Origin of the sequence: Sphingobacterium sp. LZ11T8 (assembly GCF_024261425.1) — a bacterium.
Taxonomy (GTDB): Bacteria; Bacteroidota; Bacteroidia; order Sphingobacteriales; family Sphingobacteriaceae; genus Sphingobacterium.
This window is the reverse complement of the sequence record NZ_JANBZY010000002.1, coordinates 1-57,671: the sequence shown is the minus strand read 5'-3', so window position 1 is coordinate 57,671 and position 57,671 is coordinate 1. Positions and strand designations below refer to the sequence as shown.

Genomic DNA, 57,671 nt, shown 5'->3' with positions numbered 1-57,671 from the left:
CTGACCAAAGTTCTATCGCTTTTGCCCAATAAACCAAAAGTGGAATTGGTCACTACGGATGGGTTCCTTTATCCCAACAAGGAGCTGATCAAACGTAATATCCTGAACAGAAAGGGTTTCCCTGAAAGCTATGATACCAAGAAACTCCTACAGTTTCTTGCAGACATAAAATCCGGCAAATCGCAGGTTACCGTGCCATTATACTCGCACTTGGAATATGATGTTCTAAACAATGAAAAACTGGTGATTTCACAACCGGATGTATTGATCGTGGAAGGTATCAATGTATTACAGGTCAATTCAAGAAAGAACGGCGTCTTCGTTTCTGACTTCTTTGATTATTCCATCTACGTGGATGCGGATGAGAAAAATATCGTAAAATGGTATATCGACCGTTTTGAATCCCTAAGAGCAACTGCTTTCCAAAATACGGCTTCATATTTCCATAAGTATGCAAACCTGACTGAAGAGGAAAGCTTTGATATGGCCAATACCATTTGGAACGAGATCAACAAGCCTAACCTACATGAAAATATCCTTCCAACCCGTTATAGAGCTGATCTAATCTTAAAGAAAGGTTCTGAACACTTTATTAAGCGCGTGAAGGTTAGGAAGATTTAAGGATATTTCTTTCGAACTTGATTATCTCCTTCAAGATCTCATTCTCGATATTTCTATGCATTCTATTGCTGTTGGTTACAGCGTAAAGGTCCAGTTTATAACGAACGAAGTCCTTACCTAATTCTAAAACTTTTACCTGAAATTCATCTTCCTTGATTTCCAGATTTGGATGGGTAGTCAGGCTTAGCCTTAAATGCTCCTCTAATTCCTCAATATGTAAGGATACTTCCAGAGGAAGTTCGAATTTAACGGTAAAAAGACTGGATTGATGTGCAGACAGGTTCATGAAAGTAGCCGTAAATACCAGATTGTTCGGCACCATTACAATATCGTCCTCTTCATCCTGTAATACCAGATTGGCAAAGGTAATGTCAATAATCCTCCCCTTATGCTCTCCCACCTTGATTCTATCTCCAACGGATAACTGCTCAGAGAACATAACGATTAATCCGGATATCATGTTGGTAATATAATCCTTAAAGATAACCGCAATGGCCATGGCTACGATGGTAATGCTGGTAATAAAGTCTTTGGGATTAATGCCAAATGCAGTCATGATTGCTATCACAAAAAATACCGTATTCAATACTGCTGTAAGCCTATTGATACCGAGCACAAAGTTACCGCGTTCTCTTTTTTGAGAATCCCGTGCATTGTAGAGCATGATCACCAGAAAGCGGAACATGGAAAGGACAATACTTGGGATCAAGAAAGAATACAGACCTCTTAGGAATTGGGCCAATAGTTTCCTTTTCTCGATATCGTATTCAAAATTGATGTGTAAAGCAATAATGATGATGACGAGAATGACCTTCCCTATAAATACCCAAGGAATTTTTGGTTTGTTTTCTGTGGCAGCTGCATTCATGGTCTTGAAGATATTATTTTTTTATATAGTACACAAAACAAGTACGAACAACAATTTGTTATATGGCTTATTATCAATCACTAAATAGTTTTAGGTGTTGTTTATCTTTCCTTAATGATTAAATAACATTTTATAATTCTTAAAAAACAAGTAACTTAGCTACCGCTTTAATGACACCAAACAGGTAATTATGGAAACAACATTTGATTTTGAAAAGCCGATTGCTGATCTACAAACGCAAATCGAAAAGGTTAAACAAGTAGAAGAAAAAACCAAAGTCGATATGGGCGCAACAGTTCGCGAATTGGAAGAAAAACTCGAGCAAACAAAAGTTGAGGTGTATAGCAATATGACTGGCTGGCAGAAAGTTCAGATGTCCAGACATCCTGATAGACCACAAACATTCGATTATATTGACTTGATCTGTGATGACTTTATTGAGTTGCACGGAGATAGGAACGTACGTGATGATAAAGCTATTGTTGGCGGTTTTGCTACCATTGGCGGTCAATCAGTAATGGTTATCGGTCACCAAAAAGGAAAGAATACCAAGGAGCGTCAGTTCCGTAATTTCGGAATGGCTAACCCTGAAGGATATAGAAAAGCGCTGCGTTTGATGAAGATGGCAGAGAAATTCAACAAACCTGTAGTCACATTAATCGATACGATGGGGGCTTATCCTGGATTAGAGGCTGAAGAGCGTGGACAAGGTGAAGCAATTGCAAGAAACCTACTTGAAATGTCCGTTCTTAAAGTGCCTATCATCTGTATCGTAATTGGCGAAGGTGCTTCTGGTGGAGCTTTAGGTATTGGAATTGGAGATAAAGTATACATGTTGCAAAACACATGGTATTCTGTAATCTCTCCAGAGTCTTGTTCTTCCATCCTATGGAGAAGCTGGGACCAGAAAGAAAGAGCAGCAGAGGCCTTAAAACTAACCGCAGAAGATATGCTTGGTAATGGATTGATCGATGGTATCATTGAAGAGCCTATCGGTGGTGCACACCAAGACCCTGAAGCGACTGCTTTGAACGTAAAGAATAAAATCCTTTCAGACCTAGCCGTTCTAGGCGCTAAGGATAGCGATACACTGGTTGCTGAACGAATCGACAAATTCAGCAAAATGGGAGTTGTAAACGAATAAAGAAAAAGCCTTGAGTGATCAAGGCTTTTTTATTGCAGTTTCTTCTGGAAAGGGATAGGATCCTCTAAAATAAATTGAGCCTTCACTTCTTCAGTTCCCCGCAAGAGAACCAATCGGATCTCCTCTCCTTCCTTATGCATTAATTTTCCAATTATCTGCTTCAATTTCATACTTTGGGCACTGCTGCCATTGACTTTGAGCAATTCATCATCCACTTTCACACCTGCCAAATCCGCAGGTGAGCCTTCTCTGACACTTGCTATTTTGTAGATAGGTCGTAAAATAAATTCGTATTTAAATTCTTCATAATTATAAACATTGATACCAGAGTTCGGATTTTCTGAATCTCTTTTTCCAATGTTCGTGGTCAGTCTTCTCTTTGTCCATTCCAGTCCGTCATGCTTGATCTCCATCCCAGACATATTTATTTCGAATTTCTTTCCGAAATTCCGGTTCTTTTTTAGATAGATCTCGTTCTTGGGATAATTAAACAACACCTGAAAATGTTTCAATACCTGATTGCCAATCGACCCAACACGGTTCACAGCAAGTTTCGCAGCATGCACGGCATTGGAATCCGGATAAGATACAATTGGTTCCTTGATGTAAAAGCCCGACCAATCAAAACCTTCTATCCTATTGCGTCGACCAAAGATCAAACCATTGAAACCTCGACCAATAAAATCATAAATACTTGGTTCATGAACTACAAAAGAATCCAGCAAAAATGGAAAAACCAACATACCATCAGAATTGCCCATGTCCACAAGCATCTTTGCATCTTTAACCTTTTGTGTCCCTAAATCAACATCGATATGTACATAGGGTCTGCTCCTCTCCAATTGAATTGGCAGCTTGGTAAATTTATTGGTCAACTTTTCAGGGTAATCATAAGCATCATAAATACTGATCCTTTTCTTCAGATAATCTACTTTTATTAGGTAATCTTCAAAGAAGTGGCTCCCCAAGATTCCATTAATTGGGACACCGATATGGCTGGACAGATCTAGATCTTCACCATCAACAACATATATATTATGCAGACTGTCGATCAAGGTATTACCGACCAATAACTCATTTCCAATTGCCATAATTCCTTCCACCCCATCTTCTATCCCTATGCCCGAAAACTTAACCTTAGAAACATTCTCCAAAGGAACCGAATCTTGGGGAGTGGCAAAAAGGATTGTTTCTTTGACCCCAGTATCCAATAAAAATGCCAGTTCAACCCCATTTAGCTTGACAGGGATAATGACCAGGTTTCCACTGAGATCAAATTTGAAAGAATTCTTTTTGGGGTGAATCAACGAAAAATTTCTTTGCGCATAACTATGCAAGAACATCAAGTTCAGCAATAATAGAATTATGATTTTCATACACAAAGGTTTATATATGCTAATTTACCTAATTTTTAGATTCAAATAACTTAACATACGCTTAATATTAAACATTTGATAAATTATTAAGTTTCAATAATTCCTATTAAAAAACTGTACAGAATGCTTCTCGATCGTTATAAAAACAAAAAGGAATAATCAAATTGATTATTCCTTTTTAAATGATCTTGTATTTTATATTAGACTGCGCTGAGCACACCTCTAAAGTAACCTACCGACTCTGCAATTCCAGCCAACGGATCTTTCATGTCCTTTTCAAATTCAATACTGCAGCAACCACTGTACTTGTTTTTCAACAAGGCTTTTACAAAGGCAGGGATATTGATCACTCCACGTCCTAGTTCACATGTCGAGCCCTTTGCATCAGCTGCTGTCACATTCTTCAGGTGGATATCAAATATCCGATCCTTGTATTTGACATAATCTTTGATGGCATCTTGTCCATCTCTGGTATCATGCCCCATATCAAAACACATTCCTAGATTTTTATCCAAATCTTTGATATGGTTCCATATAACCGTAGCATTCGGATAGATCTTATCTTCCGGGCCATGGTTATGGATTCCAAACTTGATATTATTTTCTTTGGCTTTCTTGGCCACATACGGAAGATCTTTGATTTCTGGAATACCGATCATCAAATTCACACCTACCCGCTTGCAATAATCAAATGCTTTGTCAATCTCAGCTTCGGTCTTCATATAGATTGGGCCGACAGCATAACCCGTCACATTTGATTCAGCCAATTTCTTGTGAAATGCAGCAATCTGCTCTGCGGTACTATTCAGGGGCAAATGAAAATCTTTGATGCAAAGATACCTTACATCCATCCTTTTCATCATCGCCAGGGACTGTTCCAAATTAAAATTCACAAAGCTATAGCCTGCTATTCCTAATTTCAGACTATTTTGGTCTGCCAAACCTGAATCTTTAGTTTCAGCCTGACTAGTTAACCAACTTGGACTTGTCAATACCGCTGCAGCTCCCAATGCACTGCGTTGCAAAAAATTTCTTCTACTGTTATTGCTCATGGATATAGGTTTATGTTGTTTTTCTATTAAAAATAATGATTAATACGCAGAATGGCAATATCAAGCGATGGAATCCAACAGCTTTAATACAAAAAAGCCCTTGTCTTTAAAGACAAGGGCTTTTGTAAATATTTAGAAATTCTACAAAGAACTTAGTGCAGAATTCAATGTTTCAGAAGGACGCATTGCTTTTGAAGCTAATTCATCATTTGGATAATAATATCCACCGATTTCTTGAGCTTTTCCTTGCGCTGCAATCAATTCCTCATTGATCTTAGCCTCTTGTTCCGTTAAAGCCTTAGCTAAACCAGCGAATTTAGATGCCAATTCAGCATCTTTGGTTTGCTTAGCCAAAGCTTCTGCCCAGTAAGTAGCTAAATAGAAGTGAGAACCACGGTTATCGATTTGTCCAACTTTACGAGCTGGAGACTTATCATTTGCCAAGAATTTCGCATTTGCCTCATCAAGGGCATCTGCCAATACTTGAGCTTTCTCATTATTCTGAGTTTGTGCTAAATGTTCCAATGAAGCTTGTAATGCCAAGAATTCACCCAATGAATCCCAACGTAAATAACCCTCTTCCAAGAATTGTTCAACGTGTTTAGGAGCAGAACCACCGGCGCCAGTTTCAAATAGACCACCACCATTCATTAATGGAACGATTGATAGCATTTTAGCTGAAGTACCAAGTTCTAGGATTGGGAATAAGTCAGTAAGGTAGTCACGTAATACGTTTCCAGTTACCGAAATAGTATCCTCGCCTTTACGGATTCTCTCAATGGAGAATTTAGTAGCTTCAATTGGAGATAAAATACGGATATCTAATCCTTTAGTATCATGATCAGCCAAGTAAGTTTTTACTTTCTTGATGATTTCTCTATCGTGAGCACGGTTTTCATCTAACCAGAATACTGCTGGAGTATCTGACAGACGAGCGCGATTTACCGCTAATTTAACCCAATCTTGGATTGGAGCGTCTTTAGTCTGACACATACGGAAGATATCACCTTCTTCAACCTGTTGTTCCATCAATGTCTTGCCATTGTTGTCTACAACTTTGATCACCCCATTTGAAGGAGCTTGGAAAGTTTTATCATGAGAACCATATTCTTCAGCCTTTTGAGCCATAAGACCAACGTTAGGAACTGAACCCATAGTTTTAGGGTCGTATGCACCATTTACTTTACAGTCTTCAATAACGGCTTCATAAATTCCTGCATAAGATCTATCAGGAATGATCGCTAAAGTATCGCGTTCTGCACCTTCTTTATCCCACATCTTTCCACCGATACGGATCATTGCTGGCATTGAAGCATCAACGATCACATCAGAAGGAACATGTAGGTTAGTAATTCCTTTATCCGAATTAACCATCGCTAGGTCTGGTCCATTCGCAATTGCAGCATCGATTGCAGCTTTTACCTCAGCTTCTTGAGGGGTACCAGCAATTTTAGCATACACTTCGCCTAAACCATTGTTCTTATTGATGCCTAATTCTTTAAAAAGAGAACCGTATTTTTCAAAAACATCTTTAAAATAAACTTCAACGATAGCACCAAAGATAATAGGGTCAGAAACCTTCATCATGGTCGCTTTTAAGTGAGCTGACAATAAAACTCCAGCTTCCTTAGCATCTTGTATCGCTTGAGCAACAAATTCTTTCAATTTAGCAACATGCATAACTGAAGAATCAATTACTTCTCCCGCTTTCAATTTAGCAAGGCCTTTTAATTCTTTAGCATCACCATTAGCAGCCACAAATTCTATTTTAAATTGACTGTCAGCATCCAATGTCAATGATTGCTCAGAACTGTAGAAATCGCCATCTTGCATAGAAGTTACCTTCGTTTTGCTATCAGAAGCCCATGCACCCATTCTGTGCGGGTTAGCTTTAGCGTAGTTCTTAACAGCTTTCGGCGCACGACGGTCAGAGTTTCCTTCACGTAAAACAGGGTTTACTGCAGAACCTAAAACTTTAGCGTAAGCAGCTTTGATCTTCTCTTCTTCCTCGTTTGCTGGTGCATCTGGATAATTTGGAATCTTATATCCAGCTTTTTGCAATTCAGCAATCGCTGCTTTTAACTGAGGAATAGAAGCAGAAATATTAGGAAGTTTAATGATGTTTGCATCAGGAGTAGTAGCCAATTGTCCTAACTCTGCCAAGGCATCTGTAGTTTTTTGGTCTTCCGATAAATATTCGTTTAAATTAGCTAGGATACGTCCTGCCAATGAAATATCTCTTAATTCGACTTCAATATCAGCAGTTTTTGCGAATGCTTGAACGATAGGTAGAAATGAATACGTTGCCAATAAAGGCGCTTCATCTGTTTTTGTGTAAATGATCTTAGATGACATAATTTTCTATTGAAATGATATTATTTTGCAATTATTAGTGAAATTCAAAGAGTTGATAAGCCTCTTTTTTAAAATTCGCCTAAAGATAATAAAATGAATTTTAAATAGCCATAAAAGCCAAAATAATGATGGATTCTGAAAAATCTTTGTCTTGAATCAATAGAATGAAAGGGAATTCAAGAATGATTTAAGCTTTTTCACCTAATTCATCCCATATCTCTTTAGGATTATAGATATCGATAAGACCATCCTTATCCTCAAAGGCAGCATCCATTATGGCCCTAGCCAGAATCATCGTACTGATTGGTTTATATAGCTTAAACAAACCCAACTTATTCAAGAACTTAAGGGTGCTGACCGCATACTGCTCTCCCTTTCTTTTGCTATTAGGACGATCTATAGGACCAGGTCTGACGATGATTATTTTGGGGAAGTTCAAGGCCTTGATCCCCTCTTCCAACAATCCTTTCATTTTGGTATAAAAGAACCTGGAATTCTTATTAGCCTGGGCTGAGGAAAGTAGCACAAAGGTATGGAACCTATTGAGCTTGCACAAGGCAGCAAACTTCAACTGGTAATCATAATCCACCACCCATTGTCCCTCTTTACTGCCGGCATCCTTTAATGTGGTGCCCATAGTAGAGAAAGCAACATCACCAATGATAAAGTGACTGAAATCCTCTAAACGATCAAAATCAACAATTACTTCATGTAATTTAGGATCAGGTGTAAAAAAAGGCCTTCTTACCAATACATTAACCGAATCCACTTTTGGATTTGCCAACAATTGCAGGACCAATTCCCTACCTGTAGCGCCTGTAGCGCCTATGACAACTGCTTTCATAATTGTTGATTTTGAGTTTTTAACTATTAAAACAGGACATCGCGGATATTTACGTCACGATCGAATTGCGCCTTTGCAAAAGGGCATAAAGGCATAATTTTCAATTTGCTATCCCGCGCATGCTCAACGGCCTTGTTCAATAAAACAGAACCAATCCCTTTTCCTTTTTCTTCTGGATCTACCTCGGTATGGTCGATAATGATCTTACCAGGTCCAGCTTTGGAATAGGTCATTTCACCTATTGTTTTACCATCTTCAATGGCTAAAAATGATCCCTTATTTCCATTTTCTTCGTGTTTCACTAACATATTATCTTTATTTAAGTTTTAATTCTTCAATAATTCCATTCTCTATATCGGCTTTCATTTTGACCACTTCATCAGCCAAATCATTTGGCACAGTCATCGACAGCACATACTGTTTGATCAACCATTTCCCATCTTTGAGTACCAAAACGCCCGAACCTCTACAGATCTTCATTTGTGTATTTAACAATTCATCTATCCATGCGGTTTTACCATCTTCCGAAAATTCTATATTTCTTTCCAGACTGCTGAAGTTCCAAGCTTTGCCCTTATCGAAGTGTGGCTTGGCATAATCCATGAATTCCTGCTTGTCCCAACGTTCTGTAGCATCCGAACCGATAAAGATGGAATTAGCATCCATTAGGTCAAAATACTCCTTAAAAATCAGCCTTTCCAGCAGCGGCATGCCACTGATCTAGGACTTTCGCTACATCTTCTTGTGATTGTGCAAGGGAAACCTGAATAAACATCAAGAATACTGCTACTAAACTGTAGATTTTCATATAAATTGGTTTTTAATAAAGATACCTTTTTGAAAGCTAAGACACAAGACCAGTCAGAAAGACCATTTTAGCCTGACAATAGATCGAAGGAAATTTATGGATTTGATCGAGAAATAAAATTAGGCTTTCCTGAAGTGCTTCATATTTTTGGTGACATTTACAATGTTCCAATCAATATGCTTGGAGTAAGGCTCAGAGCGGATAGGGCAATTTTCCACTGTGCAATAATGGCAACATTCTGGCATGCATGGGTCAGCATGTATAAAGAATTCCGTCTTGGAGGCCAGATTATCGTTCAATAGCGAATCAAAATCGGAGATACTGTCATGGACCTGGTTAAGGTCATAATAGTTAGGTAAAGTTAAATGACAGTCTATGTGCAGTTCCTGTCCATATCGTTGTATGCGGAGATTGTGGACATCTATCCATTCTGATTTCCTGTTCTTGTTCAGGATTTCGACAACTTCCTCCACTACTTCTGCATCCGATTCATCCATTAGACCAGAAATCGACTTTCTCAAAAGTTTATAGCCATTATATAAAATGAACGTACCGAGGACAAAAGAAAGGGCTAGGTCAATCCAGGCCAAGCCGGTAAGTTTCATTAATAGGAGTCCTGCAATCAAGCCTATTGAACTGTATGCATCCACCTGTAAATGCTTTCCATCAGCTTCAATGGTCAGTGAACGTAGAGCTTTCCCCCTTTTCATCAGATAGAATCCAACCCCATAGTTAATCAGGGAAGTCGCTAATATCAAGTACATACCCTCTTCTACATTACTTATAGGTTGAGGTGAGAAAACGGCATAGATGGATTTAATGAGGATAATGCTACCAGCGATGAATATCATTCCCCCTTCAACAAACACAGAGAAGAATTCTACTTTTCCGTGCCCATAGGGATGGTTTTCGTCTTTAGGTTGGGCAGCAAGGTAAATACTGTAATAGGCAAAGCCAGAAGCGACAATATTGACAATACTTTCAGCGGCATCAGAAAAAATGGCGTTAGACTCGGTGATAAAATAGGCCACAAACTTGATAAGCATCAATACGATACCGGTAACCAAGGATAACAAAACCAATCTCATTTGCCTATTCATAACACTAAATTTGAACCGCAAAAATAATTAATTAAGAAACAATAAATGTTACTTTTTTGTTAATATACCCTCATCTTTCTGATTTCCCAAGCGTTGCGCTATAATGGTCATTACAAAAATCTGAAAGGCATGATAAATCATCAATGGTAATATGTACAGCCCTAATTTAGGGTTATTGGCAAACAAAAATTTAGAGAATACACTACCATGTGTAAGCGATTTCTTTGACCCACAGAACAATGCAGAAATCCTATCCTCGCGATTGAACTTCAACACATAACGTACGAACAATAAAATAATCAGATAAACCGTAAAGAACAGGGCAATAACAGCGACAAATAAACTAGCTAAATAATCTGTACCTATGGTATTGAAAATATCATTCATAAAAGATTCCGAGAAACTGCTATATACGATCAGCAGAACGACTCCTTTATCAAAATTGGATAAAGCTTTCCCATACTTATGGGCCCATTTCCCCCAATATGGTTGTATTAGTAAGCCCAGTATTACAGGAAGGAGAACTTCAAATAAAAGACCTATATATAATTCCCCGAAGACATTGACTTCACCAACTTCCAAAAAGAAGTGCATCAGTAATGGAGTAATGGCAACACCGATCAACCCAGAAATGGAAGCATTAAATATGGCAGCAGGAACATTTCCTTTTGCAATGGAAACCATCACTACCGAAGAGGTTACGGTAGAAGGTAATGCGGCCAAGAAATAAAAGGATAGCCAAAATTGCTCCTGTGTTTCAGTATGCACCAATGGGCGGAACAATAATACAAGCAACGGGAAAAGACCAAAGGTGAAGAGCTGAACAGACAAATGAAGTTTCCAATTCTTCATTCCGTCCTTGATTTCATTGAAACTCAGTTTCAACCCATAAAAGAAGAATACCAACGCGACACCAACACTGATCAAAGCATTTAAAAACTTGCCGTCTAAATAACCTGCAACATCGGGATAAATGTAGGCAAGGAATATCATGAAAATCAAGGCTATAATAAACCCATCAAATTTTAACTTCATCTAAAACCCAAATTTTGCATACAAAGCTATAATTAATTTCATAAACACCTATTCCAATCCATCTATTTAGAAAGTATCATTTTTATAGAGATTTTGTTACATTTTTCTCATCGATAATAAATTGTATATAATATATTTGCAATATCATGAGTACAACATCCATATTATCCGATAGAATAAACAATCTATCCGAGTCAGCAACATTAAAGATGACCAAATTGGGCCGTGAACTGGCGGCTAAGGGCATTAATGTAATTAGTTTGAGTGTAGGTGAACCTGATTTCAATACGCCTGAGCATGTAAAAGATGCTGCCAAGAAGGCATTGGATGAAAACTGGACCCGTTACTCCCCTGTTTCTGGTTATCCTGAACTTCGCCAAGCGATCGTAAATAAATTAAAAAATGAAAACGGTTTAGATTATGATATCTCTAATATCGTGGTTTCCACAGGTGCCAAGCAATCCCTTTCCAATGTATTGCTAACCCTTGTAAATCCAGGTGAAGAAGTGATCATCCCTACCCCATATTGGGTTTCCTATTCGGAAATGGTGGTATTGGCCGAAGGAAAATCAGTTTACATTGATACGACGATCGAATCCGATTTCAAGATCACTCCAGAACAATTAGAAGCTGCGATTACTCCAAAATCAAAAGTCTTCATGTTCTCCTCGCCTTGTAACCCTACAGGTTCCGTATATTCAAAAGCTGAATTGGAAGCCTTGGTAAAGGTATTTGAAAAACATCCACAGATCTATATCATCTCTGATGAGATCTATGAGCATATCAATTTCGTAGACAAGCACGAGTCTATCGCACAATTCCCATCCATTAAGGACCGTGTAATCATTATCAATGGTTTTTCAAAAGCATTTGCGATGACGGGATGGCGCCTTGGCTACATCGCTGCGAACAAAGAAATCGCTGCTGCAAACGAAAAAATGCAAGGACAAACGACTTCAGGTACATGTTCTATCTCTCAACGTGCTGGTATTGCTGCATATGAGCAAGGATTGGAAAGTGTCCTGGAAATGAAAGAAGCATTTGCGCGTCGTCGTCAATTGGTATATGACCTTTTGAATGATATCCCAGGTGTGAAAACAAACTTACCTGATGGAGCATTCTATTTCTTCCCAGAGATCAGCTCTTTCTTTGGTAAAAAAGATCCTGAAGGAAATGTAATCAATAACTCAGCAGACCTTGCTTTATACTTATTGAACTACGGTCATGTTGCTACTGTTGGTGGAGACTCTTTCGGTAACAACAATTATATCCGCCTTTCCTATGCTGCTTCTGACGAAAACTTAAAAGAAGCCCTTCGCAGAATCAAAGAAGCATTGGCGAATTTAAAATAGTATTGAGATTTGAGATATGAGATTTGAGATATTAACCGGAAAACTAATTCCGCATTAAATCTCAAATCTCTATATCCATTTCCCACTTATTATCTTAATACCCATATCTTTCTTGCGCTTGATATCTAAATACTCATATCTCACATCTCAAATCTGAATACTCATATCTCAATACTCAAATCTACCCCCCCATTAACCCCAAATAGATCAATTCAAACATCACAAATCCGATTAGCAATCCCACAGTCACCGCGACTAAAATCCTAGCCCAAAAGGGCAGCCTGATAATATAATCCAAATTAATTCTTTAATAGTTTGTTCAGGCGCAAAGATGAAAATATTCCATAAAGATGATTCGGGATTGGGCAAGAATTTAGAGTTATCTGTAAGCATCTGACTACAATGCTTTGGAAGGGATTGATTACCAAATATCCACACAAAAAATAATTCAGCATTTTTTTAATAATCAATTGATTTTTCTATCTTTGCACTTCCGTTAACATAATTACGGATAGAAATTAATAAACATAATTATTTACAAAATGCAACAGTACGAATCTGTAATCATTCTTACCCCGTTGCTTTCAGAAGATGCTGCGAAAGAAGCAATCGCAAAATTCAAAGACATCTTGACAGAAGGCGGAGCCGAAATTATCGCTGAAGATAATTGGGGTTTGAGAAAATTAGCGTATCCGATCCAGAAAAAAACAACTGGATTCTATCACTTAACTGAATTCAAGGCTCCAGGTGAATTAATCAAAAAATTAGAGGTTGAATACAAACGTGATGAGCGCGTGATGCGTTTCTTAACAATCTCTCTAGATAAGCACGCAGTGGCTTACAACGAGAAAAAACGTAGCGGTGCATTCAACAAAAAGGCAGAAACTAAAACTGAGGAGGTAGCAAACTAATGGCAAACGAAAACATCCAATACGTGACTGCTCCTAAAGTAGAGGACAACCGTAAAAAATACTGTCGCTTCAAAAAGAACGGTATTAAATACATCGACTACAAAGACGCTAACTTCCTTTTGAAGTTCGTAAATGATCAAGGTAAAATCTTACCTCGTCGATTAACTGGAACATCACTGAAATTTCAACGTAAAGTTGCTCAAGCCGTTAAACGTGCGCGTATTATCGGACTTATGCCTTACGTAACTGATTCATTAAAATAAGGAGGATACGATAATGGAAGTTATATTAAAACAAGATGTTAAACACCTTGGAGAGAAAGACGATATCGTAGTAGTAAAACCAGGTTTCGGCCGTAACTACTTAATTCCTCAAGGATTTGCAGTAATGGCGACGCCTTCTGCAAAGAAAGTGTTAGCTGAGAATATCAAACAAGCTCAGTTCAAACAAGAGAAAATCAAAAAAGATGCTACTGAATTAGCTGGTAAATTAGAATCAGTAAAATTAACTATTGGTGCTAAAGCTGGTGAGTCTGGCAAGATCTTCGGAAAAGTTAACAGTATTCAAATCGCTGACGCTCTTAAAGCGCAAGGTTATGAAGTTGACCGCCGTCGTATCACTTTCGAAACTGAACCTAAGCAATTAGGTGAGTACATCGCTAACTTGAACTTACACAAGGAAGTAAAAGTACAAATCCCTTTCGAAGTTATCGCTGAGTAAGCATTTAACAATAAAAAAATCCCCGTTATCAAATGATAACGGGGATTTTTTTATTGTCAGTATTTAGTAGCAAGTATTTAGTATTTAGACCGCATGGCTTTCAATTAACCGGAGCCAACTGATCAATTACCTAATCTATCCTAATTATTAAAGGGACATTTGCTATTGAGGATCTTTCATCATATTTTTTTTGAAAGAGCAGTCTAAATGGATTTAATATTGACCTCATTCGAGACACATTCCGAATTTTCGCAATACAAGCAAATCTATTCTCGAATATGCCTCGAATAAGTCTCGAGTAAAACCCATATTTCAATCCATTTATTTCCTATTCAAAAGTACCTTTTTAGCGGAATATATCGTTGGAATGGGATGCAAGAACAGTTTGAATTCCCAATAATCGGATAGAATATTCACCAATGCAATTAATTCAATGGCAAAGAAAAAGCCCCTCATATATTTAAGAAGGGCTTGAAGAATCCTATTTTTAACGGAAATGCTAAATTTCCGATACTAATTCCTATTGGTTAATATTGCCACAATACATCTACCCTATGTCCAGGATGATTATGTCTGCCTTTATTACCTTTGTATTTTTTCTTTTGTTGACCAGGTGCATAACGTTTTGCGGATTTACCACCGTATTTCTTCTTAGCCTGTCCTGGAGGCATTCCATGCGGATGATGATGGTGTGTATAACATGCTGATACACTAAATGCCATAAATGCTACTAATAATAATCCCAAAAATCTTTTCATACTATATTCATGTTGTTCGCTATATATGACCAAAATCTAAGCCAAAAGTTTAAATTTTTAATAAAGCATTAATAATTAATTGTTTGAACATTGAGTATCAACACTTTACTTAGACCCAATAATTTGATAAAAAGAATTTATCGCAGAGTTTTCAAATGCAAATCCACCCTTTAAACGTAGGCTATTTGATCCCTCAGCGATACCGTTCAGATCCCCTTTTAAGATTTTATCATAATTCGGTAACCAGCCTAAGTATTTCGCCGAAACAGGTTTTTTCTGGTAGCTCAATATAAATACATTAGGTGATGGCTGCAGATCAATATTTTGGCCAAATGCTGCAGGATCTGTACTCAATCTTATCAAACCATTATGAAAGTCCTTGCCAAACTTATAGAACATCTTTTCTGGAAGATATCCTAATAAATGTGGGGAGGCCATAACTTGAAAGGTTAATGAAGGAACTTCAACCTGATTGATTTCCTTTTTCTCGGTCATCTCAAAATTATCATCATAATCATAGGTAATGATGGTATCAGACTCCAGCACTTCTTTATCCTTCAATTCAATTGTTGCAAAATTCCCAACATACTTATAGATACTATCGACCGGTAGTTTTAATTTTTCCAGTTCGGCTTTTTTATCCTTCAAAATAAGGGAAAGATCAGAGTTTAAGGCCATATAAAGCACGTTGTCTTCAGGTATCACGGCTTGGACAGGCTTTGATGGAAAACCCAATAAAGAGGATTTTACAAAGGCATCAATATCAAATCTTCCATTTTGAAAATTAACAGTAGCCCAATTGTCTTTCTTGTCCACAAAGCTCATATCAGTATCTTGGATCTCCTTCAGCGTTTTGCCAAACTCATTGGCATAAACCCACTCACCTTGGTCGGATTTCAACAATGTTAACATGGTTTCAGCTTGCTGGTCTTTTCCTAATGATAATATCAATCTTTGATCATCAAAGAGAGCCTGTACATGCTTTTTGGAATATAGCTCCTGCCCTTTTTCCAAACCTTGGAAAACGGAATCTTGGCTTAATCCTAATTGACCTTTTAGAAAATTTTGGATATCTGCCCTATCCGTTACTTCCAAAACTGCATAGTAATGATGTGAAGTATCACTTAAACTAAACATATATAATTTACCAGGTATGTGTACTCCTATATTCCACAACTTGGCTTTACCCCCTATTGTACTGGTATCCTGTTTGGAGCCGTAATATTCCGAATAATTGGAAAGGGAATTCTTGAGCATCTTCAAGAGAAGACCATCCACATCCAATCGAATTACTGAAACTGAATTTTCAGGGATTTTAATGTTTTCTGCTTTTGAAGATCTATAATACTTAAAAACAAAAAAACTTATAGCCAATACGGCTATAAGTCCTAATATAAATACTATTGTTTTTTTTATCCAACCCATAGGTTAATCATTTAACGATTTACTGACACGGTCCATAGAATTGAGCAAGAAATCTAAAGCATTTTTTCCGGTCTTAGGAAAATCCACACCGGCTTCCCATGTAAAATTCTTGCCTTTCAATCCATTGCTGATCATATAGATATCACCATATTCGGACAGACCTTTCAATTCACTCTCCATCGAACGATGTACCGGAAGATCTAGATCATCGACCATACTTGGAACCTTTTTAGTGTTGAACAACATGGAGAATTTATTTTTCTTGGCGATTGCAGCAAATCTTCCTGGGTTTCCTTTAAAGGTTTTATCCTTGATCTGTTTCATCTGCTCTAAATCATTGCCCAAGAAAACAATCCCTTGCTGGATCAGGATGTATGGAGCAAATTCATCAACCTTTCCGCCAACAATCTCATAGATTCCATCATGGTTTACCATATTGTTCTCAATCTCTAAAATAGCAAAGATTTTTTCAAATATGCGAGTATCATCGGAAGAGAACATCCACAGGTAGTTCGGGATTTTCTCCATTTTGGTTTTTTCTATCTCTTGATAATTGTAATCATCATCATATTCATAGTCAATATATTTCACTTCTTTTTGGGTAATTCCATTCAAGATAAACAGGTTATCTCCTTTAAATACTTTGGCAACTGCTTTTTCATCAACAATAATCTCCATACTTGTGGTAAACAGATCAATGATCTTCTCAACTTTACCATCCATACCACCATAAACGCGCTGTACGATCCTAGGCATGTGCTTCAAGTAAGCTTCGGTATTAAGGTTGATCGAAAGGAATCCTAAAGCATCGTCATTTAAGTAGTTTACAAACTTAGGATTGATTTTTTTATTGTACATTTCCTTATAGTACCTTGTCATCTCCTTATCAAAGCTGACATCACCAAGGATCTTCATCCTATTTCCGTCAACAACAACAGTACTGTTGATGCTTTCGTATCCATAGTCAAAAGCTGGCTGTCCGCTCATATAACCATAAAGAAGGTTTCTAGGGTAATAAAAATGCATTAAGCTGTCTAATGAACCTATTTCAATTCTAAGCAGTTCATTATCTTTCATAGAAGTCATCTTTTTCGATTTATAGCTTTTAATATTTCCGGCAATAATTCGATCCATTAGGTTATTGACTTCTTGGTTGGCAAAAATATTCTTAATGGAGTCATTATGATTCGATGTCTCGCTGTATTTTAGATAATAATCGTCTTGATATTCATCCTTTTCTAAAACGGAATCCACGTAAGTAAACTCATCCGGTACCATCGGTGGAGCGATATAACCTTCTTCCCCAGGTTGAGCCACTTTTTCGGGAGGCAATGGCAAACTATACAGATCTGATGTATCTCTTTCTACTGGAGCTTCTTCCTCAATTTGATACACAGTGTCCGCAGCTTCTGCCCAAGCTTCCCAATCCAAGGTGCTATCAGCTGCCACTGCTACTGAATCCACTCCATCATAATCATAGTCATAGTCTTCCGCCGCGTAATCATACTCGGGCAATTCCAAAAGGCCAAATTTCTGTTTGATGTCCTCACGGCTGAAATAGTTGTCCATGGGCACACCAGCTAAAAGAAAAATGGTATTTTGATTCCAACTGATACGGAGTGTCCTATCTTCACTATAGATGGTATTTAGGTCACCCTGTACATCGATAGTATACTCTTCAGGAAAGATCGATTCAAATTGAGCCTTATTTTTTAATGGCATCATAGCTCCGAAGAACTGCATGCTATCATTGACATTGGTATACAAATAAGATTTTGCATTGATATCGATTCCTAACTCTTCGATATTTTCAGATTGAAATTTACTGTTGTCTTCTGCAATTTTTTTAAACAGACCAGCTCTTTTCAAGATTTCGTTCAATTGTTGGGCACTCGCATGTTTGAAAAATCCTTTTCCATTCAATGCGACCACCACTTTAGATTCAGCAGGAACCTTTGACAAGAGATCTTGCGAATATACATTCCCTCCCAGACTTACTGCCAATAAGGCGATGGCAAGTTTCAAGTTATTCATATATGTTTTATTAGATATTCTTAAATTATTTAAGGACAATATTGTTAGATAGGTTGGCTTTACCATTAATTAAGCTAGGAACGGAAACCTTGACCATCACAGCTTGCTTGTTGCCTGAAACCTTACCGCTCGTATTGTCCTGTTTGATGACAGGATTTTGAAAACGATAAATACTGGTGTAAAATGCCTGATCGAATGATTTTTGATTTTCAGGCTTTAGTTTGTCAAACTCTTTTTTTGCCTCGGTACTATACTTATAGTTACGCACAAAGGTTTTATTACTTGGATTAAAACTATAGCTCGAGTAAGTGTTTAATTTGGTCTTGAAATGTTTAGAGAGTGTTTCTGTATAGGAATTTAAGGCCTGCACATTTTGGAAATCACAGGACACACTCGCTATATAATTATTAAAATCAAGCTTATAATCTACGTTACTGATCCCTTTGGTATTCTTTAATAACTGAACGATGGTAGCCACTTCTTTTCTGATCTCAGCCTGATTTGGGATCTTGAACCCATCTATCTTATCCAACTTCATTAGGGATGATACCTTTGTACGGCTCTTGCTCATGTTCAGTGTCCCTACGATAGATCCACTGCCATTACTTTTCATGTTGATCTCTTCCACAACATCAAAACAAGAACTCAGCAATAAACAAAAAATAGAACTAATAACAAGTAACCCGATTTTCCTGATCATTTTCAACATATTAATAGTATTAGCAATCCAAATTTTAAGTCTTCGAAATTATCAACTTAAAAACACATATCCTTCACTGATTTCAGTGATTTTTTAAACTTAATGCTTAAAGTTTCATCCTGCAAGCATCAGGATGCAATAATTATATAAAAAAACAATATTTAAGGCGAGCATTATATTAGCTAAATCATAGAATGACAAAAATTGACAATGTATGAAAAGCGCCAGCCTCTCGCCATACAAATATCACGAATATCAGCAATAACCAATAAAAAAGGCCATCTACAAAATGTAGACAGCCTAATAAATTGTATGGTTAAATCTTAGTAGTTATATTTCTCTACAGATTTAATTTCATTATTACCTTCCGTAAAGACCAAAGTCGGTTGATAGGTTTCTGCCTCTTCAGGACTTAAGTTCACAAAAGAAAGAATGTGTACAGTGTCGCCTACTTTAGCATGTAATGCTGCACCACCATTCATACATACTTCGCCACTTCCTCTCTTGCCAGGAAGGACATAAGTCATGATACGACTACCATTTACAGCATTATTGATATATACCTGCTCATATTTTACAATACCAGCAGCATCCAATAAATCTGCATCAATGGTGATAGAACCATTATAGCTCACATTTGCCTCTGTTACTTTTACGGTATGAATTTTTGCTTTTAAAATTTTTAATTCCATTTCTTATTATACTTTTTTAGATAGATTGTTTTAAATTTAAATTATTAATATCTAGTGTCTTAAACACCATTTCCTTATCATTCTGTTTAACGAGATGCTTTTTATGGTGAACATGATAACTAAACTTAAAATCATGTAAATCACTGTATGCAGCATCTGTAGTTCCGATTACGGAGTATTCAACCTCTCCTTTATGGTTGAACTTACTTATTTCAGCTTCATCTAGATTTGCTGAAATGGAATACCAACAACCTTCACCCAATCCACCAAGCCACTCTGCCTTGTTCGGAAGGTCCTTTGGCCTTTTAGGTTCTTCGATAAAACCCAATAAAAGATCATCAGGAACTTCATGCGACCTTGATTTCAAGAAATTAGGTTTCAAGAGATCGACCTGGAATTTTAATGACTCCCAACGTCCCATCCTTTTCTTTTCCAAAACGCCATTGTGGAAACAATAGATCTCATTATCATCAACAGCATTGACAACATTGCTGGTAGGACTTGCCTTCAGGCATTCCGGAAAAAAGATTTTATTACAGCGCGGATCATTCTTTTCCATCGCATTGACCAAGATCTGGGCTACATACCGTGAACAACTGTTATTATTCGGAGCGATGGCTCCGTACAAAATAGGTCCCTTATCTACCAGGGATTCGGCATATTCTACTCCTTTCCGAAAGGAAACATTTTCGGCGATTGAACATAACAACCGGCCTGCCCCATGGGTAGCAGATTCTTTTTTGGACAATTCGATGAGGATCTCTTCAAAATTCATCAATTGATTGTCTTCCGAAAAGGTAGCTTTACTGTGCAACTCCAACCTTGGATCAAACTCACTGGATCGCGCTCTTCCAAATCCTCGAGGAACGATATAACGTCCAAAGTCAAAATACCTGAGATCTCCAGACTTTCTTTCAATTAAAACTATTGCTGCATGCCCTACCTTGAAATTAAGGTTCTTTACTATCCCTAATTTCTTTAATATGGCCATCCATAACTCATCACCCCTCGCCGTTTGGTCGGGCCAAGCTATTGGAATTGCGATATCATTATATTGATGCATTATAGTTTTCCTTTACCTTAGGTTGAGGATAAAAATCCTGATATAACTTGTTAATATAGCGAGTACCATGGTCTGGAAAAAACAAGACCACTTGATCCGTTTCTTTTAAATTCATTCTTTCAATGTTCTCATCCAAAGTGGCCAAGACCGCTGCACTTGAAAACCCCAATAAATCACCACATTCCTCCAGATATTGATGGGCGATGGCTTCTGATTTATCTTTTCCGATTTGAAAGATATGATCGACTACTTGTTTGTCAAATGCTCCTGGAATAAATGTCCGGCCAATACCTTCTATGGCATCAAAACGGACTTCTTCCTCAGGGATTGGTTTATTGTCCATAAACAGATGATAGACGGAATTCTTTGGTTCAACCCCCCAGATCTTGATCGCGGGATTACGCTCCTTTAAATACCTTCCAATTCCTGAAATGGAACCACCTGTACCAACACCTACCAAAACATGGGTGACTGCAGTATTTGTCTGCAGCCAAATCTCCGGTCCTGTTGTAATATAATGTGCTTTGATGTTGTTTGAGTTATAGTATTGGTTCGTAAAATAGGTATTGGGATTGTTGGAACAAAAAGCCTGTGCAAGATATTGAGTGGAATTGAAAACATGCAAACCATTGGAATTATCGCATCGTTCAATTTCTGCACCATAGCTCTCCAATAATTTAATCTTTTCATCAGAACAACTGGCAGAAACAAATATCTTCGACCTATAGCCAAGCTCTTTTGCGATCAGAGCGATGCTAATACCGGTATTACCACTACTTGCTTCGACAAATGTGCCTCCCTCAACAATTTTATTGCGCTTAATGGCATCTTCAACCATAAACCATGCGGCCCTATCTTTAGATGATTTTCCAGGATTATAGAACTCCTCCTTGATTAAGATGTTTGTTCCATATTTCTTGGATAAAAAATCCTCCCTTCTTAACGGTGTATTCCCAATAAAATCCTTTATCAATATTCCCTTTGTTTAGTATTTAGTTTATAATAATTTAACGTCAATATACTCAAGATTATTCTACTGTATTAACCTAAAACGTGCCAAAAAGTTCATTAACAGAATTTATAAAAACCAAAATGGCTAAAAAATTGCAGCTTAGAACCTAACTGCCAGTAAAAACTATCTCAAACTTTTAATATTAGGAAACTAAATAAAATTACGATAAATTTTAATAAAGTCTATCACTTGAAGATTTAGAGCAAGCATATTGTTACTAAAAATTGAAATCCTAGCTTATTTTTATAGTTTTGTCCTTTAATATTATCGATATGAAACCAAAGACCATTGTAATCGCCGTATTATTGGCCTTATTAGCCATTGTCCTTTTCAACAATAAAGAGGAAGCTTCATTTTGGCTATTTGGGGACATCCGCACTTCGAAATTGATTATTCTAGGGATATTTTTTCTTCTAGGGGTCATTGTCGGTGCTATTCTATTTAGAAGAAAGAACAAGCACCCAAAGGAATATGGGATTACCAATACGGTGAATCCTACCGAAGATCAATTGTTTTTAGGGAATGATGATGAAATGTCGGATGATGACAGAGAATATATCCGGAGGGACTAAAAATATGTGAAATGGATCAGTTGCTTTCATCAACTGATCCATTTGTGTTTTTTGCTTTTGTTTTTTTCATTCGGCCAGATTTCTGCAAACCTTGATGGATCAGAAATTCTATCTGTCCATTAACGCTCCTAAATTCATCCTGAGCCCAGGCTTCCAATAGCTTAAAGGTTTCTTCATCTACCCTGATCACAAAACTCTTTTTCATAAATCTTTCTTAACTATCCGGAATTACTCCTTCTTAAATTAATTATAAAGGGTTCCTGCATTTACAATAGGTTGTGCGGCCTTCTCTCCACAGAGAACCACCATCAAATTACTGACCATCGCAGCTTTTCGCTCATCGTCCAATTCCACAATATTCTTGTCCGATAGCTTTTGGAGTGCCATTTCAACCATACCGACAGCACCTTCAACGATTTTTGCTCTGGCAGCTACAATTGCTGAAGCCTGTTGACGCTGCAACATTGCCCCTGCAATTTCTGGTGCATAGGCCAGATGCGTAATCCTAGCCTCTTCTACCACTACCCCAGCTTTGGATAGACGTGCTGACAGCTCGGATTCCAAGATTTTATTGACATCTTCACCCCCATCTCTCAAGGTTAGGTCAGCATTCTCATCCTCAAAACTATCATAGGCAAAACTTACGGCAAGATGTCGTACAGCAGCTTCGCTCTGAACCCTCACGTAGTCCATATAGCTCTGTACCTCATAAGCCGCCTTGTAGGTATCACCAATTTTCCAAACGATTACTGCCGCAATCTCAATTGGATTACCCAATTTATCGTTCACCTTCAAGGTCTGGCCCTGTAAGTTTTCTGATCTAAGGCTAATTTTCTGCGCCGTATAGAATGGATTGATAAAAAACAGACCATTTGCCTTGATGGTGCCAACATATTTACCAAATAGATTCAAAACACGGGAATGGTTTGGATTGACAATGATCAACCCTTTCACGATTACTATAAAAACAATGAACAGGATCACCAAGACTGGTACATATCCAATCTGCCCATGTGAGCCTATCTGAATAAATGAGAAAATAATTCCTAGAAGGCTTAAAAACAATATCCCTAATGCTAAATAGCCTGATGTTGGTTTAATGATCTTTTCCATAATTATGATTTATTATGATATTATTTTGATATCATAAATATAGAGAATATTCTTTTCATATTTCCAAGAAAATATCAAAAAAAAGAGGCTCCTTGAAAAGTATTTTCAAAGGAGCCTCTTTTTTATTTATAGAAAGCTTTTAAATAGGTATTCAGCTATGGTTGAATATGTTTAGGTCTTATAACGTACTCATTACCTCAGGCTTCAATACGCCATCAAATTTCTTGTCAACGATTAATATGGCCATAGGACGCATGGTAAAACTCTGTTTTTCGCCGAAAGACTCTTTATATTTCAGCAATAACTCTGCTCCTTCTTTATTCAAAGAAATGGAATCAATGCTAGGTTTTAAATCCGAGCTCGTTGAAATGATCGCAATAACAAACTGCTTATCAAAATCGATATTACTGGGCATTCCAGAATCACCCATAGTTGCTGCTGGCGAAAAGAATTCATCAAAAGCTTCTTGAGTTTCAATTTTGTGGGCTCCATTTTTATCCTCTGAGACGGTGTTTTTTACAAAATAATTTTCGCCTAATACAAATGGAACAAGTTCCCTGTTTGCTTCAGACTTTTCGATTATGCTGTCATTGATAGCATTCCCATCTTGCTTCGAACCGGCATTATTGCTACAGGAAGCAAGTAGCAGTGCATTCAAGATGATTGGTATAAATAGTTTTTTCATTGTGTCATGTATATTTTATATCCATTAAATGATTGGAAAGCAAATTTGTTTGAAAAATATAGCAGTTCAAGAATTCATCTAGGCTTTGAATGGGGAGAATTTATTTAAAATTAACACACAATTATCTCAAAGGCTTGATATCCAAGTATTTTTAATAATAAGAGAATTTTTAATATAATTTTAAATACCGAGAAAAATTTAACAATATTGTAAAGTGTAAGGTTTGAGGCGACAATTATTAAAATTCATTTTATTGATAGATTGACATATGAATTTCCACATTATCAATGATTTATATTATAAAGATTTTCATGCTGGTTTTAAAGCAAGATACGATGTTTTTGAAACCATCAAGTCAGACCTATCTGATTCCAATATCTATGAATTTTATAAGATCACGTTAAAAGATTCCAAATACAGGTTGAAAAGGATAATTTCTAGACGATATGCAAATTATGCCAATTACCTTGCCTTCAAAAAATATATAGGAGAATTGGACTCTAATGACGTGATCATGGTCCTGATTCCCTTTGAAAGCTTGTTTGAAGTGGCTAAAGCCGTCTATTCTAGCCTATATAAGGCAAAACTTAATAAAGGTTTGAGGATCATCATGATGATAATCGATTTAGATTCCATCAGGCGAATTGGGCAAATCGACCCAGAGCTAGAGATTAAATATTTAGATTTTGCAGATGTATTGATTTCGCAGAATGCGGAAATGTCCAAATGGCTAATAAGCAATCATATCGCAGCTGATAAGGTCGTAGATTTAGAATTATTTGATTTCAGGCTCGATCCAAACCATCAACCTTCAGGTGTTGGAACAGCGATATTGGAAAAGAATATTGTTTTCGGGGGGAACTTAACCCCAGAAAAAGCAGCCTTCATCTATAAATGGAAGCCTAAGTTCAAAACGAAGCTGTATGGCATACATTTAGAACCAGTGGAATTGCATAAGAATATGGAATATTTAGGTGTATTCGACCCTAGTGATCCAACCATGGACGTCAGTGGCATTTCATTTGGATTGGTTTGGGAAGGAGACAGTACAAAAACCTGTACCGGTCTGGCTGGTCAATATTTAAAATATTCCACCCCCCATAAGATATCATTATACTTATCTCAAGGTCTGCCCGTCATCGTCTGGGAAGAATCGGCCATGGCAAAATTTGTTCAAGAGCATAATCTTGGCCGTACGATAAAAAGCTTAAAGGACATTGAGCAAATTTTAGACGATATTACGCTCACTGAATATGAAGAAATCAGAACAAACGTTTTGAAAATCAAGGAGAAGGTAATTCGTGGTGAGTTTTTAAAAAATGCACTCAATCAATGCTTCATCAAACTGGACAGTCCTGACCTACAGAGTAAAATAAAGTTTAGTCAAAAAAAAGAGCTTCTATAGTTTTTTAAACCACAAAAGCTCTCATTTTCTGAATCATTTATATTAAGATTTCTCCTCTTTATCCCCTCCTATCATTTTAGATGTAATCCCTTTTTTGTCTGTAGTTTCGGCGATAAAAACTCCCAGCAAGTGGAGTACCACAAATATAGGAAACCAGTAAAGTCCCCATTTATGGACACTTTCTATGCTTTCTTTCCATTGACTAAAAAAGCCTTTTTCTATACAGATTCCAGTTGCTGCTGAGATCATTACAAAAAGATAGAAATAGACATAGGTAAGTCCTTGTAAGCGCTCCTTTAAGGACTGAACCTTCAGGAATGGATTGGGAAACCTGATCCCCTTAACGAGCATATAGATAATCCTAGCTAGAAAAGAAAAAATCATAATATGTGCAAAAAGCTCATGCCATTCCCACATAGGTTCACGGATACCCTTCACAACCTCAGAAACCTGCTCTTTTGAAATGCCTGAAACTTGCTTTTCTAAAACAGGGATTATGTTATTTTTGCCCATCCAGTACATCCTAAGAAAACCTGTTATGAAAAGAACGGGCATTGCAAAAGCCATAATCCAATGTAACAGGCGATGGAAAACGGTAAAATTTCGTTGCATACTCATGATAATGGGATTGGCCTAGTTAAAAAATTTACTGAATTCCATATAGGAGTCATGAAGCTTGGCAATGATGACATTCACCTTTTCAGGATTTTTCTCGGCTTCTAACTCCTTGACCAATTCCATATGAGGATGTAACCATTTATGCAATTCATCGTGTCCTTTCCCATCCATGGTACAGCTTTTTATGAGCTGATCATTCTGTTCTTTTAATTCTTTTGCAAGTCGCAGATTATCGGTTTGTTTTTCCTGTACATAAATCTGAATCAAGTCCACCCCCTTCAAAACAAAAGGTTTCATTTCTTCATTCATCGTCCATTTCTTTCCATTGTTCAATTCCAAAGCACCATCAGCATGATTATGCTGATGTTCTGCATGGTTTTCTGCGTCGTGATTGTGTGAATGTTCTGAATTTTGATGGCAGCTCCATAATAAGATGCTGCTAATCCCCAATAGCATTAATTTTTTCATATTCTGTTTATTTTGTTTTAATCATTTTCAGTACTCCATTGACCACAGCCCTACCATCCTTGATTAGATCTGTCTTATTACCAGACAGCTTCCATTTAAGAACTGTTAGTCGAATACCACCCAATAATATAGTCGCTAAGGTTGATGAATGTATCTCCGTATTGAAATCACCGTTGGATTGACCATTCAGGATATTCTGTTCTACGTAGCCCTGCATCAAGTCCAAAATTTGAGCAACCTTTATACTTAGGCCTTCATCAAAATGAAAGATATTCTCAGCAAATATCACACTCACAACTGCCGGTCTTTCAGTAAAAGTCTTGAACTGGAAATTGAACAGGTCAATTAAATTCTCAGAAGGACTCTTCTGACTATTGACAGAGAGGCTTGAGATCCTTTTTTCCATTCTGGCAATGAAATAATTAAGCAGGCTCATGAGAATATCATTCTTACTCTTAAAATGCCTATACAAGGCAGGTTCAGTTACTTTGATATCTGCAGCCAGATTCTTAATGGTCAAATTCTGTATGCCATACCGGTCAATTCTCCTAGTAGCAGCTTCAATGATTTCAATTTGTCTATCCGTATATCCTTCAATCTTCATATCTACAAACCTTATGTTAGTTAGTATTCACTAACAAAGTTAAGTATTGTTTAACAGATTAATACAGAAAAAGATATCGATTTTAAGGAATGTTATTCTGAGGAGTTTTAAGTATGCTTTAGTATGCATCCCGAATGGGTATTATATGGTCAGTTATTGCTTTTCCTGAAAGTTGTTGGGGTTTTTCCTGTCCATTTTTTAAATGCTCTGACAAAACCACTCGGTTCTGCATATCCTAAAACCGCTGAGATTTCCTTGACAGAAGACGTACTATTGCACATATAATGAATGGCCAATGATTTTCTTACCTCTTCGACAATTTGAATATAAGAGATCCCTTCTTGTTTGAGTCTCCTTTGAAGTGTCCTTACACTTACATTGAAATTACCTGAAACAGACTCGATGGATAAAGAAAACAGGTAGGAATTTGCGATCAAGAAATTAAATATCCTTTTAGAAAGGTTTCCTTTTATGGCAGGAGAATTTTGCAATAAGCTGATTTTTTCAATCAATAGGCTCTGAATTTCATAATTTGCCGTTAGAATTTTAGTGTGAAGGTAATCCTTCTTGAATTCCAAGATATAGTTTTCACTCTTTTTTACAGGACAACCTAATATAGCTTCATATTCTTTCCCATGCTGTTTTTTATATGTTGGAAAACTCGCAGAGATTGGGATAGGATTTTCTAAGACCAACCCTTTTAACTCATATAGTACAAATGACAACAGAAAGTCCCCCATCTGATCCTGAGCGGTTGGTGTATCTGAATAACCTCCTGTTTTTTCGAAGTTAATATTAAAGGTATTTTCCTTTTCTATTACATTTAGCGAATAAAAGTCAGTCAATAAATGAACCATGGAACATGCATGTTTTAATGCATCTTTAACATTACTGCTCATCTGTATGACCTGTCCGACTATACCCAATGCTGCAATTTGCATAGAAGTCCCAAAATGGAAACCAGAAAGTTCATTTTTTGAGAGATGGACTATGTTTTTCCAAATGACTTCCATCTGCTGGTTTGAAATGCTAAGCGATGACTTTGTGTGAAGGTCTTGAAGTTTTAACCCAGCAAATGATGCCAGTTTCTCAATAACTAAGCCTCTCTCTTTACAAAATACCAGCAATGCCTGTAAAAATATCTCTCTGTAATTCATAGTGTAAAAGTATAAATATACCAATCATATGACCAAAAACTGGCATGAGATGACAAGCCATTGTCGCCAAATGGTAATTAGCAACTAACAGCTGACAGATAACTTTGTAGAAACAAATTCAAAGATTATGGTACTTAAAAATGTTTTACTGATAAATGCTATCAGTTCAGGATTGACAGGATTATTGATTGCTCTTAATTCAAAAGTAGTAGCAGGAATTTTTAAGGTGAATAACACTGTCCCAATTATTGGAACCGGTGTTTTTCTGGTTGTGTTTTCCCTCTTTGTCCTCCTGACTGCCTTTAAACACCTTCAAGACAAGTCATGGACTAAATTTATTATCGGAATCGATGTAACTTGGGTCGCTGTTAGTATAGTAGTTACAGCCTTATTGTTTTCTACTATTAGTATGATCGGATCTATAATAATTTTAGCAGTTGCTGCCTGGGTGGGATTGATGGCATACCTACAAATGAAGACCTTAAATAAAATGTTACGATGAATAAAATAGGAGAATTTATTACGGATTTCCTCAGGTATATGCAGGAAAGAGATTTTAATAATCTAGTTAATCTATTTGCTGAAGAAGTGAAATGGGAAGTTCCAGGGGATACAGACAGACTGAAATGGCTAGGTGTAAGAAAAAATAAAGCTGAGATTGAAAGCTTTTTCCAGCTCCTTTGGGCAGAGACAGAACCCTTATCAGCTGAAATACAAAAGATTTTAGCTGATAAAGATGAAGCTATGATAAAAGGTGAATTCACTAGCAAAATGTTGAGAACAAACAAGGATGTAACCTCTATATTTTTCATTCATTTTAAACTTCAAAATATGAAAATAGTAGAATACACCTTATTAGAAGATAGTTTTGCAGTATCAGAGGCTGTAAATTGAGAAGAAAGTTCTTTGTGATGCCCACAGCCCTACCCGGAACATGCAATTATTCGAATCCAAGCGGGCATAATGCCTTGGAGATTCGCTTGGTCTGATCCCGCTAGGGTTGGTTCAGCCCCACAACACCAAACACATTCCCTGAACCTTCTCCGGGTCGAACCGCAAAGGGTGCCTGCGGTGCATGTCCGCCATGCCCGCAGCTCTTCCCAGAACATGCAATTATTCGAATCCCAACAGGCACAATGCCTTGGGGATTCTTTTGAACTGATCCCGCTAGGGTTGGTTCAGCCCCACAACCACAAACACTTGTCCTGAACCTTCTCCGGATCGAACCGTAAAGGGTGCCTGCGGTGCATGTCCGCCATGCCCTCAACCCAATCAGGAACATGCAATTATTCGAATCCCAAGCGGGTACAATGCCTTGGAGATTCTCTTGGTCTGATCCCGCTGGGAGTGGTTCAGCCCCACAACCCCCAGACACTTGCCCTGAACCTTCTCCGGATCGAACCGTAAAGGGTGCCTACGGTGCATGTCCGCCATGCCCTCAACCCAATCAGGAACATGCAATTATTCGAATCCCAAGCGGGCACAAAAAAAGCCTCACATTTCTGTGAGGCTTTTTTTGTGATCCCGCTGGGATTCGAACCCAGGACCCATACATTAAAAGTGTATTGCTCTACCAGCTGAGCTACGGAATCGTTGTTCTTTTATCGAGAACCCTTCGTTGTTTGAAGTGATGCAAAGGTAGGTTTTTTCAGAACAATTCACAATCTAAAAATACTTTTTTTTCATTATTCCCTTAAACAGCCTGATAATAAAAGAATTATTTTTTCAAAAATGCTCAATCGTGACTAAAAATCCACATTTACTTCACCACTGAGTGGGAATGGTCCTTTCATTTACCCCTTGCAAAAATTGCAGCTAATTTCAGCAGACAGCAGTCATGAAGCACTAGCTCAGATATACAATCACGCTAGTTTGATGCTGATTAACAGCAATTTACAAATTCTTGTAGAGATTTTGTAGATGCTTTTTTACCGGACGTATAAACATTGTAGATTCTAATTAATTGTATCTGTCCCTGAAATTGAAAAACTTTGGATAACAAAAATAGAAACTATGTTTTTCATATTCGGAGTCAGAAAAAGTCGTATTGGAACTCAGGTTTGTTCCTCCACATGCAGTTATTGCCAGCAGAAGGACACATTGGCCCTAATTGCTTACCAAAATTATTTCCATGTGTTTTGGATTCCTCTCTTCCCGCTTTGGAAGGAAGTTCATTCTGTTTGTGTCCATTGCAAGCAACAACGTAGAATGAGCGAATTTAAACCCGAAATAAAACTAGAAGCGATCGAATTAAGGAAACGGTCGAAAACTCCGTTTTTCACTTATGCCTTACCGGCCTGCTTCCTTCTAGTTTTTATTATTAGCGCCATTGTACACTCAATAAAGTAAAAAATTAAACAATAACATCATGAACAACAAAACATTAGCAGTAGTCGCTTACATCACACTTATTGGTTGGTTAATCGCTTATTTTTCTGGAAAAGAGAAAGCAGATGACTTTTTAAGGTACCATTTGAGGCAAGGTCTAGGCATCTTCGTATTTGGTATCTTCCTTTCGATTATTTTGAACATCCTAATGATGGTAACCGGAATTTATTCCCTTGGATACATTGGATTGATCAACATCGTCTTGATGATCATTGGTGCCATCAACGCTTCGAACGGAGTAATGAAACCTCTTCCTATCATCGGTACGTTCTTTGAAAATAAATTCAAGTTCATTAGCTAGTCTGATTGAACGATCACAAAAACTATACATAAAACATTTATTCACTTAATAAACAGATCAATATGAATTACAAAAGCATATATATAGGAAGCCTTCTGGCCATGGCCTTGTTGGCGAGCTGTAACAATACTGACAAAGCAAAATCAGGTGAATCCGAAAGTACTATAGGCGGATTGTTTGGTGGGAAGGATGACAAAAACAAAGCTAGTGAAATCATTAATTTTAACAATTCCATTGTTAAAGTTGATAATTCCCAAAACTCGGCCATCCAAACCTTTGCCAATAACTTTGACAGTTTCGAAAAATACGTAAAGGGTAAGGTGGAAAATCCAGAAGGTTTCATGAGCATCCCACCAATAATGATGTTCCCTCCTACTGTCCACAATCTAAAGTCCCTTGTTTATCCAGATGGACTGAGCAAAGAATTCAAACCGCTTATCGATCAGATGAATGAAAGCTTTGATGCCATCAAAGAAATCAATAAGGAGGTAGATTCATATAAATCCGCTGAAGATTGGAAAGAAGACAAAGGGCAAAAATTAGTTGAATTAAGAGAAAAAGCAACAACCGAAATCAAGAAATACCGTGACGCTTCGACTGCTGTCTTCGCTAAATTAAAACCTCTTGCTGAGAAAGCTGAGGAAACGACCTTGGAAGGCAATCCATTGAAAGATCAATATGTAGGATCCAAAAAACTATTGGAATTAGTGCAGAATACTACCAATATCGCGTTTGAAACAGAAGATCAAGCCAAATTGACGGCTGATTTCAAAAAACAATATCAAGATATCGAAAAGCTTTACAAGGAAAATAAAGACAAAGAAATTCCAAAAGACTTTCAGCCTAAGATTAGAGCCTACGGAATGTTCAACGATGATGTAAATGATTTCTTAGGGAAAATGAGGATAGCGCAACGTGAATTGGATGCAAATACCCCTTTGAGCGAAGATGCATTGAGAGGATTGGATAACGCTGCTGAATCCGTCCTAAGATCATATAATGCATTTGTAGATTAAGTTTCTACAATTAAAGAGAAAATACTGCTTTTGCCTTGTAACCTCAAGGTAAAAGCATGTTTCAGTGAGAACAGAACACCCAAATGGAAGCTAGGAATCAACAGCTTTCAGCAAAATCAAGCATTAATGGAAAAAAATAAATTTACTAACACTACTGCTATAATCCTTGCCCTGTTTATTTCCATGTCATTTTTTACGAGCTGTGATTCATTGACCGGCTCTAAAAAAGACTTCCAATGGAATGAGGAAGTGGCGGACTTAACAGACAAAGACCTCAAATCTTGGCTAAGAAAAGCACCTTTTTCCAATGAACTAAAAGGCAATGATAATGAAGTGATGTTCAGCAATGCTGAACAGGTATTCCCTTTCTTAGGAAAATACTACAATAGTGTAGAACGACAAATAAAGAACTATTCCGATTCTGATGCCGGACATATTTATCAGACAGAAACAGTATTGTTCCAAGATCCGCAATGGGGAGACCTTTTTGTCAGTGCGGCATTGATGTACAATAATGATGAGCTTTTCTTAAATGATAGCAACATAGAGTCTGGCGATCCCATGTTTGAAGGAAAGGATGCCATATATAGTACCTACCACGGTGGCTTAATGGAAACTTCTGTCCACAGCAAGGGTCAGGATACTAAAAATGGCTTGTATTGGGGCTCGAACAGTGCGAAAACTTATTTGTTAGCCTTCTATCAAAAAAACAACTTAGTCTTTGAAGTCGCTGTACCTTTAATCGGACAAGACACTTTAGCCACATTAAATAAACTGAAAGAAGTCAACACAGCCCTTGCATTAAATGTCCCGGAGTGGACAAATGCCCAAATTAAGGATCTCAATCCTCTTGACAGCAGTGGCACCTTTTGGAAGGATCCATTTCAAGGGATTTATGCAGTAAACTACTTCATACCGACAGTTTTCCTTAAAACCTTAGATACCGATTTTAAAGAAGAACAATCCTCAACCGATGAAGTCTATCAATATTCTGCAAGCCATAATGGCGGTACGGCAAAATTCAGCACCAAAATAGCAGCCAGCACTTTAAACTTTGAAGATTTTGAAAAACAATACAAGGATTTCGCTCATTATGAATACTTCCACAAGAAAATATATTATGAAGAGAAGGAATCTGGCAATGAAATCCAGGGTAATGCCTATGCTTTCTATAATCCTGAAAAGATATTAGAATTTGAGTACAGTTACCCTAAAAACAATCCAGAACTAAAAAAACAGATGCATTCCATCTTGAAATACGTCAAGATCACGAATCCCTACTAAAAGAAAATTGTATAGTATAGTTTATTAAGTGAAAAACCCCTTTGGTTCTAGACCTCAGGGGTTTTATTATTAAAAATAGAGAATAGACTTATTTAAAGATTGTTTCATTAACGATCTTGATTTCATCTTGAGAGATCGTATGTCCCATATTCGGATATATTTTCTCCTCTACCTGTGCTCCTAAACTGCGCATCAGCTTACTGCTTTCCTGCACACGTTCCACTGGAACATGAAAGTCAGGGTCTGATGTACCGATAAATACATTTGTACCTTCAAAATCACCTGCATAATGGTCGGCATGTAGCTTTTCACCAATCAGACCACCAGTAAAAGCAACAACACCTCCATATTTCTTTGCATTTCTACTTGTATACTCCAAAGTCAAACAAGCCCCTTGGGAGAATCCCAAGAAATAAATGTTTTCGTTCTCAATTCCCTTCTCATTGGCAATTTGCACTGCCTCTCCTATTAATTCAAGAGCGATGTCCAAATTCGGCTGATTTGAAATAATGGGCGCAATAAAAGAATGTGGGTACCAGGTATTCTGATCAGCTTCAGGCCCTAACAATAAATAATTATCGACTTTTAAATATTCAGCTAGCCCCATGATATCTTGAGCAGACCCACCTCTACCATGAATCATGATCAAGGCTTTCTTAGGATCATTTACATTTCCACTTTGATATATTTTTGACATAATCTTATTATTTAAATTTAATGACTTAACAATTTAATGTTGAGGCAGATGACAATCATACACCTCAACAAAAATCTTATTTCAATACCGGCAACACTTTCTCAATAGCTGAACGCTGAGGCTCGTATTGTTTTGGCAATTTTAATGAATTACCTAACTCTGCCAATGGCTCATCTACATCAAATCCAGGGTTTTCAGTAGCGATTTCGAACAATACACCTCCTGGTTCACGGAAATACAAAGAATGGAAATAATCCCTATCGATCTGAGGAGTAATCTGTAAACCAGCTGACATGATTTTTTCACGTAATTCCATTTGATCCACATCATCCTTTACACGGAATGCGATGTGGTGATTAGTTCCCGCGGTGTTGATTCCTCGTTGTGCGTTCTCATCAACCAAAATATCAATGATATTTGCAGTATCGATATTTTTGCTTTTGAATCTATAACGATTTCCTTCTTGAGCAATCTGTTCGTAATCCAACAAATCGGTTAAAACCTTTGCTGTTGGCTCTACATCCCTTAAGGTTAAAGTACTGTTATGAAAACCTTTAGTAGCTACCTCTTTACCTACTTGTTCAGTAGACCAGCCAATTCTATTATCCGCATCTTTTGGAACAACCAATGATAGATTCAATCCATCAGGATCCAAAAATGGAAGATACAACTCTCCAAAGCGCTCAACGGCTTCTCCTGTCAATACATTGTTTTTTCCAAAGCGTTCTTTCCAAAACTCTAAACTTCCTTCTGGAATCGAATAAGCAATTTCTGTTGCCATTCCGCCGCCGGTTCTACCTTTGCCAATACCTTCCCAAGGGAAAAAGGTAAGGATAGTTCCAGCATTCCCTTTTTCATCTCCGTAATAGAAATGATATGTTCCTGGATCATCAAAATTCACGGTTTTCTTTACCATTCTTAACCCAAGGGTATTGGTATAGAAATCGTAGTTTCTTTGTGCCAAATTAGCGATGGCTGTTATGTGGTGTAACCCTAATACTTTATTGTTCATCTTAATATTCCTTTCTATTTATACCTTAATTATTTGCTTTTGTTTATCTGCTATACAAAGGTGACTAAATCCGTATAGTTGTGCATTGATGTATGGTAAGAAGTATCTCCCTTTAGTAACTAAAGTTACAAAGCCAAGGTTTTCATAATGTTAACTTTATACTAACCAATATTTAGACTTATGGACACGCATTATAGAATCATCATCATCGGTGCTGGTACGGCAGGCATTATGACTGCCGCCCAACTGCTCAAAAAGGACCCCAACTTAGAAATTGCCATTATTGACCCAGCCAAAAAGCACTATTATCAACCGGCATGGACATTAGTTGGAGCTGGAGCCTATGATTTTGACAAAACTGTTAGACCCATGAAAGACTTGATCCCCGAAGGTTGCACCTGGATCAAGCAAGCCGTAATTTCCTTCTCTCCAGAAAAAAACAGCATTCAACTGGACAACGGAGAGGTTCTTGAGTATGATTTCTTGATTGTTGCCTGCGGATTGGTCAACGACCTCAGCCTAATTGACGGGTTGCAAGAGGCTATTGACAGAGGTGTGGCCTGCTCCAATTACATCGATCCAAACTATACCTGGAAATGCATCCAAAACTTTAAAGGTGGAAATGCAGTCTTTACCCAGCCGACAACCCCCATAAAATGTGGCGGCGCTCCACAAAAAATAATGTACTTGGCATGTGACTATTTCAAGAGAAATAATTTGGCTGATCAAGTAAATGTAACATTTGCCACTCCGGGATCAGTAATTTTCGGTGTAAAAGTCATTGCGGATACCCTAATGAAGATCATCGATCGGTACAACATCAATTTTAAACCTTTCTATGCACCAATAAAAATAGATTCAGATAAAAGAATCATCACCTTCAAGAGTTCAGACCCTAAGGATAACGAATGTGTGATAAACAAGGGTGACTCCGATGAAGTTCCACAACAAATGGAACAATTGATTGAAATACCTTTTGACCTATTGCATTTGGCACCACCTCAAACAGCTCCCAAATTTGTCAAAGACTCTATATTGGTCAATGATGCTGGTTGGTTGGATGTAGACATCAACAGTATGCAACATAAAAGATTCACCAATATCTTTGGACTTGGTGATGTGGCCGCCTTGCCTACTGCAAAAACTGGAGCAGCAATACGAAAACAAGTTCCTGTAGTAGTTGACAACCTCTTAAAGTTGATCAAACTACAAGCGGCAGACAACAAATCCTATGAAGGATATTCTTCATGTCCACTCGTAACAGGTTATGGAAAGATGGTGCTAGCAGAATTTAACTATAAAAATGAATTTACGCCAGACCCCAAATTGAAACAGATGCTGATCAAGGACAGCAGCAAAGAGCATTGGCGACTATGGTTATTGAAAAAATATTTATTACCCCACCTGTATTGGAACAAAATGCTCAAGGGTGAAGAGGTATAACAAAGACACACTCTACCTATCATTTTTTTAAATTAGCGATGCAAACTGGTTGGCAATTCTGTCGGCCAGTTTCTTTTTTGGAAGGATTAATTAAATCTAAACTTCACCAGCTTCTCCTGTTGGAACCTGGCTTCCCACTCTTTTGGACTGTAGCCAAAATGTTTCTGGAAATTCCGTATAAAATGGGAGCTTGAGCTGAATCCAACCATATTGGAAATCTCATAAACCTTATAGGATCCACTGTTTAACAACTGTGAGGCTTTCTTCAGCCGAAGGTTATTAATCAATTCATTGGGAGATAAATTGGATGTTTGCTTGATCTTTCTATACAAGGTAGGTCTACTGATGTTCAATTTATCCGCCAGGAACTCCACACACAAGGAAGTATCATCGATATGGTCCACGATCAGTTGTTGTAACTTATCCATAAAATCTTCCTCTATGTTCGTATGCAACAACAATTCTTCAGGGTCTTGCTGTTGTGCATAATGTTCTTTCACAAACATCCTGTTTTTCAATAGGCTCCTGATCTGTGCCTGAAGGAATGAGGGTGAAAATGGTTTCTCTATATAGGCATCAGCCCCATACTCCAAACCCTCGATTTTTGCCTGAAGGCTGTTTTTCGCTGTTAGAATGATAAAAGGGATGTGCTTGTAATTCTGGTTTTTCTTGACCTGCGCACAGAGCTCAAAGCCATCCATCTTAGGCATCATCACATCCGATACGATTAAGTCTATATGTTGTTTTTGGAGGACCTCTAATGCCAGATATCCATCATGCGCCTGTACGATATCATAGTCATCACATAGATCATCTGTCAAAAAATCTAAGATTTCCTGATGATCATCTATCAATAGAATTATTTTGCGGACTTCTAATTCTTGTGACATTCTATTATAGGTTTTTAGGAATAGCGAGAACGAATATATTTAAATTTTCGGAATTCTCTACATACCTTAGGTCACCCGAATGTAGCAAGGCAAAAGAATGTGCCAATGCCAATCCTAATCCTGAACCTTCAATTTGACTGTGCTGATTCGAACGATGGAATGGTTTAAATAGCAGGTCCACTTCCCTTCTATTCAATATATGACCATCATTTTTCAGTTCCAATATCCAGTAATTCAACTTATCATCATCAATCAACTGGATATCCACCATTTTATCAGCGTACTTAAGCGCATTCGAAAATAGATTTTCTACAATCTTACTGATCATGTCCTCATCAATCTTTCCGAATATGCCTTGATTAATATCTTGTGTCAATACAATGCCTTCGATCTGAAAGGAAGTCTGATAGTCTTTAATAAACTCCGTGATAAACTCGGAAATATTACATACTGTAAGGTTCAACTGTTTTTCATCGGTCTCTACCTTTCGGAAATCCAATATGCTATTGGTCAGCCGGACCAGCTTTTCAGTATTCTTATGCATGGTCGTCAAGAGCCTGTCTGTCCTATCCTCTCCTAAATTTTTATTGTCAACCAGCTTTTCCAATGGTCCTTTGATTAAGGTCAGCGGCGTCTTGATATCATGGGCGACCTGCGTAAAGAAATCCAATTTTGCTTGATACAATCTCCTTTCTCGATTAGCATTGATTTCCATCAGATGCCTGCGATTTCGCTCCTTAATCTGGTTATCAAAATATTGATAGATAAAAAAGACCAGTAGAATAAGGATTATAGCATATACGGCAAATGCCAAACCGCTTGCCCAAAAGGGTTTGCGAACTTCAATTGGAATAGCAATCTCATCAGAAATTATCCTTCCTTGGCTATCAAGGGCTTTTACCAGCAATTGATATTCTCCCGAAGGCAATTTGGTATAATACGCTTTGTTTTCTTTGGACAGGACCCAATCTGAATCAAAACCTTTCAACTTATATAAATAAGATGTAGATGCGGCATCCACATAGTTCAACGCGGCAAAGTCAAATTGAATCGTAGACTCATCATAATCCAGTAAAACCTTATCATAGTTCAACTTGGTAAATTCCTGTCCATATTCATAATTGACCTCTAGGTTCCTTTTGGATGATCTGGCAAAAGTAAAATAGATAGGCACCTTAGTTTCGGTATTCCTTTCTCTAAGAAGGGAATCAGGATGAAATTTTATCAATCCATTGGTGGAACCAAAGTATAGATTACCTTCCTTATCCTTAAACATGGAGTTATAGTTAAACTGTAGATTTGATAAACCAAACTCCTTATTATAAACACTTAACACATATGTATTAATATCTATACTGATCAAACCATTGGTACTGGACAGCCACATATTTTTATTTGAATCCTCCTGCATGGACAGGATTAGATTACTCGGCAAGCCATCCGATTTGGTGAAACGCTTGACGATCTTATTATCTTCCGAACAGATGGTTAGGCCATTCTCCGTAGCGATCCAAATTTTACCTTCTGAATCCTGTTGAATTCTATTGGTCCTATTGCTGTTGATACTCGACTGATTATCCCAATCATGCTTAAATACCTGACTTGATTTCAATTCTGGATCAACTAGATATACACCATCTCGCCAGGTAGTCAACCAAATCCTGCCCATTCGATCTTCCAGCATCGAAGTGAAAAATATGGAGTCAGGAACGGCTTCCACTAATCGGAACCTATCCTTTCCAGGGAAAAACTCATACAAACCATTTGGAGTCGTAAAGAATACTCTTCCATTTTTAGTTTTGTATGTGCTCATGACGAAATTGGACCCTAATTCCGATTGGGTATTTTCTCGGTTATAATGTGCAATGATCTTCTTGTTGTTGATATTGATTATATCCAGACCATTATTGAAAGTTCCTACCAAAAGGCTGTCACCTACGATTTCCAGTCCATGTATATTATTATGCGACAGACCGTTCTTGGTAGAAAAATGCATGAAACTATTATTGCGCTTATCCCAGAAATTTAGGCCGTTATCTTCGGTTCCTATCCAAAGATTCCCATTTTTATCCTGTCTTATTTCACGGACTGCATTTCCAGATATCGAATTAGGATTCTCCATCGGAAATGTTCTTTCAAATAGATTGTGCTTATGATGGAAGTAATTGAGTCCTCCAAAATAGGTCCCGATCCAAATCCCGCCTTGATGGTCCTTTAGGATACTGTACGCCGCGTTATCTGAAATTGACCAGGGATTGTCTCGCTCATGGCAGAATACTCGCCAAGCATTGTCCCTGGTATCTAAAACAACCAATCCTGATTCTGAGGCTATCCATAATTCATGGGCATTTATTTTTTTGATATCCCGAACAAACAACCTGGTTCCATTTTTTACAAAAGGAATTACCTGTTCAAATACCTTAGACTTTAAATCCAGCGATATCAAGCCATTATGTTGTGTACCGATCCAGATTTTGTCATCATCTTCAAAGGCTATGGATTCTACATTCAGGGATCTATCCTTATTTACCTTAAATTGAATTTTGTGCTTCCCATCAACCGAGAAAAGGATTTGGTGACCAGCAGCCCAGACCTCATTCTTTGAATTCTTTGTTAAGGAAGTCACATTGATCTCAGGAAAAAGAGGTTCAGCTTTAAGTTCCAATCCTTTGGAATTCAACTTAAAGAGTTTATAGCTGGAAAGGAACCATAAATTCTCCTTTCCATCATGCTGCATCTCAATGATTTCTTTCATTTCAGTGCCAGGCACCAGTTTGAAGGTTTCCGTATTAGCATGAAATTTATACAGTCCATTATCCGTTCCAACCCATAGGACGTTATATTGGTCGACCAAAAGGCAAGTAATATAATTGCTGGCTAGGCCATTCCTTGCTTCAATATCACTGAAATACTTCTTAAAGGTATACCCATCAAACCTATTCAGTCCATCCTTAGTGCCAAACCAGAGAAATCCATTTTTATCCTGGGTACTGCACAAGACCGCATTATTGGATAATCCTTCAGTAATATTGAGATGATCAAAATTAAATACCTGTCCCCAAACCCTGCCAAGCAAGGAAATCAGAAGCATAACAGATATCAACAGGTTTCTCATCAGATAGGTTTAATAAGGACAAAATAACAATTTTCCCGATAAAGAAACACTTAGCATCTGTAATAAGCTGCTTGTAACAGGCTTTGATACAAAATGGCTATAAATTGAGATAATTAGTCAATTTAATGAAAAGCCCCCTCTTTAAATTTGAGTATCAATTATATACTAACCAATCTTCCAATGAAAAAAAGAAATCTAAACTCTTTGCACATTCGGTATTTATTGCTTTTGGGCTTATCGATGCCATTGGTTCCTATGTTTGTCCATGCTCATCCAGTTACCTTTCGTGCTTCAGCATTACAGCAACAGGAAGTAAAAGGTACTGTTCGCAATCAACAAGGTGAACCATTACAAGGTGTAACAGTATTCCCCAAATCAAGACCAAATGCTGGCACCGTAACTGATGAACAGGGAAATTTCACCGTCACTGTTACTTCAGCTAACGAAACCATTGTTTTTAGAAACATTGGCTATGTTACCCAAGAGCTTCCAGCGAGCAACAATATGACAATCAGCTTACAGGGTTCAGATGATAACCTGGAGGAGATCGTTGTTGTTGGTTACGGTACACAGAAGAAAGAATCATTAACCGGAGCTATTTCAACGGTAACTTCTAAAGATATCGCAAGGTCGGTTGCTGCCACTACTTCGGGAGCCATGGTCGGAAAGATCGCCGGTGTAAACAGCCGGATGCCAGATGGTCGTCCTGGTGCATCAACCAGTATCAATATCCGTAACATGGGAACTCCACTTTATGTTATCGATGGGGTCCAGAAAGATGAAGGACAATTCAACAACCTAGACTTTAATGACATCGAGAGTATCTCTGTTCTAAAAGATGCTTCTGCCGCCATTTATGGTGTGCGAGCTGCGAACGGAGTTGTCGTGGTAACGACGAAAAAAGGATCTCGCGGTGATAAAAATGAATTCAATATCAATTCATATTATGGCTGGCAGAGCATGTTTAGATTCCCTAGACCTGCAAGTGCAGCTACCTATGTAAAAAGTTATATTCAATCTGACGCCATCTTGGGCATCCCCAACCCACAGTACACGCCAGATGATCTAGCGAAATGGGAACAAGGAACGGAGAAAGGATACCGGCCTTGGGACTGGTATGACTATATCTTGGAAACAAGCCCACAAAAATACCTTTCCGGAAGCGTATCAGGTGGTTCTGAAAAAATCAACTACTACTTAAGTGCCGGCCACTTAGACCAGCAATCTATCATCAGAAATTATGGTGGTTTCAAAAGGACCAATGTTCAATTGAACCTAGAGGCCAATGTATCGGAAAGATTAAAGATCGGCGGTAACTTGAATGGTCGTATAGAGAAACGTAGACAACCAGGTGTACCGGGTGGTGATGATACTTGGCAAGCTTTGTTTGCAATCTATAGAAACTTACCTACCGCAAGACCATATGCCAATGATAACCCATTGTACCCAGCAAGGACAGCTGCCAACACCGAAACAAACTTCGCGATGTTGAATTATGATCTTTCTGGTGAGTTTAGGGATACATGGCGTGTGATGCAATTGAATTTCAATGCAGAATACAAAATCAATGAACATTTGAAATTGACTGGTTTAATGGGCTATTATCTAGCGAACCGCTGGATGGATAACCAAGAATATACCTATAAGCTTTATGGTTATGATGAAGCGACCGATACCTATCCAGTGGTCTTCAGCATGGACAATCCTTGGCGCGAGCGTGATATCCGAATGATCGAAGAATTAAGCTATCAGGGAACCTTGAACTATAACCGCACATTTGGAGAACATACCATTGCCGGTGTATTTGCTGCCGAGGCCATTCAAAGAGATACCCCAAGATTCTGGGCGCATGATAGACCTGCTTCAAATGCACTATCATTGATGTATTTCCAAACGATGGACCAATTTGATGATTTCGGTAATGACACGCAAGCTAGAGCAGGTTTCGCAGGTCGTATCAACTATGATTTTGCCCAAAAATATCTCTTGGAATTATCGGCACGTTATGATGGTTCTTGGAAGTTCCCAGAAAACAACCGTTGGGGTTTATTTCCATCAGTTTCTGCAGGTTGGAGGATTTCACAAGAGAATTTCTGGAAAGAATCTAATTTCGGCTCCAAATTCACCGATTTCAAGGTGCGTGCATCTTATGGTGTTTTGGGAGATGACAACCTAGACCCTTGGAACTATTTCGCCTTTGGCTTTATGCCAGGATACACCTACAAACAAGGTGGTTCCGTGATCAATGGAAACTATGTGGTGGGTGCACAGCCTCGCGGATTACCTGTGACTACCCTATCATGGATCAGAGCAAATACCTTCGATGTGGGGGTTGACTTTGCCTTATTCGGCGGTAAATTATCAGGTTCATTAGATTACTTTAACCGCAAAAGAACTGGTTTACCAGCCTCTAGATATGATGTGCTGTTACCTACTGAAGTGGGCTTTGGCTTGCCCTATGAAAACCTGAATTCTGATATCCACCGTGGTATGGATGGTAGTATAATGTGGAGTAGCACCCTACAGGACTTCAGATATAATATTGGAGGTAACTTCACATTTGCCAGACAGATTGATGGTGAACAATATAAACCAAGATTTGGAAATGCTTGGGATCAATATAGAGGGTCAATCCTAAACCGTTATGCCTTCTTGAACTGGGGCTATGAGTCCCTTGGACAATTCCAAAGCTGGGATGAGATCCGTAACTATGACGTGGACAATGATGGCCAAGGCAATACCAGCCTTCGTCCAGGTGACATTAAATACAATGATGTCAATGGCGATAAGGTTATCAATGGACTAGATCAGCGACCAATCGGTTATAGGCAAGGTGGATTACCTTACTTGAACTTTGCCGTTAACCTTGGTCTTGGATACAAGGGATTCGACCTTGCTGCGGATTTTACCGGTGCATCATTCGCTTCTTACCGCGCAAACTGGGAAGGTATGCTGCCATTTCATGATGGAGGTAACAACGCTGGGTATTACATGGAAAACCAATGGATGTTGAGCGACATCACAGATCCAAACAGCGACCTGATTCCCGGTAAGTTCCCGACATTGATCAGAGGTAACCAAAACCACAGTAACTATTGGCATAGTGACTTTTGGGTCATGAACGTGACCTACCTAAAATTAAGAAACCTTCAAGTAGGCTATACTTTGCCAAGTAAAATGACAGAACGATGGGGATTCAGGAACATTCGTGTGTATTCCATGATGCAGAACGTATTCAGCATCGATAATTTGGGTGAGATGAAAATAGACCCAGAAATCACATCCGAGTCTGGAATCCAATACCCTACTAACCGAGTTATCAATGTGGGATTAAACCTAACTTTTTAGTCATGAAGAAATTTAAAATTTATATACTATCAGCAGCATTATTGGCAGGTACTGCGTCCTGTTCCAAGTTTTTGGACAGAGAGTCTGAATCCATCCTAACTGATCAACAGGTCTATTCAGACGAAAAAATGGTTGCTTCCGTATTGGCCAATTATTACGGAAGAGTGAGTTGGGGGCAACATATTGCAAATACCGGCAGTATGGCAATGCTCGATGAAGCTGCATTTTCTTCTGGAGGCCCCAACAATATGCAAGATTATGGTGATGCGCTTTGGCGAGTGTATGACTATACCCTACTCAGAGACCTCAACTTATTTATCAATGGTGTAAGGAACTCATCTTTCAGTGAAACCACACAGGATAATTTTGAAGGTGAAGCTCGCTTCCTGAGGGCATGGACTTACTTCAACATGGCACGAGGCCTCGGTGGTGTACCGATCATCAATGATGAGGTATTTGATTACCAGGCTGGAATCGATATCACGACCCTGCAATATCCACGCTCTACCGAAAAAGAGATCTATGATTACATCATAAAAGAATGTACTGAAATCAGCAGCTTACTGTCCGATGCCAAGAATACCAATTCTGCTAGAGCCAATAAATGGGCTGCACTGTCCTTAAAAGCTAGGGCCGCCTTATATGCAGGATCTATTGCAAAATACAATTACAAGACCCCAGAGGTAAAGACTAGCGGTGGTGAAGTAGGTATCCCAGTTGCAGAAGCACCAAAATATTACACGCTCGCTTATGAAACTGCAAAGGATATCTTACAAAACAGTCCATATGAACTGTACAATAAAAACGCTGACAAAGGAAGAAATTTCTACGAGGCTGTAAGCAGTAAAGGCAGTACGGAGGTTATCTGGGCTAGAGATTATAAATATCCTGGACAAACCCACCAGTACACCAACAATATCATCGCCTCTTCAGTACGCGGAGATATTGATGCCAACATCATTACACCAGTCTTGAACTTAGTAGAGGATTTTGAATACATAGATGACCGTAATGGTGCCTTAAAATTGACCAACGGTGCCGGTGATTTCATCTATTACAATAATCCATCAGATGTCTTTGCCAAAAAGGATCCAAGGTTATATGGAACCATCATTTATTCTGGTGCTGATTTCTTAGGTTCTACCATTACTTATCAAGCCGGCGTAAGGTATTTGGAAGGTGGTACATGGAAGATAAAAACTGCTGAACCTGGAAAATCAGAAGCTCCCTACGGTTTGATTACCAGTATGGACGGACCTACCACTTCCAATGATCAATTTGTCAATAAATCTGGATTCAATATCCGTAAATTTTTGGAAGAAAACAGGGATGCTTCAACCCGTGGTCGTGGTAGCGATATGTGGTTCGTGCGCTTTAGATTGGGAGAGATCATTTTGATCGCTGCCGAGTCCGCTCTGGAACTAAACAAACCTCAGACCGAAGTTGCTGGATTTATTAACCAATTGAGAGACCGTGCAGGAATCCAAAAATTAACGACGGTAACCTTTAATGACATTGTTCAGGAAAGAAGGGTTGAGTTAGCATTCGAGGATCACCGCTATTGGGATCTGAAAAGATGGAGATTGGCACATACCGTTTGGAACGGCCAGCAGGACAACCCTAAGGCTACCATGTATGTACTTTTTCCCTACAAAGTGTATGCCCCTGGAACTGCAAATCATGGTAAATGGGTTTTTGAAAAGCGTAAATCTAGTCACGTTATGTACCCTCGATACTTTAGGTTCCAAAATTATTACAACTTCATCGACCAAGGTTGGATCGATAGAAATCCAAAATTAGTCCGTAACCCTTATCAATAAGACAATGAAAAGAATAAACATATTAGCCATCGGATTATTCCTAAGCCTTGCCCTACTCTTTTCCTGCGGAAAGGATAATTACGACGCCCCAAATGCAAACTTGACAGGGAAAGTGACCTATAAGGGTGCAGCAGTTGGTGTGAGAGGTTCCAATAATTCCGTTCGCCTACAGTTATGGCAAGATGGATACGCTCTTAAAAACCCAATTGATGTTTTTGTCACCCAAGATGGTTCCTTCTCAGCAGCGCTTTTCAACGGGACCTATAAATTGATTACGGTTCCTGGAAATGGCCCTTGGAAATCCAAGACAGATACCATGACCGTACAGTTAAATGGTAACACGAATATTGACTTCCCTGTAGAGCTCTATTATGACCTCAGGGATATCAAATATCAATTGAACGGCAACAACCTAACAGCAACCTTCAATGTAGAGAAACTTGATCCTAGCAAAACCTTGGATGATATCAACCTTTTGGTTGGTAAGACCAAGTTTGTCGACTTAGGTCATTTTCTGAAAAGAGCGAATAAATCGGGGGATTCGAACGGAAATGTGACCTTGACCGTGGATATCGGTCCGGAATTGCAATCGAATCCAATCCTATTTGCAAGGGTTGCCGCTAAAATCAATGGTATCACTGAAGCTATTTACGACGCAAACATACATCAGGTTAAATAATTGGAAATGCAGATTTTAAGCCGTATTACCCTCATTGTCCTTACCATAATAAGCTTTTGCCAAGCGCAAGAAAAGCCTTATAATGTATTGATGATCTTAGTGGATGATCTACGTCCAACATTGGGAGTATACGGCGATAAAGCTGCAATCAGTCCAAATATTGACCAATGGGCCAAGAATGCCATGGTCTTTGAAAGAGCCTACAGCAATCAGGCTGTATGCGTAGCATCAAGATATAACCTACTCTTAGGTTCAAGATCTACATCTACCGGATTATATGATTTTGGGAGGGCATTTCGGGAGTTTTATCCCGATGCTACGACCCTCCCAGAATTGTATAAGAACAATGGTTATTATACAGCGGCTATTGGGAAGGTATTCCATGTTGGCCATAATACGTACAACGACGAGCAATCTTGGTCGGTGAACCATTGGCATGACAAGGTGATCGAATATGCAGCCAAAGACCATGATAAGGAAACCAGGGAAGAAGCATTATTCGCCAATAAAAGTTGGGAATATGCCAATCAACTGGAAAAAGGTTCTGCTTGGGAAAAACTGGATGTAACAGATGATGCCTACGCCGATGGCCGGGTTGCGAATGAAGCTATAGCACGATTGGACGACCTAAAAGCCAACAACCAATCTTTTTTCTTAGCCGTTGGTTTTGCAAGGCCGCACCTACCCTTTACGGTCCCGAAGAAATACTGGGACTTATATGACCAGGATGAACTACCGTTTCCAAACATACAGGGCAATCCAAAGAACGCACCTTCTTGGGCGGTAAAAAGAGATGGTGAAATATCCCAATATGGCCAGGTGCCTTCGGCAAAAGACAGCGATCCCTTTCCACCAGAATTAACCAAGACCTTAATCCATGGTTATTATGCAGGGGTCGGTTATGTGGATGCTCAAATTGGGAAAGTATTAAAACATTTACAAAGGACGGGCTTGGACAAGAACACAATTGTCGTAATTTGGGGAGACCACGGTTACCTATTAGGTGAAATGGGCATGTGGACGAAACATGTAAACTATGAATTAGCCAATCGCATTCCCTTGCTGATCAAACATCCTGCTATGCAAAAAACAGGACTCAGCAAGGAATTGATTGAAACAGTTGACATCTATCCTACGTTGGCAGCGATGAGCGGCCTGGACCTAAAAGAAGCGAAACAACCTTTGGACGGGATAAGCTATGCAAATATGCTGCTTTCTGGAGATGGAAGCTTAAGGGAAACCGTGTACCATTGTTTTCCGAGAGATGGAAAACTTGGAAGGGCCATTCGGGACAAAGACTATCGACTGATTTCTTGGCAGGATTTTCAAGGAACTGAGGATCCACAATACGAACTCTACCACTATAAAAATGGACTGGTAGAAACTGAAAATATTTGGAGAGAAGATCATCCAGCATTTATTAAACTTAAGGAAGTCTTATCGGCACAACCAAAACCTTTGCCAATGAGACCTGCATCTAAACCACGAAAACATTAACAAACAAGAATATGATGAAGAAAACAATTGCAATTGCATGCTTAATTGCCGCTTCTATCACGGAGGGAAATGCTCAGAACTGGGCGCCGGTCCGCGATAAAATCCTTACTCCATGGGCGGAACATGTAACCCCTCAAAATGCGCACAGAGAGTATCCAAGGCCACAACTCGAACGAAAGAACAATTGGCAGAACCTGAATGGTTTATGGAAATATAAAATTACCAATAAAGACCAAAAAGATATCCCTAGCTCTTGGGATGGTGATATCTTGGTTCCTTTCGCTGTAGAATCAGCCCTTTCGGGTGTTGCTAAGCCAGTAACGAAAGATGATGCCCTTTGGTACAACAATAAGATCAGCATCGACAAAAAACTGAACAAAGGTCAGATCCTGTTGCATTTTGGTGCTGTTGATTGGGAATGCGATATCTATGTAAATGGACAGCATGTAGGAAATCATCAAGGTGGTTTTGATCCTTTCAGTATTGATATTACAAAAGCAATCAAAAAAGGAAAGACCCAAGATATTGCTATCCGCGTATGGGATCCTACCTCGGATGGTCCGCAACCTAGGGGTAAACAGATCAACAATCCACATGGGATTTGGTATACGCCAGTTTCCGGAATTTGGCAAACCGTATGGTTGGAATCTGTACCTGAAACGCATATCGTAAGTACTAAGCAGACTCCAGATGTAGACAATTCAGTTTTGAAATTCTCCGCTGAACTATCTTCAGCAAAAGCTGGTGACGAGATCTTGGTAGAAGCTTTTGATAACAATAACAAGGTTGCAGAAGCAAAAGCAAATGCTGGAGAGGAAACCCAATTAAAAATCAATAACCCACAATTATGGTCACCTGACTCACCAAAACTATATGACCTAAAGGTTAAGGTATTAAGAAAAGGAAAAGTTGTGGATGAAGCCAGCTCTTACTTTGCCATGCGTAAGATCAGCGTGAAGAAAGATGCCAATGGCATCCAAAGAATGTACCTGAACGATAAGTTTGTCTTCCATTATGGTCCTTTAGACCAAGGTTGGTGGCCTGATGGTCTACACACCGCTCCTTCGGATGAGGCTTTACGCTTTGATGTAGAGAAAACCAAGGAAATGGGTTTCAACATGATCAGAAAACATATCAAGGTAGAACCTGCTAGATGGTACAGACACTGCGATAGCATCGGCGTTTTGGTATGGCAAGATATGCCAAGTGGTGACCTAGGAGGCAACATCTGGGATATGAACCCTGGAAAGATCAGGATCGGAAAACATGATAAAGACCGTACACCAGAATCAGAAGCCATCTATAAAAAAGAATGGAAAGCTATCATGTCCCATCTGCATAACTTCCCTTCCATCGTGGTATGGGTGCCTTTCAATGAGGCATGGGGACAATTTAAATCCAAAGAAATTGTGGACTGGACGATCCAAAACGATCCTTCCAGATTAGTGAACGGAGCATCAGGTGGTAATTTCGATGCACCTGGACATATCTTTGACATCCACAACTATCCAGATGCTGCAATGCCAAGAGCTGAACTGTTTGGTGACAAATATGTATTGGTACTGGGCGAATATGGTGGTTTAGGTTTACCGGTAGAAGGCCATACCTGGCAACAAAAGGATAATTGGGGTTACCAGTCTTTCAAAAATGCGGATGAGTTGAAGAAAAGATATCAAGAGGTGGTTTCTGACCTAAGCAAATTAATCCCTAAAGGATTATCTGCTGGAGTATACACACAGACCACGGATGTGGAAGTAGAAACCAACGGATTGATGACATATGACCGAAAAGTTATGAAGATCCCTGCGAATGAATTGAAAGAAATCCATAGCAAACTTTACCAAAGTGATCTGGTTAAATAAACGATTATACCCAATAATAGAATATAGCAAAGCTGGTCGAGAGCAATTTCGACCAGCTTCTTTTTTGAGTTTAATTAACCTAAACCTTCTTTCATTCGACCTTTAATTTGACCTTATTCGAGACACATTCGGAATTTTCGCAATATGGCCCGAACATGCCTCGAATATGGCTCGAAACTTATTCTCCATTTTTGATTGAAAAATTCCGGATATCACAGCTATTATTATTGGAAATTCCTTAATAAAGAAAAGGCTGACTAAACAAATAGACAGCCTAAGATAATATTATATTAGAGCACTAATAACGTACTTTAAGCACAATCTGACCCAAATCGTTCAGTTCTTCTTGACCCGTAAAATAAGCTTTCCCACCTTTTGAAAGTACATTCCAAGCGATATTGGAGACAATATCATCGACAACACCAGCTTCTTTTGAATCATCAACCAAATCAAAAGTACGGTCTGATGTCATCTTAACGGGCTGCTCATAATCTTGCTGTACCATAAGTAACTCTCCTCTGCCGTCAATGGCTGCTTGATAGATATCCTGAAGGTCTGTCAATACCTGACCGGAGGATACGGCTTGCTTCAAGTCGCCAATAGCATTGGAACGCTCTTCTTTTTGCAGGTCCTTTATGCTTTCAAAGGCCTGCTTTGCCATTTTATCAGGTTCTGAGGCATCATAGTTCATATTATCATGGGCTATGTACATCTTAGGAATATCGGCGACCTCCATGAGCATCGCATAATTGGGCTCCGTGGAGATAACCACAACATCCAGATCATTTGCATTATGGACCTCAACAACTGCCTTATCGATTTGATTGAAATATTCTTTCAAACGGTTTTCAACTTTATTATTGTCGGAACCCGTCACTTCCAATGGATTGGCATCAAACGGGAAATCATCATTTACGATTTCTTTCTCAACTCCATCGTTTAATGCTTCAAACAGATGGGCACCACCTTGGGCTATGGACAAAATCATATATTCTTTGGTTCTATTCAATGCCTTTATCAAAGGTTTAACAGCAAAAGAATCATCAATAAAGACGGCCTCATTATCCACCGGCCATGGTGAAACGACCATTTCATCAACCTCCTTGGAAATAAATACATGCAAGCTGTCCATTAATTTTTGGGAAGTTACCTTTTCTGGCAATGCTTCCAGTTTTTCTAGGATCTCTGGAATATCTCTTTTTCCATACTCTTCAAGTAATCTGCTTTCCGCTTCCTTGATCAGATTTTTGAGAATGATTGGATTTTTCTCGCTATCAGGAAAGGTTCTATAGGTATTAAATGAAAGTGTTATACTTGGAGATTCATTTTTTTCTGTCAACGACTGAATTATATCTTTTAATGCCATAGGTTTTATTAATTAAAATTGTGAAATATTGCTTATTATCTATATATACAACAGGTTGGAGGGCTTATGGTTTTAGATAATCTGGATAAGGTCCAGCAAGTTGAGGGATTAAATGCAGAATATTACAAAAGATGGATTAGGATAGCTAAATTTGCCTTTTAGAAACGATTTATGAAGAACAAGCAGAAAAATTTCTTTCAAAGGCATTTGGATGAGATCAAGGATACTATCTTTCCCTATGATCCAGAGGACAGTCCTGGACAGAGGCGAAGAAAAAAATTAGGTTGGCTTATGTTTTTAATTTTGATGACATGTGGACTGTTATCCATGCTAATAGCCGTATCCTTTGCTCACTAAGGATATTTTTACTAAACCCCTATTTTGTAGGTTATTGTCTTGCTTGGCTCTTCGTGAGGTACAGCAGGTTGTCAGGGCATCCTATACCCTATATCAATAATTGGCTTACAGATTTTGTCTTTGTTCCCTTGATCGCCCATTTTGCCTTTTGTGCAGGTATATTCATACTAGATCTAAAAAAAGGCTTTTCATTTCCCTTATGGCAGCTACTGGCATTGGCTTTCATGACATCCATTTTTTTTGAATACCTAAGTCCAAGAATCACAGATTACAATACCGCTGATATAGTTGATGTGGTCTGTTATTTTTCAGGTGCTCTTTTCTATTATTTCATCCATCAACCGTTTAATAATAAAAAATTAGCTCATGAGGAGCGCAGGCTACCAGCGTCCGCCAGCTCCACCTCCTCCTGAAGAACCACCACCAAAGGAACCACCACCACCAGAGGATCCGCCTCCGCCTCCAGCAGATGAACCACTGCCCCCTGAACTTCTTTCTAATTTTGGAATGATATAGGTGCCCAATACGATCATGTAATCACAGTTTTCGCATTTGTCGATCTTTTCACCTTCACCAGAACTCGTATAGGTTGCTTTCTTGATAACTTTTTCTTTATCCTTCTCCAAGGTAAAAAAATGACAGTCCGGACATTCATAAAGCCGCTTGTTGACATCCCATGGAATTAACTTGATCTCTTGGGATATATTGTTTTTCCAGATCTCATATCGCCGTGACCCAATCTTTTCTTCTTTTATTTGCCCTTTGTTCAGATACTGGCTAGTTTCAGCCTTTTTGGAGGTTCTTACAATTCTTTCCCAATCCCCAGAGTTATCGGGTGGATCATAACGATGTTTATATTTATTCAGACGGAACAGGATACCGCCCATATTGAATAGCGCTAATGGCGCTAAGATGGAAGGAATTAAAGTCAAGCCTGCAAATTTTTTCAGCGCTATTCCTTTTTCTTTCTCATCCACATAGCTCTTTTTGATAGCTTCTTGGGTATCATGGATTTTCATCCACAGGACCAAACCCCAAAAAACAAACAAGAAATATGGTGTATTCTTTGCCTGATAGACTTGTTCGAAGTTTTTAAATATAAATGCGAAAATGAAAATAGAAACAAACATTAAGAATCCCATACAGCCTAATCCGTAGAAAAACGGAGCTATGGGCTTTAGTTTTTGTTTGTCAGTTTTTAACCGTTTACCTATTAAATGTATGTAGATATAGAGGAGCAAAAAAAAACCTATCACTAAAAGACTATTTTTGAAATACGGATTTTGAAAGCTAAAAAATGGAATAGCTTCGGGCATCATGGATTTTAATTCTTCCAGCGAGTTAGGTGATTTTAGGATTTTGGAAATAAATTCACTTGCCTGTAGTAATCCGATTTCATAATTTCCCTCTTTAAAATTGGGTACCAGATATTTTTCACCTACCTGTTTAAGATAGATATCAGGAAAGATCCTTTCCATTCCGTAGCCAGAAATAAAACGGTATTGACGTTTTTCTTTAGCAATGAACAGCAAAAGGCCATTATTGGCCTGTTTGTTTCCTATCCCCCATTTATTGAACAAATCAAAGGCAAATTGAAAATCATCATCCGATAGATAATCATTGACAAGCACTATGCTATATTCTGCTCCTGTCTGTTTTTCGATATCTAAGGATATACTATCCAGTAAACTGACTGTATAGCTACCCAATATCCCATCTGGGTCACTGACGTAGTAATCTTGACCTTTAGATTTAGGATTAGGCACCTGATCTATGCTATAGATTGTTTGGGCAGTAAGACCAGATGAAAAAAGCAATCCACTTAGGATTAAACCAATCCATAATAAATTTGTAAATTTTAGTGCTAAATGATGTTGGATAACGCTCTTCATCGATTCAAAAATTGGGTTACATAAAAATAATAAAATCTAAGCTGTCATGCTAAATCCGTTTAATAGATATATATAAAATCGACAAACATTATGTCATGTTTTGGGTAATTAGATTAGGGAATTGTAATTAAATGGTTACTAATCAAGTCATAATGATAGCATTACAGTTTCTTGACATTAATTTTGTAGAATGGTCTATATTTTGAGAACAGCAGGTTATGACAAAGATATTGAAAGTATTAATCGTTCTAGGATTGATCATTGGAATCACTTGGTTTGTATGGGAAAGGATAAAACCAGCTCCCACAAAAGAGACCAATCACCAGATACTAGTGGAGAAAATCGAGTCAATGGGTAAACTAGAACTTGTAAAATATCGCTTGAGCGATGTCGTGGAGCATAAGAATATGACAGCATATCTTCCCGATGCCAGTGTTTTGTTGATCATCAAAGCGGATGCGGTTGGTTGTATTGACTTGGGAAAACTGAAAGCAGAAGATGTAAAGGTCATCGATGATTCAGTTACCATTAGTTTACCGAAACCAGAAATCTGCTATGTAAAAATAGACCACAAAGCTTCAAAGGTGTATGATACTAAAATGGCATTTTTTAGGGAGGCGACCTTGGTAGATGAAGCTTTTAAGGCGGCTGAGCAAGAAATCACCAATCAGGTTAAGAAGTCTGATATTTTGGAACAGACCAAAAACAACGCTACGCATGTATTGCGTCCTTTATTAGAAGGATTAGGCTATACAAAAATCAATTTAACTTTTTATTAGCACAAGGATGTCGAATAAAGAGCGGAAAGATGTATTTAAGGTATATGATATCATTGGGGAAAGCTTCTATGAAAATAGAAGCCAGAACCTGATGGAAGAAAAGTATCTAGAATCGATCTGCTCGTTGATTCCAAAAGCAGTAAAAATATTGGATCTGGGTTGTGGCTCCGGGAAACCGATCTTCGAATATTTCAAAAAAAGGGGACATAAACTGCTTGGCGTAGATGCCAGTGAAAAAATGCTGGCTATCGCCAGAAAAAACTTTCCTGAAGATGATTTCCTATTGATGGATATGCGCCAATTGAACCTAGATCAAAAGTTTCATGCCATCATTGCTTGGCACAGTTTCTTTCATCTGGAGGCAAAGGACCAAGAAAATATGTTCACCATATTCCAAGAACTTTTGGAGCCTAATGGAATATTGATGTTTACCACTGGCAATGAGCATGCGGAAGTTTGGAGTGAAAATTATGGGCAGAATTTATATCATGCTTCCTTATCTCCTGAAAAGTACCAAGAGCTATTGTCGGTACATCAATTTAAACTTATCCAGCATAGCGTTGAAGATCCCGAATGTGGCGGTGCTACAGTTTGGATCGCTCAGTTAATCCAATGATTCCTTAAACTTCACTTTTTTCATATTAGGAAGGAAATATGCCGTGATGCCAATTAAAGGCAGATACGCACATACCATATAGATATTTTCCAGTGAGGTATGATCCGCCCAATAACCTAGGATTGCTGCTCCTATCCCTCCCATTCCGAATGCAAATCCATAAAAAAGTCCGGAAACCATCCCTAACTTTCTCGGTAAGAGTTCCTGTGCATAGACTAAGATAGATGGAAAGGCAGAAGCCATGATCAGCCCTATGATAAATACCAATATGCCGGACCAAAAAAGGCTAGCGAAAGGCAACAACAGACTGAATGGCGCACAGCCAAGAACGGAAAACCAAATGATATACTTCCTGCCCAAATAATCTCCTAAAAAGCCTCCAAACAGGGTTCCCAAAGCAATAGCTATCAAGAAATAAAATAGATATACCTGTGACTGTACATCGCTGATGGCAAATTTTTCCATCAGGTAAAATTGCAGGTAACTGGTAATGCTGGCAATATAGACGTATTTAGAAAATATCAACAGCAAAAGGATAAAGATGGAAAAGTTGATCGTAGCATTCGATAGGTCAGGCAATTTGACCATTTTTTTGGCCTGTCCCTTTACGGCAGTCAGGACCTGCTTGTACCAAACCGCAATGTAGGAAAGGACGATCTGCGCAAACACACCTACCAATAGGAACCATAAAATATAACGTTGACCATGCGGAACGACAAACAAGGCCAGTAATAAGGGTGCCAGTGCAGAGCCTGTATTTCCTCCGATCTGAAAAATGGACTGTGCCAAGCTCCTTTTCCCACCAGAGGATAAAAAAGCCACCCGAGAAGATTCAGGATGGAAAATGGAAGATCCAATACCAACCATAGTTACCGAAAACAATACCGAATAATAATTATTGGAATAGGCTAATGCAATAACCCCAATAATACTGAACATCATGCCGATCAGTTGGGAATATGGTTTGGGATGCTTATCAGTATAAGCGCCCACAACTGGCTGCAATAAAGAGGAAGACAGTTGGAAACAGAATGTAATCACGCCAATCTGCGCAAAGCTCAGATGAAAGTTTTCTTTCAATAGTGGATATGAAGCGGGAATAATCGCTTGGATCATATCATTGGAAAGATGGGCAAGGGCGATAGCAAGGAGGATTGGGTAAGAAGTTTTCGATTGATCGTATGAGAATGATTGTTTTGGCATAAACTGACAAATAAATTAAATTGCTGTAAGCAAATCATTAAAAATCAAAGCGTATATCCAGACAATAAAATCTTATTGGGAGGGTAAACTGCACAAATGTAAGGCATTAATAATTGGAATTCCAAAGAATCCGGTATAAATCTCCTTAAATGAATGCGAGGTTTTAAGAATTTACTTTATCTCAATAAAAAAAGCGCGAAAATCGCGCTTCTTCTCTCATTATTAGTCTATAAAAGCCAATAAAAATGAATAATTGACCGTAAAAAATCTACTCATTTATTCTTAGGGCAGGCTTGATATCTTCATAAATAGCCATGTATTCCATTCCTGCCTGTCCAGCATTGATCACTTCACCTTGTACCATGACCTGCACATTTCCGCCTTGCTGTGGAACCTCCAATACTTTTGAAATCTTGACATGTCCACCTACTGGAATTTCAGATTTCAGTTCTGCATTCGGCATACTGTTCTCTGCTGAAAGAAAATATCCAGATTTTCCACCATCCGAATGCGTGTAATGATAGTAATAAAGGGGTTCTTTGGTAATGAAAATATTGTTTGCGATATCCGCGTATTTAGGATCTTTGGTCACATCTCCCTTTTGACCTGTACAGGCAGAAAAAATCAAAACCGATAATACAATGGCTATCCAACTTAAATGCTTCTTCATCATGTGCTATTTTTATAAGTTTAAAAATTAATTTGTTTCTATTTTCTATTGATGGGATAAAGGTCAGGATAAAGCCCTAAAAGCAAGAAAATATAGAATGACAAAGCGTATACAAGGCATTTTTGGCTTATATACAATTTATATACAGGAAAATTAAGCGTACAGAATCTCCCTCAAAGTAAAGGAGTTAGGGATGAATAGATTGGAGATATGAGACCTGTGCAAGGACACTTTGGCTTTTTTGGACTTATTCCATCGAGGGCAATATGTCAAAAATAATCTTCGGAAAAAAATTGTGGGTCTGGATAGCCAGAGATATCCAACATTAATTTCTTTGGTACGAAGGATAGATTTCAGAATAACGCATACATCATTGATTTTGTTGAGGATTGCATTTCGCGTACAGTTCCTGGACCTTCGGTCCAGGATTGCATGACCCATTGAGGCATGAACCGTAAAGATTCTTCACTATTCGTTCAGAATCAAAATGCGATAAAGAGGGATTCAGAGTGAAACGAAGAATCTACTTTTCGGAGTTTTTTAGGATCGTTGTCATCACGAAATCGTAAGATGATGGAACTATTTCAAATGTAGTATGGATAGTTCCGAGACCCTTCGGGGTGCCCTCAGGGTGACACAGAAAGGGTATAGAAAAATATTTCATCCACGCTGTGGGTTGGTCATATCAAATATCCAGATTCTACAAAGATTCCACCCCCACTGGGGATTTATTATCTGTCCTAAAAGGAAAAAGGAGTTAATCACCCTAATGAGTGATATTGATGTTAGGATTGCAGCAGACGGGCTTATGCAATAAGCCCCTTCTATGTTGTATTCCAAATTTTTTCTTGATTATTTGCCTCTATGGTTGTTTTTCCTTTCCCTTTCCCTTGCTTTGGGCCAAAGGTTGCCCAGCTGATGGTTTTTCCAACAGCTGCGATATG

Annotated in this window: 54 protein-coding genes and 1 tRNA gene (1 of these 55 running past the window's edge); 21 read left to right on the top strand and 34 right to left on the bottom strand. The window is 38.3% G+C overall.

Annotated features, from left to right (window positions below; genetic code table 11):
- Window positions 1–621, top strand: the 3' portion of a protein-coding gene (gene coaA, locus NLF99_RS05020) for a type I pantothenate kinase (RefSeq protein WP_185212058.1). 324 nt of this gene lie to the left of the window's left edge; only the last 621 of its 945 coding nucleotides appear in the window; the start codon falls outside the window, past its left edge; the stop codon is at window positions 619–621.
- Here the strand turns inward: coaA and NLF99_RS05015 are convergent.
- On the bottom strand, window positions 608–1,489 hold the full coding sequence (locus NLF99_RS05015) for a mechanosensitive ion channel family protein (protein WP_185212057.1): 882 nt from the start codon (window positions 1,487–1,489) through the stop codon (window positions 608–610). The two genes, coaA and NLF99_RS05015, sit on opposite strands and share 14 nt — an antisense overlap.
- Window positions 1,490–1,679: 190 nt before the next feature.
- Between NLF99_RS05015 and NLF99_RS05010 the strand changes: the two genes are divergently transcribed.
- Window positions 1,680–2,633 (top strand): acetyl-CoA carboxylase carboxyltransferase subunit alpha, encoded by a 954-nt coding sequence (locus tag NLF99_RS05010; RefSeq protein WP_185212056.1) that lies wholly within the window; start codon window positions 1,680–1,682, stop codon window positions 2,631–2,633.
- A gap of 29 nt (window positions 2,634–2,662) precedes the next feature.
- On the opposite strand, the gene NLF99_RS05005 is transcribed toward NLF99_RS05010, so the two are convergent.
- From NLF99_RS05005 to NLF99_RS04970, 9 genes are all read right to left on the bottom strand, one after another.
- On the bottom strand, window positions 2,663–4,009 hold the full coding sequence (locus tag NLF99_RS05005) for a PDZ domain-containing protein (RefSeq protein WP_254526967.1): 1,347 nt from the start codon (window positions 4,007–4,009) through the stop codon (window positions 2,663–2,665).
- A 200-nt stretch (window positions 4,010–4,209) separates the two neighbouring features.
- Window positions 4,210–5,061, bottom strand: a complete 852-nt coding sequence (locus NLF99_RS05000) for a sugar phosphate isomerase/epimerase (RefSeq protein ID WP_185212054.1) — start codon at window positions 5,059–5,061, stop codon at window positions 4,210–4,212.
- Between the two features lie 141 nt (window positions 5,062–5,202).
- Window positions 5,203–7,416, bottom strand: a complete 2,214-nt coding sequence (locus NLF99_RS04995) for an NADP-dependent isocitrate dehydrogenase (protein ID WP_254526966.1) — start codon at window positions 7,414–7,416, stop codon at window positions 5,203–5,205.
- Between the two features lie 187 nt (window positions 7,417–7,603).
- Window positions 7,604–8,260, bottom strand: coding sequence for a hypothetical protein (locus NLF99_RS04990; protein ID WP_254526965.1), 657 nt, complete (start codon window positions 8,258–8,260; stop codon window positions 7,604–7,606).
- A gap of 26 nt (window positions 8,261–8,286) precedes the next feature.
- Window positions 8,287–8,568 carry a GNAT family N-acetyltransferase gene (locus tag NLF99_RS04985; RefSeq protein WP_185212051.1) on the bottom strand — a complete coding sequence of 94 codons (282 nt, stop codon included), beginning with the start codon at window positions 8,566–8,568 and terminating at the stop codon, window positions 8,287–8,289.
- 7 nt (window positions 8,569–8,575) lie between these two features.
- Complete coding sequence (locus NLF99_RS04980) at window positions 8,576–8,971, bottom strand: nuclear transport factor 2 family protein (protein ID WP_254526964.1); 396 nt, start codon at window positions 8,969–8,971, stop codon at window positions 8,576–8,578.
- Window positions 8,943–9,068: a hypothetical protein gene (locus NLF99_RS19670; RefSeq protein WP_302328294.1), complete on the bottom strand. Its 126-nt coding sequence runs from the start codon at window positions 9,066–9,068 to the stop codon at window positions 8,943–8,945. Before NLF99_RS19670 ends, NLF99_RS04980 begins: the two co-directional genes overlap by 29 nt.
- 119 nt (window positions 9,069–9,187) lie before the next feature.
- Entirely contained in the window at window positions 9,188–10,168 is a 981-nt protein-coding gene (locus NLF99_RS04975; protein WP_254526963.1) for a cation diffusion facilitator family transporter, read from the bottom strand.
- A 48-nt stretch (window positions 10,169–10,216) separates the two neighbouring features.
- On the bottom strand, window positions 10,217–11,203 hold the full coding sequence (locus tag NLF99_RS04970) for a bile acid:sodium symporter family protein (RefSeq protein WP_254526962.1): 987 nt from the start codon (window positions 11,201–11,203) through the stop codon (window positions 10,217–10,219).
- Between the two features lie 146 nt (window positions 11,204–11,349).
- Here NLF99_RS04970 and NLF99_RS04965 point away from each other — a divergent pair, with 146 nt between their 5' ends.
- The 4 genes from NLF99_RS04965 to rplI all read left to right on the top strand — a co-directional run bounded on the left by NLF99_RS04965 (window position 11,350) and on the right by rplI (window position 14,186).
- Window positions 11,350–12,555 carry a pyridoxal phosphate-dependent aminotransferase gene (locus NLF99_RS04965; protein WP_237219459.1) on the top strand — a complete coding sequence of 402 codons (1,206 nt, stop codon included), beginning with the start codon at window positions 11,350–11,352 and terminating at the stop codon, window positions 12,553–12,555.
- Between the two features lie 542 nt (window positions 12,556–13,097).
- Complete coding sequence (gene rpsF, locus NLF99_RS04960; RefSeq protein WP_185212047.1) at window positions 13,098–13,466, top strand: 30S ribosomal protein S6; 369 nt, start codon at window positions 13,098–13,100, stop codon at window positions 13,464–13,466.
- The gene (rpsR, locus tag NLF99_RS04955) at window positions 13,466–13,729 is read left to right on the top strand and encodes a 30S ribosomal protein S18 (protein ID WP_093096199.1); all 264 of its coding nucleotides are present in this window, start codon (window positions 13,466–13,468) and stop codon (window positions 13,727–13,729) included. The genes rpsF and rpsR overlap by 1 nt, the downstream gene beginning before the upstream one ends.
- Window positions 13,730–13,742: 13 nt before the next feature.
- Window positions 13,743–14,186, top strand: a complete 444-nt coding sequence (gene rplI, locus NLF99_RS04950; RefSeq protein ID WP_185212046.1) for a 50S ribosomal protein L9 — start codon at window positions 13,743–13,745, stop codon at window positions 14,184–14,186.
- A gap of 527 nt (window positions 14,187–14,713) precedes the next feature.
- Here rplI and NLF99_RS04945 read toward each other — a convergent pair.
- The 7 genes from NLF99_RS04945 to NLF99_RS04915 form a co-directional block, all read right to left on the bottom strand.
- Window positions 14,714–14,908, bottom strand: a complete 195-nt coding sequence (locus NLF99_RS04945) for a hypothetical protein (RefSeq protein WP_237219458.1) — start codon at window positions 14,906–14,908, stop codon at window positions 14,714–14,716.
- A 141-nt stretch (window positions 14,909–15,049) separates the two neighbouring features.
- On the bottom strand, window positions 15,050–16,369 hold the full coding sequence (locus NLF99_RS04940; protein WP_254526961.1) for a hypothetical protein: 1,320 nt from the start codon (window positions 16,367–16,369) through the stop codon (window positions 15,050–15,052).
- Between the two features lie 3 nt (window positions 16,370–16,372).
- Window positions 16,373–18,403, bottom strand: coding sequence for a hypothetical protein (locus NLF99_RS04935; protein ID WP_185216141.1), 2,031 nt, complete (start codon window positions 18,401–18,403; stop codon window positions 16,373–16,375).
- Window positions 18,404–18,428: 25 nt separating this feature from the next.
- A complete protein-coding gene (locus tag NLF99_RS04930) occupies window positions 18,429–19,103 on the bottom strand; it encodes a hypothetical protein (protein ID WP_254526960.1) in 675 nt (224 codons plus the stop codon).
- Between the two features lie 323 nt (window positions 19,104–19,426).
- Window positions 19,427–19,795, bottom strand: coding sequence for an aspartate 1-decarboxylase (panD, locus tag NLF99_RS04925; RefSeq protein WP_093096189.1), 369 nt, complete (start codon window positions 19,793–19,795; stop codon window positions 19,427–19,429).
- 16 nt (window positions 19,796–19,811) lie between these two features.
- Window positions 19,812–20,858: a DUF6695 family protein gene (locus NLF99_RS04920; RefSeq protein ID WP_254526959.1), complete on the bottom strand. Its 1,047-nt coding sequence runs from the start codon at window positions 20,856–20,858 to the stop codon at window positions 19,812–19,814.
- On the bottom strand, window positions 20,845–21,831 hold the full coding sequence (locus NLF99_RS04915) for a PLP-dependent cysteine synthase family protein (protein ID WP_185216139.1): 987 nt from the start codon (window positions 21,829–21,831) through the stop codon (window positions 20,845–20,847). The genes NLF99_RS04920 and NLF99_RS04915 overlap by 14 nt, the downstream gene beginning before the upstream one ends.
- A 311-nt stretch (window positions 21,832–22,142) precedes the next feature.
- Between NLF99_RS04915 and NLF99_RS04910 the strand changes: the two genes are divergently transcribed.
- Window positions 22,143–22,442, top strand: a complete 300-nt coding sequence (locus tag NLF99_RS04910) for an LPXTG cell wall anchor domain-containing protein (RefSeq protein WP_185212040.1) — start codon at window positions 22,143–22,145, stop codon at window positions 22,440–22,442.
- A gap of 16 nt (window positions 22,443–22,458) precedes the next feature.
- Here the strand turns inward: NLF99_RS04910 and NLF99_RS04905 are convergent, their stop codons facing one another.
- From NLF99_RS04905 to NLF99_RS04895, 3 genes are all read right to left on the bottom strand, one after another.
- Complete coding sequence (locus NLF99_RS04905; RefSeq protein WP_185212039.1) at window positions 22,459–22,647, bottom strand: Arc family DNA binding domain-containing protein; 189 nt, start codon at window positions 22,645–22,647, stop codon at window positions 22,459–22,461.
- Window positions 22,648–22,685: 38 nt separating this feature from the next.
- A complete protein-coding gene (locus tag NLF99_RS04900) occupies window positions 22,686–23,555 on the bottom strand; it encodes an SPFH domain-containing protein (protein ID WP_185216138.1) in 870 nt (289 codons plus the stop codon).
- A gap of 178 nt (window positions 23,556–23,733) precedes the next feature.
- Entirely contained in the window at window positions 23,734–24,240 is a 507-nt protein-coding gene (locus NLF99_RS04895) for a hypothetical protein (protein ID WP_254526958.1), read from the bottom strand.
- Between the two features lie 268 nt (window positions 24,241–24,508).
- On the opposite strand from NLF99_RS04895, the gene NLF99_RS04890 reads away from it, so the two are divergent.
- Window positions 24,509–25,645, top strand: coding sequence for a hypothetical protein (locus tag NLF99_RS04890; RefSeq protein WP_254526957.1), 1,137 nt, complete (start codon window positions 24,509–24,511; stop codon window positions 25,643–25,645).
- Window positions 25,646–25,687: 42 nt separating this feature from the next.
- Here the strand turns inward: NLF99_RS04890 and NLF99_RS04885 are convergent, their stop codons facing one another.
- From NLF99_RS04885 to NLF99_RS04870, 4 genes are all read right to left on the bottom strand, one after another.
- Window positions 25,688–26,263: a cytochrome b/b6 domain-containing protein gene (locus NLF99_RS04885; protein ID WP_254526956.1), complete on the bottom strand. Its 576-nt coding sequence runs from the start codon at window positions 26,261–26,263 to the stop codon at window positions 25,688–25,690.
- Window positions 26,264–26,278: 15 nt separating this feature from the next.
- On the bottom strand, window positions 26,279–26,731 hold the full coding sequence (locus NLF99_RS04880) for a hypothetical protein (RefSeq protein ID WP_185212034.1): 453 nt from the start codon (window positions 26,729–26,731) through the stop codon (window positions 26,279–26,281).
- Between the two features lie 7 nt (window positions 26,732–26,738).
- On the bottom strand, window positions 26,739–27,335 hold the full coding sequence (locus NLF99_RS04875; RefSeq protein ID WP_254526955.1) for a TetR/AcrR family transcriptional regulator: 597 nt from the start codon (window positions 27,333–27,335) through the stop codon (window positions 26,739–26,741).
- A 149-nt stretch (window positions 27,336–27,484) separates the two neighbouring features.
- Complete coding sequence (locus NLF99_RS04870; RefSeq protein ID WP_254526954.1) at window positions 27,485–28,492, bottom strand: AraC family transcriptional regulator; 1,008 nt, start codon at window positions 28,490–28,492, stop codon at window positions 27,485–27,487.
- 127 nt (window positions 28,493–28,619) lie between these two features.
- Here NLF99_RS04870 and NLF99_RS04865 point away from each other — a divergent pair, with 127 nt between their 5' ends.
- Together NLF99_RS04865 and NLF99_RS04860 are read left to right on the top strand one after the other, a co-directional pair.
- The gene (locus tag NLF99_RS04865; protein ID WP_254526953.1) at window positions 28,620–28,994 is read left to right on the top strand and encodes a hypothetical protein; all 375 of its coding nucleotides are present in this window, start codon (window positions 28,620–28,622) and stop codon (window positions 28,992–28,994) included.
- Window positions 28,991–29,386, top strand: coding sequence for a nuclear transport factor 2 family protein (locus tag NLF99_RS04860; protein WP_254526952.1), 396 nt, complete (start codon window positions 28,991–28,993; stop codon window positions 29,384–29,386). The genes NLF99_RS04865 and NLF99_RS04860 overlap by 4 nt, the downstream gene beginning before the upstream one ends.
- A 100-nt stretch (window positions 29,387–29,486) precedes the next feature.
- Here NLF99_RS04860 and NLF99_RS04855 read toward each other — a convergent pair whose 3' ends face one another.
- Both NLF99_RS04855 and NLF99_RS04850 read right to left on the bottom strand, forming a co-directional pair.
- Complete coding sequence (locus NLF99_RS04855) at window positions 29,487–29,774, bottom strand: hypothetical protein (RefSeq protein WP_254526951.1); 288 nt, start codon at window positions 29,772–29,774, stop codon at window positions 29,487–29,489.
- 237 nt (window positions 29,775–30,011) lie between these two features.
- A tRNA-Lys gene (locus tag NLF99_RS04850) sits at window positions 30,012–30,084 on the bottom strand.
- Between the two features lie 776 nt (window positions 30,085–30,860).
- Between NLF99_RS04850 and NLF99_RS04845 the strand changes: the two genes are divergently transcribed.
- The 3 genes from NLF99_RS04845 (at window position 30,861) to NLF99_RS04835 (ending at window position 33,481) form a co-directional block, all read left to right on the top strand.
- A complete protein-coding gene (locus NLF99_RS04845; protein ID WP_185212012.1) occupies window positions 30,861–31,181 on the top strand; it encodes a DUF4870 domain-containing protein in 321 nt (106 codons plus the stop codon).
- A gap of 62 nt (window positions 31,182–31,243) precedes the next feature.
- Window positions 31,244–32,197 (top strand): DUF3829 domain-containing protein, encoded by a 954-nt coding sequence (locus NLF99_RS04840; protein WP_254526950.1) that lies wholly within the window; start codon window positions 31,244–31,246, stop codon window positions 32,195–32,197.
- 126 nt (window positions 32,198–32,323) lie between these two features.
- On the top strand, window positions 32,324–33,481 hold the full coding sequence (locus tag NLF99_RS04835; protein ID WP_254526949.1) for a hypothetical protein: 1,158 nt from the start codon (window positions 32,324–32,326) through the stop codon (window positions 33,479–33,481).
- An 88-nt stretch (window positions 33,482–33,569) separates the two neighbouring features.
- Here NLF99_RS04835 and NLF99_RS04830 read toward each other — a convergent pair whose 3' ends face one another.
- Complete coding sequence (locus tag NLF99_RS04830; RefSeq protein WP_185217945.1) at window positions 33,570–34,178, bottom strand: alpha/beta hydrolase; 609 nt, start codon at window positions 34,176–34,178, stop codon at window positions 33,570–33,572.
- A gap of 76 nt (window positions 34,179–34,254) precedes the next feature.
- Window positions 34,255–35,190: a ring-cleaving dioxygenase gene (locus NLF99_RS04825; protein WP_185212008.1), complete on the bottom strand. Its 936-nt coding sequence runs from the start codon at window positions 35,188–35,190 to the stop codon at window positions 34,255–34,257.
- A 180-nt stretch (window positions 35,191–35,370) separates the two neighbouring features.
- Between NLF99_RS04825 and NLF99_RS04820 the strand changes: the two genes are divergently transcribed.
- Window positions 35,371–36,633, top strand: coding sequence for an FAD/NAD(P)-binding oxidoreductase (locus NLF99_RS04820; RefSeq protein WP_254526948.1), 1,263 nt, complete (start codon window positions 35,371–35,373; stop codon window positions 36,631–36,633).
- An 86-nt stretch (window positions 36,634–36,719) separates the two neighbouring features.
- Here the strand turns inward: NLF99_RS04820 and NLF99_RS04815 are convergent, their stop codons facing one another.
- Together NLF99_RS04815 and NLF99_RS04810 are read right to left on the bottom strand one after the other, a co-directional pair.
- Window positions 36,720–37,523, bottom strand: coding sequence for a response regulator (locus NLF99_RS04815; protein WP_254526947.1), 804 nt, complete (start codon window positions 37,521–37,523; stop codon window positions 36,720–36,722).
- A 4-nt stretch (window positions 37,524–37,527) separates the two neighbouring features.
- Complete coding sequence (locus NLF99_RS04810) at window positions 37,528–40,638, bottom strand: two-component regulator propeller domain-containing protein (protein WP_254526946.1); 3,111 nt, start codon at window positions 40,636–40,638, stop codon at window positions 37,528–37,530.
- Window positions 40,639–40,818: 180 nt separating this feature from the next.
- On the opposite strand from NLF99_RS04810, the gene NLF99_RS04805 reads away from it, so the two are divergent.
- Genes NLF99_RS04805 through NLF99_RS04785 form a run of 5 tightly spaced genes read left to right on the top strand, consistent with a single transcriptional unit; the run spans window position 40,819 to window position 49,844 of the window.
- Window positions 40,819–43,986 carry a TonB-dependent receptor gene (locus NLF99_RS04805; RefSeq protein ID WP_254526945.1) on the top strand — a complete coding sequence of 1,056 codons (3,168 nt, stop codon included), beginning with the start codon at window positions 40,819–40,821 and terminating at the stop codon, window positions 43,984–43,986.
- 2 nt (window positions 43,987–43,988) lie between these two features.
- Complete coding sequence (locus tag NLF99_RS04800; RefSeq protein ID WP_254526944.1) at window positions 43,989–45,806, top strand: RagB/SusD family nutrient uptake outer membrane protein; 1,818 nt, start codon at window positions 43,989–43,991, stop codon at window positions 45,804–45,806.
- Window positions 45,807–45,810: 4 nt separating this feature from the next.
- Complete coding sequence (locus NLF99_RS04795; RefSeq protein ID WP_254526943.1) at window positions 45,811–46,485, top strand: DUF3823 domain-containing protein; 675 nt, start codon at window positions 45,811–45,813, stop codon at window positions 46,483–46,485.
- 6 nt (window positions 46,486–46,491) lie between these two features.
- Window positions 46,492–47,982 (top strand): sulfatase, encoded by a 1,491-nt coding sequence (locus tag NLF99_RS04790; RefSeq protein ID WP_254526942.1) that lies wholly within the window; start codon window positions 46,492–46,494, stop codon window positions 47,980–47,982.
- 11 nt (window positions 47,983–47,993) lie between these two features.
- Window positions 47,994–49,844 carry a glycoside hydrolase family 2 protein gene (locus tag NLF99_RS04785; RefSeq protein ID WP_254526941.1) on the top strand — a complete coding sequence of 617 codons (1,851 nt, stop codon included), beginning with the start codon at window positions 47,994–47,996 and terminating at the stop codon, window positions 49,842–49,844.
- Window positions 49,845–50,142: 298 nt separating this feature from the next.
- Here the strand turns inward: NLF99_RS04785 and NLF99_RS04780 are convergent, their stop codons facing one another.
- Both NLF99_RS04780 and NLF99_RS04775 read right to left on the bottom strand, forming a co-directional pair.
- The gene (locus NLF99_RS04780) at window positions 50,143–51,210 is read right to left on the bottom strand and encodes a hypothetical protein (protein WP_185217938.1); all 1,068 of its coding nucleotides are present in this window, start codon (window positions 51,208–51,210) and stop codon (window positions 50,143–50,145) included.
- 737 nt (window positions 51,211–51,947) lie between these two features.
- Complete coding sequence (locus NLF99_RS04775) at window positions 51,948–53,459, bottom strand: YgcG family protein (RefSeq protein ID WP_254526940.1); 1,512 nt, start codon at window positions 53,457–53,459, stop codon at window positions 51,948–51,950.
- 218 nt (window positions 53,460–53,677) lie between these two features.
- Between NLF99_RS04775 and NLF99_RS04770 the strand changes: the two genes are divergently transcribed.
- Both NLF99_RS04770 and NLF99_RS04765 read left to right on the top strand, forming a co-directional pair.
- Window positions 53,678–54,238 carry a DUF4230 domain-containing protein gene (locus tag NLF99_RS04770; protein ID WP_185211998.1) on the top strand — a complete coding sequence of 187 codons (561 nt, stop codon included), beginning with the start codon at window positions 53,678–53,680 and terminating at the stop codon, window positions 54,236–54,238.
- A 7-nt stretch (window positions 54,239–54,245) separates the two neighbouring features.
- Window positions 54,246–54,854 carry a class I SAM-dependent methyltransferase gene (locus NLF99_RS04765; protein WP_254526939.1) on the top strand — a complete coding sequence of 203 codons (609 nt, stop codon included), beginning with the start codon at window positions 54,246–54,248 and terminating at the stop codon, window positions 54,852–54,854.
- Here NLF99_RS04765 and NLF99_RS04760 read toward each other — a convergent pair.
- Both NLF99_RS04760 and NLF99_RS04755 read right to left on the bottom strand, forming a co-directional pair.
- Complete coding sequence (locus NLF99_RS04760) at window positions 54,843–56,057, bottom strand: MFS transporter (protein WP_185211996.1); 1,215 nt, start codon at window positions 56,055–56,057, stop codon at window positions 54,843–54,845. The two genes, NLF99_RS04765 and NLF99_RS04760, sit on opposite strands and share 12 nt — an antisense overlap.
- A 268-nt stretch (window positions 56,058–56,325) precedes the next feature.
- The gene (locus NLF99_RS04755) at window positions 56,326–56,730 is read right to left on the bottom strand and encodes a hypothetical protein (protein ID WP_254526938.1); all 405 of its coding nucleotides are present in this window, start codon (window positions 56,728–56,730) and stop codon (window positions 56,326–56,328) included.
- Window positions 56,731–57,671: the final 941 nt, after the last annotated feature.

Coding starts and splice junctions, on each gene's coding strand:
- NLF99_RS04985 (WP_185212051.1), bottom strand. CDS start 8,568: ATGTTAGTGAAACACGAAGAAAATGGAAATAAGGGATCATTTTTAGCC.
- NLF99_RS04870 (WP_254526954.1), bottom strand. CDS start 28,492: ATGAATTACAGAGAGATATTTTTACAGGCATTGCTGGTATTTTGTAAA.
- NLF99_RS04935 (WP_185216141.1), bottom strand. CDS start 18,403: ATGAATAACTTGAAACTTGCCATCGCCTTATTGGCAGTAAGTCTGGGA.
- NLF99_RS04885 (WP_254526956.1), bottom strand. CDS start 26,263: ATGAGTATGCAACGAAATTTTACCGTTTTCCATCGCCTGTTACATTGG.
- NLF99_RS04795 (WP_254526943.1), top strand. CDS start 45,811: ATGAAAAGAATAAACATATTAGCCATCGGATTATTCCTAAGCCTTGCC.
- NLF99_RS04820 (WP_254526948.1), top strand. CDS start 35,371: ATGGACACGCATTATAGAATCATCATCATCGGTGCTGGTACGGCAGGC.
- NLF99_RS04940 (WP_254526961.1), bottom strand. CDS start 16,369: ATGGGTTGGATAAAAAAAACAATAGTATTTATATTAGGACTTATAGCC.
- NLF99_RS04815 (WP_254526947.1), bottom strand. CDS start 37,523: ATGTCACAAGAATTAGAAGTCCGCAAAATAATTCTATTGATAGATGAT.
- NLF99_RS04805 (WP_254526945.1), top strand. CDS start 40,819: ATGAAAAAAAGAAATCTAAACTCTTTGCACATTCGGTATTTATTGCTT.
- NLF99_RS04760 (WP_185211996.1), bottom strand. CDS start 56,057: ATGCCAAAACAATCATTCTCATACGATCAATCGAAAACTTCTTACCCA.
- NLF99_RS04830 (WP_185217945.1), bottom strand. CDS start 34,178: ATGTCAAAAATATATCAAAGTGGAAATGTAAATGATCCTAAGAAAGCC.
- NLF99_RS04920 (WP_254526959.1), bottom strand. CDS start 20,858: ATGCATCAATATAATGATATCGCAATTCCAATAGCTTGGCCCGACCAA.
- NLF99_RS04810 (WP_254526946.1), bottom strand. CDS start 40,638: ATGAGAAACCTGTTGATATCTGTTATGCTTCTGATTTCCTTGCTTGGC.
- NLF99_RS04785 (WP_254526941.1), top strand. CDS start 47,994: ATGATGAAGAAAACAATTGCAATTGCATGCTTAATTGCCGCTTCTATC.
- NLF99_RS05005 (WP_254526967.1), bottom strand. CDS start 4,009: ATGAAAATCATAATTCTATTATTGCTGAACTTGATGTTCTTGCATAGT.
- NLF99_RS04775 (WP_254526940.1), bottom strand. CDS start 53,459: ATGAAGAGCGTTATCCAACATCATTTAGCACTAAAATTTACAAATTTA.
- NLF99_RS04980 (WP_254526964.1), bottom strand. CDS start 8,971: ATGCCGCTGCTGGAAAGGCTGATTTTTAAGGAGTATTTTGACCTAATG.
- NLF99_RS04825 (WP_185212008.1), bottom strand. CDS start 35,190: ATGAACAATAAAGTATTAGGGTTACACCACATAACAGCCATCGCTAAT.
- NLF99_RS04865 (WP_254526953.1), top strand. CDS start 28,620: ATGGTACTTAAAAATGTTTTACTGATAAATGCTATCAGTTCAGGATTG.
- NLF99_RS04890 (WP_254526957.1), top strand. CDS start 24,509: ATGAATTTCCACATTATCAATGATTTATATTATAAAGATTTTCATGCT.
- NLF99_RS04800 (WP_254526944.1), top strand. CDS start 43,989: ATGAAGAAATTTAAAATTTATATACTATCAGCAGCATTATTGGCAGGT.
- NLF99_RS04975 (WP_254526963.1), bottom strand. CDS start 10,168: ATGAATAGGCAAATGAGATTGGTTTTGTTATCCTTGGTTACCGGTATC.
- NLF99_RS04770 (WP_185211998.1), top strand. CDS start 53,678: ATGACAAAGATATTGAAAGTATTAATCGTTCTAGGATTGATCATTGGA.
- NLF99_RS04900 (WP_185216138.1), bottom strand. CDS start 23,555: ATGGAAAAGATCATTAAACCAACATCAGGCTATTTAGCATTAGGGATA.
- NLF99_RS04930 (WP_254526960.1), bottom strand. CDS start 19,103: ATGATCAGGAAAATCGGGTTACTTGTTATTAGTTCTATTTTTTGTTTA.
- NLF99_RS04880 (WP_185212034.1), bottom strand. CDS start 26,731: ATGAAAAAATTAATGCTATTGGGGATTAGCAGCATCTTATTATGGAGC.
- NLF99_RS04910 (WP_185212040.1), top strand. CDS start 22,143: ATGAAACCAAAGACCATTGTAATCGCCGTATTATTGGCCTTATTAGCC.
- rplI (WP_185212046.1), top strand. CDS start 13,743: ATGGAAGTTATATTAAAACAAGATGTTAAACACCTTGGAGAGAAAGAC.
- NLF99_RS04755 (WP_254526938.1), bottom strand. CDS start 56,730: ATGATGAAGAAGCATTTAAGTTGGATAGCCATTGTATTATCGGTTTTG.
- NLF99_RS05000 (WP_185212054.1), bottom strand. CDS start 5,061: ATGAGCAATAACAGTAGAAGAAATTTTTTGCAACGCAGTGCATTGGGA.
- rpsR (WP_093096199.1), top strand. CDS start 13,466: ATGGCAAACGAAAACATCCAATACGTGACTGCTCCTAAAGTAGAGGAC.
- panD (WP_093096189.1), bottom strand. CDS start 19,795: ATGGAATTAAAAATTTTAAAAGCAAAAATTCATACCGTAAAAGTAACA.
- NLF99_RS19670 (WP_302328294.1), bottom strand. CDS start 9,068: ATGAAAATCTACAGTTTAGTAGCAGTATTCTTGATGTTTATTCAGGTT.
- NLF99_RS04790 (WP_254526942.1), top strand. CDS start 46,492: ATGCAGATTTTAAGCCGTATTACCCTCATTGTCCTTACCATAATAAGC.
- NLF99_RS04995 (WP_254526966.1), bottom strand. CDS start 7,416: ATGTCATCTAAGATCATTTACACAAAAACAGATGAAGCGCCTTTATTG.
- NLF99_RS05015 (WP_185212057.1), bottom strand. CDS start 1,489: ATGAATGCAGCTGCCACAGAAAACAAACCAAAAATTCCTTGGGTATTT.
- NLF99_RS04945 (WP_237219458.1), bottom strand. CDS start 14,908: ATGGCATTTAGTGTATCAGCATGTTATACACACCATCATCATCCGCAT.
- NLF99_RS05010 (WP_185212056.1), top strand. CDS start 1,680: ATGGAAACAACATTTGATTTTGAAAAGCCGATTGCTGATCTACAAACG.
- NLF99_RS04840 (WP_254526950.1), top strand. CDS start 31,244: ATGAATTACAAAAGCATATATATAGGAAGCCTTCTGGCCATGGCCTTG.
- NLF99_RS04990 (WP_254526965.1), bottom strand. CDS start 8,260: ATGAAAGCAGTTGTCATAGGCGCTACAGGCGCTACAGGTAGGGAATTG.
- NLF99_RS04835 (WP_254526949.1), top strand. CDS start 32,324: ATGGAAAAAAATAAATTTACTAACACTACTGCTATAATCCTTGCCCTG.
- NLF99_RS04860 (WP_254526952.1), top strand. CDS start 28,991: ATGAATAAAATAGGAGAATTTATTACGGATTTCCTCAGGTATATGCAG.
- NLF99_RS04845 (WP_185212012.1), top strand. CDS start 30,861: ATGAACAACAAAACATTAGCAGTAGTCGCTTACATCACACTTATTGGT.
- NLF99_RS04875 (WP_254526955.1), bottom strand. CDS start 27,335: ATGAAGATTGAAGGATATACGGATAGACAAATTGAAATCATTGAAGCT.
- NLF99_RS04895 (WP_254526958.1), bottom strand. CDS start 24,240: ATGAAAAAACTATTTATACCAATCATCTTGAATGCACTGCTACTTGCT.
- NLF99_RS04970 (WP_254526962.1), bottom strand. CDS start 11,203: ATGAAGTTAAAATTTGATGGGTTTATTATAGCCTTGATTTTCATGATA.
- NLF99_RS04905 (WP_185212039.1), bottom strand. CDS start 22,647: ATGAAAAAGAGTTTTGTGATCAGGGTAGATGAAGAAACCTTTAAGCTA.
- NLF99_RS04765 (WP_254526939.1), top strand. CDS start 54,246: ATGTCGAATAAAGAGCGGAAAGATGTATTTAAGGTATATGATATCATT.
- rpsF (WP_185212047.1), top strand. CDS start 13,098: ATGCAACAGTACGAATCTGTAATCATTCTTACCCCGTTGCTTTCAGAA.
- NLF99_RS04965 (WP_237219459.1), top strand. CDS start 11,350: ATGAGTACAACATCCATATTATCCGATAGAATAAACAATCTATCCGAG.
- NLF99_RS04780 (WP_185217938.1), bottom strand. CDS start 51,210: ATGGCATTAAAAGATATAATTCAGTCGTTGACAGAAAAAAATGAATCT.
- NLF99_RS04855 (WP_254526951.1), bottom strand. CDS start 29,774: ATGTTCCTGATTGGGTTGAGGGCATGGCGGACATGCACCGCAGGCACC.